This window comes from Streptomyces sp. CA2R106, from assembly GCF_037034245.1.
In the GTDB taxonomy this organism is placed as follows: Bacteria; Actinomycetota; Actinomycetes; order Streptomycetales; family Streptomycetaceae; genus Actinacidiphila.
On record NZ_JBAGKC010000001.1, the window covers coordinates 113299 to 170969 of the forward strand.

The window sequence follows — 57671 nt, forward strand, 5'->3', positions numbered from 1 at the left end:
CTGCGGGCGGCGATGGTGCCGCGCTACCGGGACGCGGTGGCCGACCATCCGCAGGTCCTGGCCTGGTGCCGGGAGGTCGCCGCGCAGGCGGTCGCGCCGGGCATCGGGGCGCGGCGGCAGGTGGCGACGGGCCCGTCGCTGCTGATGGCCGGGGTGGTCGGCGCGGGCAAGACGCACCAGGCGTACGGGGCGCTCCGGGTCCTGGTCGGGGCGGGTGTCGGGGTGCGGTGGCGGGCGACGACGGCGGCAGACCTGTACGCCGAACTGCGCCCCAGGGCCGGGGTGGACACCGAGCGGGAGCTGGCGGCCGTGGCCCGTGTGCCGCTGCTGATCCTGGACGACCTCGGCGCGGCGAAGGCGTCGGAGTGGACCGAGGAGATCACCTACCGGCTGGTCAACCGCCGCTACAACCACATGCTGCCGACGCTGATCACCACCAACCTCGCGATCGGCGATCTGCGCGCGCACGTCGGCGACCGCGTCGCCAGCAGGCTCACGCAGATGACCCGCCGGGTCGGGTTCGACCTGGTCGACCGCAGACGCGCCCGCGCCGCCTGATCCCGCATCAGGCGACTGCCGCCGGGCCCGCCCCCAGCGCGCGGCCCCCTCAACCTCCTGACCAGCACCTCCGCCGACGCCCATCGCGCGCGGAGAGCGATCGGAGCACACCGCGCATGACCAGCACGGCCGCTACCCCCGCCCACCACCGCTCGCTGGGTGACCAGACCTGGCAGAACCACGCCGTCTGCCAGCCCACCGACTACCACCCGGTCGATCCCGAACTCTTCTTCCCCGACCCCGAGGAGATGGACAAGATCCGCGCCGCCAAGGCCCTGTGCAACCAGTGCCCCGTCCGCCGGACCTGCCTGGACGCCGCCCTGGAGAACGCCGACACCCACGGCATCCGGGGCGGCCTCACCGAACACGAGCGCGCACCGATGCACACCCGGCTCCCGCACCGCCTGGACTACTCCCGCGTGAACGCGGCCGTCGCCGGACGCGACATCCACCTCACCGCCGCCGAACGGCAGGCCGTCATCCACGCCGCCTACCGCCATGGCCTGCCCGCCCACCGCCTCGCCTGGATCCTGAAGATCGACGAGGAGACCGCGCAGAAGCGCTACCGCGAGACCCGCCACGCTCTGCGCCACCGCGACCTCGACGCCGCCATGCCCACCAGCCCGCGACCCGAGCACGGCGGCCAGACCCCGGACCAGGGCGACTTCGGGACGGCCGCGTGAACCCCGCCAGCGCGCCGACGACGGCGCTCGTCACCGGCTGGGACCGCCTCGCCGTCATCATCCTCGGCGGCGCCGGATGCGCCCTGTCCGCCAGCGCCCTCATGCAGATGGCCATCGCCATCCACATCCGCCCCAACCTCTGCTGGCTCTTCCCCCTGGTCGTCGACGGCTTCATCGCCTACGGCATCCGCGCCCTGCTCGTCCTGCGCACCGCCCCGCTGCGCGCCCGCCTGTACGTGTGGACGCTGGTCGGCACCGCGACTGGGGTCAGCGTGTGGGCGAACGCCCTGCACGCCGTCCGCCTCAACGACCAGGCGCCTTCTGCCGGCGGGTTGCAGCTCGGCGACACCGTGGTCGCTTACCTGTCCACCGTCGCACCGCTGGCCTTGGCCGGAGCGGTCCACCTGTACATCCTCATCGCCCGAGGCCCGGGCAACCGCAGCGAACGCATCGGCCGGGCTGACCGAGCCGGTCACGATCAGGCCGGTCAGCGGTCACCGCACCCCGCTCAGGTCAGTGCCGGTCAGCCGGTCAGCGCGCCGACCGATCCGTCCCGGGTGACCGCCAACCCGCCCACCGCGCCCGCCCGGTCACTGACCCGGGCGGGTGACCGAGCGGACGACGGCCGCCCGGTCACCGGTCACCAGGACACCGGCGTTCGGGGGAAGCAGGGCGCTGACCTGGGCGGTCAGCCGGACAGCGGCCCGGCGGTCAGTGGCCGACCGGACGCCACCGCGCCGGTCACCGCCCGCCCGGTCAGCCACCCGCCGGTCACTGACTGGCCGGTCACTCGTGCGCCGGTCAGTGACCGCGAGCCCCGCAGAGCCGGTGAACGGCGCCCTGACCTGGACACCGAGGAGCTGCTGGAGATCGCCCGGTCAGCGGTCAAAGCGCAGGACAAGCTCACCCGGCAAGTCGTCGCGCAGGCCATCCGGGGTCAGCGGATCCCGCTGTCCAGCGACACGCTGACCGCGCTGATGGCCCAGCTCCGCGAACAGCGCGACAAGCCGGTCACCACCTCCCGCGACTGACCGGCCACGCGAGGTCGGGTGACCGGCCGGACAACCCGGCCGGTCACCCGCCCCCAAACAGCCACCTTCCGACTCCTTCCGACCGACTGGAGAGCACCATCATGCGCACCAACCCCGCCACCCCGGCCGAGGTGGACACCTGGCTGGCCATCCTGGTCCGCCAAGGCCACCTCCACGGCTCCGAAGCAGGCCCGGACACCACCTGGATCGTGCAGAAGGGCCGCCACAGCCGCCCGTGGACCCTGCATCACCCGGTCCTGGCGATGGACTTCATCGAGGACATCCTGCGCGAGGTCCACCAGCAGGAAGCGGAGCCGGGCCGGTGACCGCCAACGACACGTCGCCCACCACCCCGCAACAGGAGCGTGAGGTCACCACGGCCCCTGGGGCAGCAAGTTGTGGGGTAAGGAGTCCTTACCCCGCTCCCACCCCCAAGGGGACGGGAGCTTCCCGTTCGGCAGCAGGCCCGGGGGTGCCTGCTGCCGAACGGGAAGACGGCCCGGGGGTGCCGTCGGGGGAGGAACAACCGCCGTCGCCAGCGCCGACGATCGCTGCCGTCCGCGCAGCACCACGCCGTCGACTGCGCCAGGGCAGCCTGCGCCCGCACCGCATCTGCCCCCGATTCAGTGACGACGAGTGGACCGCGGTGCAACAGGCAGCCCACGCCGCCACCCTCGCCCCCGGCGGCTACGCCGCCGCCGCCACCCTCGCCGCCGCATCCAGCGTCAACCCCACCGCCGCGGTCGCGGACTACCGGCGCGGGATCCAGGAGCTGATGGAGTCCAACCGGCAGCTCGCCGCAGTCGGCAGCAACCTGAACCAGGTCGCCCACTACCTCAACTCCGGCGGCCAGCCCGCCACCGATCTGCGACGGCTCCTGCACCGCATCGACACCGCACTGACCGGAGTGGACCATGCGGTGGCCTGGCTGGTCCGCCGGTGATCCCCAAGATCCGGTACGGCACCCGCAGCACATACGGGCTGGTCCGCTACCTGTTCGGCGCTGGCAAACGCGACGAGCACACCGACCAGCACCTGGTCGCGTCCTGGAACGACTACGCCCCCGACCCGGGTCGCAACCCCCACCACACCATCGCCCAGCTCGCCGCCCAGCTCGACCAGCCCGTCAAAGCGCTCGGGGACCGGGCGCCGGAGAAGACGTTCTGGCACTGCTCGGTGCGTGCCGATCCCGGCGACCGGCACCTCGACGATGCCGACTGGGCAGCCATCGCCCGCCGCATCGTGCGCGCCGTCGGCATCGCGCCTGAGGGCGACACCGCCGCGTGCCGCTGGGTCGCGGTCCGCCACGCCGAGGACCACATCCACATCGCCGCCACCCTCGTACGCCAGGACGGCCGCCGCGCCGACCTGAAGTTCGACAAGCGCAAAGCCCAGGCCGAAGCCCGCCAGATAGAAAAGGACTACGGCCTGCGACAGCTCAACCCCGGCGACGGCACCGCCGCGAAGAACCCCACGAGCCAGGAGCGGTTCAAGGCCGAACGCACCGGCCGGGACGAGACCCCGCGCGAGACGCTCCGCGAAGCCGTCCGCCAAGCCCTGGCCGGAGCCGCCGACGAAGCCGAGTTCTTCACCCGGCTGAAGGACAAGGGACTGCGGATCAAGCCCACCCTGGGCTCATCCGGTGACATCCTCGGCTACGCCGTCGCCCTGCCCGGTGACCGCAACGCCAAGGGCGAACCCATCTGGTTCGCGGGCTCCACCCTGGCCGCCGACCTCTCCCTGCCCCGCATCCGCCGCCGCCTCACCGGCGGCGCCCCCGACCAGGACGCCCCGCCGCGAGCCGGCGGCGCGCGGACCAACTGTTCGGCGCCCGCCCGGGGACGCCGGGCCGCGTCCGGAGCCGCCGAGCGCGCTGTCGTCCTTCTGGACAGCGACGGCGAGAGCGGCGCCGCTGCTCAGCTCGTCGGGATCGGCGAAGTCCTGGACGCGGTCGCCCAGACCTCCCCGGCCGCCACCCGCGCCGAGCTGGTCGCCGCCGCCCGCTCCTTCGAACGCGCCACCCGCAGCCACATCCGCGCCGAACATGCCGACGCCCGCGCGATGCGCTCCGCCGCGCGGGGCATCATCCAGGCCGGCGGCGCACTGGGCCGGGGCGAGGACGGCGGCGCCACCGCGATGCTCCTGTCCACCCTGGTCCTGGCCGCCATCGCCGCCGCCCGCTGGCACGCCGCCCGCGGACACGCCCAGCAAGCAGCAGCCTCCCGACAGACCGCCCAGCACCTGCGCGCCGCCTACCAACAGGCCGCCGCTTCACCCCTGCAGGCCCTGCACGCCCACGGCCGAGCCCTGCCCGAAGGCACGCGCAGCAGCTATGAGACCACCATCCGCGCGGCGCTGCCCCACGATCTCCCCCGCACTGATAGCGAGGCCCAGCACGATGCGCTGGCCGCCACCCTTGCCCAGGCGGAGCACGCTGGCCACGACCCCAAGGCTCTACTCCAACAGGCCGTCGGCATGCGCGAACTCGACTCCGCCGAGAACGTGAACGACGTCCTGGTCTGGCGCCTGCGCCGTCTCGCCGACCTCCCTGCCCACCCGGGCCCCATTTTCCCACTCCCGAAGGCCGGCACCGGTCGCACTGCGCCTCCGGCCCGCCGACCCGGTGCCCACCGTGCGCCGCCCTCGGTGCCCCGCCCGGATACTCCGGATCCCCGCAACCGTCCGCCACGCCGCTGAAACCCCGGTCTTGCAGGCCCGCATCCGGCCTGCCGGACCGGCTGAAACCCCCTGGACAACCGGCCCCACCTGCTCTTACGGATGAACAGACAGGCCCAGAAACGGAGACGACGCTCGCGCTCAGAACGAACAACCACCCCTCAGACGCACGCACTGCTCCTGCCGCCACCCCGGCCGGCGGTGACCCGCTGCTTCAACTGCAGTACGAGCCTGAGCCTCACAGCGGCCCTCGCGCCATCCACTACATCCGCCACCCCCAGGAACTGACCCTGCGTGGCATCCCCGTGATGTGCCCGGCCTGCCGAGCGCGGCGGGACTGGCTGGTGATGAACGAGGGCCGCAACGTCTTCATCCAGTGCCGCTGCAACAACCGGTGGCACGAACCGGAGATCACCCGCGCTGACTTCCTGGCCCTGACCTGCCTCCCGGACACCACCACCTACGCCAGCGTGAAGGAGAGCGTGGCAGCCATGGGTCGGGAGCTTCGCCGGCTGTCAACGCTCCGCGAATCCGCCCTCGGCCTGGCGGGTGTGGGGCGACCCACCGCACGTTGTTGCTACCCCCTCGCAGGGGCGATGAGGACGCCGGACCCTCACCACCGGCTGGGCCGTACTCGGCACGTTGCTACCCCTCGCAGGGGCGATGAGGACCGGCAGTTGCGGGAGGAGCAGCGCCTCAAGCTTGCGTTGCTACCCCTCGCAGGGCGATGAGGACTTGCGCAGATGCTCTATGCCCACGGCTATGGCCCCGAGTTGCTACCCCTCGTCGGGGCGATGAGGATCGATGGCGCCGGGGTCGGGGGTGCCCAGGGCGTGTTTCCGTTGCTACCCCTCGTCGGGGCGATGAGGGCTGGCAAACAATCTTGCACGCATCTGGGACACGGACCCATTGCTACCCCTCGTCGGGGCGATGAGGGCCCGCCCCGCCGCCTGCAGGTGACCCCGAAGTCGGTGTTGCTACCCCTCGCAGGGGCGATGAGGACCTGGCCAGCGAGTACGTGCTGGTGATGCCGCCGGAGTTGTTGCTACCCCTCGCAGGGGCGATGAGGACGCGTGGTTGGCGCTGCGGATCGCCTCGGCGGCAGTGTGTTGCTACCCCTCGCAGGGGCGATGAGGACTGATCAAGTACATGCCGGTGTGGTTGAAGGTGATCACGTTGCTACCCCTCGCAGGGGCGATGAGGACTATCTGTCACCCGATCGGGTGAACTAGTCGTCGGAGTGTTGCTACCCCTCGCAGGGGCGATGAGGACGGGTTCGCCCGGGGGTTCGTGGCGGGTTCACCCCGGCCGTTGCTACCCCTCGCAGGGGCGATGAGGACGCTGATTGTCGTGCCATCGAGTGCTCGTTCCTGGCGTTGCTACCCCTCGCAGGGGCGATGAGGACCGGAGACGGAGCCGGCAGCAGTGGCCGTCATCTGGAGGTTGCTACCCCTCGCAGGGGCGATGAGGACTCTGCCGTCACGGACACCACCACGGGCAGCCCCTCTTGTTGCTACCCCTCGCAGGGGCGATGAGGACTTGCGGGTGTCGGGCGATGACCCACCACTGTTCGCGTTGCTACCCCTCGCAGGGGCGATGAGGACCACCGGCGCCGCACCGGCCACGCTGACCCGGTGCCAGTTGCTACCCCTCGCAGGGGCGATGAGGACCCGCCCGACCCCGACGACACCGCGACCCCGCCGGAGTTGCTACCCCTCGCAGGGGCGATGAGGACGCTCGCAGCACCTGCCCGGCCGTGCCGGACGTGATGCGTTGCTACCCCTCGCAGGGGCGATGAGGACCAGCAGGTCGGGCGGCACGACATCGTCGCCCGGGCGTTGCTACCCCTCGCAGGGGCGATGAGGACCGCGAGCACGTTGCTGTGCTCCTCCTGCACCTGGGGTTGCTACCCCTCGCAGGGGCGATGAGGACGCAGATGGTTTCCGTACGTGCCGCCGGGGTCACGTCGTTGCTACCCCTCGCAGGGGCGATGAGGACACGGCGGCCGAACGGCGCCGCAACGAGACCGTGTTGTTGCTACCCCTCGCAGGGGCGATGAGGACCGTACTGCACGCCGATCGTGCAGGGTTTCATGCTCTCGTTGCTACCCCTCGCAGGGGCGATGAGGACCGGTTGTGGTTCGCGAAAGCGAGGACCACACCGCATGGTTGCTACCCCTCGCAGGGGTGATGAGGACCCGCGCCCAGGCCCGGATCGCCGCGTAGTCCTCGGTGTTGCTACCCCTCGCAGGGGCGATGAGGACTCTCGAAGCTGCCCTCGTTGGTCACGGCCATGTCGCGTTGCTACCCCTCGCAGGGGCGATGAGGACTCGCGGCTGTGGCCGCGTTCGTCCACGACGACACCGTGTTGCTACCCCTCGCAGGGGCGATGAGGACGGCGCCGGTGCCGCGGATCTGCCGCCAGCCCTTCGCGTTGCTACCCCTCGCAGGGGCGATGAGGACCCCCGGCAACACGCGACGGGTGGGCAGTTGAAATTGTTGCTACCCCTCGCAGGGGCGATGAGGACCGCCTCGGCCGTCGTGCTGCTCCGCGTCATCGGCACGTTGCTACCCCTCGCAGGGGCGATGAGGACACGCTGGGACCGCCCCCGCACATCCACTACCACCTCACGTTGCTACCCCTCGCAGGGGCGATGAGGACCGCCCGGCGACGTCCAGAGGACCTCGAGGGGTACCGGGTTGCTACCCCTCGCAGGGGCGATGAGGACGCCCGTGGACCCACTCCTTGAGGCGCTCGTTCCAGGTTGCTACCCCTCGCAGGGGCGATGAGGACGCAGCGGCCGGGACCCGCAGACCGTCCGCAGCGTCATGTTGCTACCCCTCGCAGGGGCGATGAGGACTGTGGTGGGTGAGGTTCACGGCGGCCGTCAGTTCGGGTTGCTACCCCTCGCAGGGGCGATGAGGACCCCCGCGGCTGCAGTTCGTGCGCTTGGACCCCGACCTGTTGCTACCCCTCGCAGGGGCGATGAGGACGCCTGGGAGCTGGACCCGGGCGCGGACACGGTCCGGCGTTGCTACCCCTCGCAGGGGCGATGAGGACACGCGGGCGCGTCGGGTGCGCGGGACGGGTTCTTGATGTTGCTACCCCTCGCAGGGGCGATGAGGACGGGGACGCGGACGTTCAGGCCGGTCATGGGGATGTTGTTGCTACCCCTCGCAGGGGCGATGAGGACGCCAGCAGCGCCCGCACCTCCACCGTCACCTGGACGTTGCTACCCCTCGCAGGGGCGATGAGGACTAGTCAGTGTCGCCCTTGAACGGGATACGGGTCAGGTGTTGCTACCCCTCGCAGGGGCGATGAGGACCAGCGGTCCGCCACAGTCGGGACACCGTCCGGGGTGCGTTGCTACCCCTCGCAGGGGCGATGAGGACCGGCATGGCCGAGGAAGCCACCGATGAACAGATCATGTTGCTACCCCTCGCAGGGGCGATGAGGACGCACGGTGACTCCGCTGAGGCTGACCACGTCCGGCAGGTTGCTACCCCTCGCAGGGGCGATGAGGACTTCACGATCGCCTGCACGGCGTAGAACGTCTCCTCGTGTTGCTACCCCTCGCAGGGGCGATGAGGACCGCGGTGACCGCAGTGTCGTAGGGCACGCCCAACCAGTTGCTACCCCTCGCAGGGGCGATGAGGACCCCCACGGTAAAGCTGCAGGTCGGGTGGTGGGGAGGGCGCTGTTGTGGGTGGGGTTTTGCAGCGGACCTCCGGTAGTGCGGATGGGCCCGGTGTGGCGCTGAAATCGTACGGGCGGGCATGTGTGCCTGGTCCTAGATGACCTCTCCGGGTTGGTAGGTCTGGTGGTGGTCGTGGTGGATGGAGCGTAGTCCGAGTTGAGGGTCGTATTCGGCGTCGATGGTGTGGATGCGGAGGCGTTTGTTGTAGCGGGTTGAGTGGGTGGCCCAGTGGGGGAGGGGGATGAGGTATTGGTCGGCGTGGAGGCGGCCCTCTTTGCGGTTGTTGGCGGTGGTGAGGGCGGTTTCGTAGTGGGGGACGTCGGTGAGGCGGATTGCCTCTGTTCCTTCGAATTGGGTGTCGAATTCTTCGGCGAGGCGGGAGCGGTCGGCGAAGGGAGCGTTGAAGGTGAGGAAGGCGTTGGTGAATCGGGTGCGGTGGTCTTCGACTTCGGTGCGCCAGCGGGTGCCCCAGGGGCTTTGGTAGATCTCGTTGAGCCAGTGGGTGACGGTTTGTTCGTCGATGGGTTGGTCGTTGTGTCGGGTGAGGATGTTCCAGGCGAGTTGGGTGGGTTCGGCGTCGTAGACGCCGTCGGCCCAGAGTTTGTCGCCGGTGCCTCGGCGGGTGGTGTAGGCGGCTTGGTGGACGATGACGGGGGCGGGGGCTTTGGTGGCGAGGCGGTTGACGCGGCCGAAGCGTTGGAAGAGGGCTTCGAGGTTGGCTGCGGAGGTGTGGCAGATGTCGAGGTCGAGGTCGAGGGAGACTTCCAGGGCTTGGGTGCCGACGAGGAGTCCGGGGCGTCGTGGCCGGTCTGCTCCGAAGCGGGCGGTCAGGGCGGCTTCGATGGTGTCGCGGTCCATGCGGCGGTAGCGGGAGTGCAGCAGGAGCGCGGAGCCTTCTCCGTGGAGTGCGGTGCAGTGGGGTTGGAGTTCTTCGAAGAGGGCGATGGCGTCGCGGATGTTGTTGGCGACGGCGAGGACGGAGTGCCCGGCGGTGAGTTCGCTGCGGATCTCGTCCACGGTGGCGTCGTCGGTGAGGTGGGCTTCGCGGAGGTGGAGGCGGTGGCGTACGGGGGCAGGGGCGTCGGGCGGCGGTTCGATGAGGGTGGTGTGGCCGTCGAGGGTGTCGTGGACGAGGTCGGCGAGGACTTGGGGGAGGGTGGCGGACATGACGGCGATGCGTCCGCCGGTGTCGTGCCAGAACCGCATGGTGGCGAGGATCATGCCGAGGCGCTGGGTGTCGTAGGCGTGGAGTTCGTCGAGGACGAAGACGGAGTTGGCGCTGTCGGTGAGGATTCCTGCGTGGACGGGGCCGGCGAGGAATCCGCGGAGGAGTTGGTAGGGGGTGCCGATGCGGAGGAGTTCACGGAAGTTCTTGGTTGCTTGGGCGCGTGAGTGGGCTTTTGCGGCGGCGTCGGTGGGCTGGGACAGGTCGAGGCCGGGCTCGTCCTGGTCGTTGGTGGGGCAGCCGTCTTCGAGTGAGCGCGCCAGGTGGTAGGAGGCGGCTTTCGAGTGGGCGACGCCGATGCGGCCGCGGGCTTCGAGTTCGGTTTCGAGCCGTCCGGTCATGGCGTTGATGCTGGCGAGGTACGGCAGCAGGTAGAACACGCGGGGGTTGCCGCGGCCGTGGGCGGCCAGTTCCGTCGTCTGGCGGACCGCCCAGAGGAGGACCGCCTCGGTTTTGCCGCTTCCGGTCCATGAGCGCAGCAGCATGTGGCCGCTGGTGCGGGCGGCGTCCTGCTGTTGAGGGCGGAGCTGGTGGCCGGTTGCCGCGAGCCGGTTGGTCAGTGCGTGGGGGTATGCGGGGGTGAGCGGGTGGGCGGTGTCGAGTGGTGAGTGCGCCGAGGAGAGGTGGTCGGCCATGGTGACGGCGCCGAGCAGCAGGGTGGTGGCGCGTCCGTGGGGCCCTTCGTCGAGAAGGGCGTCCTCCCATTGGTCCATCACGCGGGTGAAGGCGGTGAAGGCGGAGTCGGTGATGTCGGGCATCCGCAGGGTGGGGAGGTCTGCGCGGACGGGGAGGTGGTGTTGCCGGGCGGTGGTGTGCAGCCAGCGCAGGAGGTCGGCGAGGTGGTGTTCGTCGGCGGGGGTGTAGCGGGTGAGGAAGTCGGCGGCGGTGTCGGCGTCGTGCTGGGCCAGCAGGGATCTGGTGCTGCCGGTGAAGGGGCGGTGGTGGCCGGCGACGACCGCTGCGATCCAGGTGCGGGTCGGCGCGGGCAGGTGGTGGAGGAGGTGCTCGACGAACCCGAGGGAGAGTACTTCGTGGCGCTGTCCCCAGTTCTGGGGCTTGTCGGGGGTGTTGCCGACCATGCGCTGGAAGCCGTAGGGGATCTTCCCGGTGTCGTGGAGCAGGGCTGCCAGGGCCGCGCAGGTCCAGAAGTCCTCGGGGGTGTCGGGGATGGTGCCGATCCGGGTGCGGATCTGGTGCAGGGCGCTGAGGGTGTGGAGGAGGTGGCTGGTGAGGAGTTCGCCGGGTTGCCCGGGTGTGGCGGGGCTCTTGGCGCGCAGCGGCCGCACCGTAGTCTCCTTGTGGGTCACGAAGCGAGGAACCGGTCGGGGTGGGTGGTCGGCAGCAGAGCGACGGCCTGGCCCTCTGCGGTCCTGGTTCCGGTGTCGATCTGTGCGGTCGATCCGTCCGGGGCGTAGCGGTAGCCGCCCCAGTGGATGCGGTCGCGGGTATTTGCGATGGCGGTGGTCAGGCGCATCCGGGTGCCGGTGGCGCCGGGCAGGTCGTCGGGGACGATCGCGTGGCCCTGGACGCCGGGACCGGGTTGCAGGTCCACCGGGCGGACCCGCACGGACACGAGGTCCTGGCTGCGTCCGAGTCGCAGCGGCCACACGGGTGCTCGCAGCGCGCGCCGCCACAGGTCGAGGTCCGTGTCGAGCCAGATGGTGAGCGTGGTGTGTGCGAGGAAGTCGCGGTCCTTGATGGTGGTGTTGGTTTCGGTGCCGGGGCCGGCGATCGGGTGGTAGGTCTCCAGGTCGGCGCCGTGGCCGGCGGCGTGGAAGGCCATGGCGAATCGGGTGGCCGGTGGCACGCGGTCCCATCCTCCGGCCGCTGCGGCGAGCAGGCCGCCGACGGTGGAGGGCGGCGGGCAGGGCAAGCCGACCTGCAGGCCGTCGTAGAGGGGGTTGCGGAAGCTGACGATCGGGGCGGAGACGGTTACCTGGAGTGCTGGGGGCATGGTTTTCCTCGCGCACGTGTGGTCGGTCGGGCGTCCCCTTGCCAGGGGCGATCATGACGCGGGTGCGGAACGTCAGGTGAGCGGGGCGTCGTCGAACCACGCGTCGTGTTCGCCGTCCTCGATCTCGGTGGCGAGGGTGTTGAGGACGGTCCGCGGGTGCCCGATGACGACCTTCTTCTCGTCGACGAGCGCCTTGAGGTCGGTGGTGGCGCGGTCGCGCTGGTCACCGAGGAACCCCGGAGCCCACCCGATACGGACCGGGCCGTCCAGCACGTCGGCCCACGCCTCGATCTCCTCGGTGAGGATGTCGGTGTCGAAGTGGGTGGCGTGCTGCCGGTTGCGGATCACCCGCGTGAAGGGGTTGGTGCCGCCCTTGACCGGCGCGAGGATGATCAGTCCCGGGGTGCGGTCGCCGTAGTGCGCCGACTGCTTCGCGCCGCCCTTGACCACGGCCATGGCGCGCAGGAGGACTGCCACCCGGCGGCGCCGTTCGGCCAGGGGCAGGCGTACGCACTCCACGCCGCGCATCGTGACCCTGACGCTGCCGGACTCGAGCAGCGAGGCCGCGGTCGTAGCGGGCAGGGCGGACTTGCTGGTCTTGCCGCCGAGTTCGAAGGTGCCGACCCGGGGCAGGTCGAGCAGCAGGTCCCCGGCGAGGTCGGCGGTGTACATCTGGTGCTCGTGGATGACCGGGTGGGCTCCCGGTTCGAAGTCGCGGCTCATCGTGCCGAAGTCCATCTGCGGCGTGTTGGGCACCACCGCGACCAGCGTGCCGGTCGCGAGCACGGTGTCACGCATGAACGTCTTCGACTCGCCCTTCTTCGCGCCCTCCTCGTCGGCTTTGACAGCGATCATGTAGCCGAACAGGTCGTCGTCGAGATACAGGTCCGGTCGGCCCTTGGTGTACGCCTGCTGCTTCTTGCCCTCGCCGCTGCGGATCACCGGGGACGTCGGCTCATCCTCGGGCAGGCTCTCGCGCAGCCACCGGCGGGCGGCCTGCGCGGACACGTACGGGTAGGTGTCCTTGCCTGCGGTGAACTGCTTGACCATGCCGCGGTTGTCCTCGCCGCGGCCGTTGTTCGGCGCGCCGGCCTTGATGCCCAGGATGGTCTGCCCCACCAGAAACGTCATCGTTCTTCCTCAGTTCTCGTCGTGGTCGGTGTCAGCGGAGTCGGACAGCTCGTCCTGCAGCTCGCGCATCTCCTCGGTGGACCCCTTCGGCTGCCATCCGTTGTTCGCGAGCGCCTCCAGCACCGCGAACGTCAGCAACCTGCGCCAGGACCAGGAGCGCTCGTCCTCGAAGAGCAGCCGGTAGTCCCGCACCGGCAGGAGCACCGGCTCGGTCCCTTCCGGGCGGGGGAGCAGCTGCCATTCCACCGCCCGGGACCGGAACCAGCTGTACAGGTTCCCGCCGCGGCTGTTCGCGCGGATGAAGTCACGGAAAGGACCGGGGCGGCTGTCCTGCCCCAGGAGCGCGGCGAGCCGGCCCGCCAGCAGCGTGATGCGTTCGACGTCTTTCTCGTCCATGGTCAGTACCTCGATGCAGTAGGAGTGCACGATCGCGTGGAGCGACGCCACCTCGGGCGGCACCGCACCCTGTGAGGCGGCCGCCCGCGTCAGCAGATTGGCGACAGCAGCGCTGAGCACGTGCGCGGGCCGCGCGAACGCGCGCTTGGCCAAGTACGCCTCGCCCGGGACCTGCTTGGTCGCCTGAGTCGCAGCCAGCGCCGCGTACCCGCCTCGGCGGTCGGCATCCCGCACCGTCGACCGCAGCCACTCTGCGATCGGCTGGCTCATCTCCTGCGTGACGAGCACCTGCTCCTTGTTGGAGTTCGACAGCACGAGCAACTCCACCGGCGCGGTGATACGACGGCCGTAGCCGCGTACCGCGGTCAGCACCGCCAACTCACGTGCGTACGGGCTCTTCTTCGCGCCCTTCACAGGCGCAGCGATCGCCGTGCGCTCCAGTGTCTGCTGCACCGCGGAACGCGTCACCCGGGCCAGGAATTCGTCGTCCCACGAGTGGATGGCCGCAGCCCGGCCGCCGGACAGTGCCGCCCCGTACGGGAACGCCCACAGGCACGACACGCACGGGAAGCACAGCGCAGTGCCCTGGTGCCCGGGCGCGGTGGTGTTGCGGTAGGCCACGCTCGCGCCGAGCGGGATGTCGACCTTCCCGAACCAGTCGCACGCCTCACGCCCGCAGTACGCGCAGGGGACGCCGAGCCGGCGAAGCGCTGCCTGCGGCGTGCGCCAAGCGCTGATCTGCTCCCGCCGCTCCTGGGGACTCTGCCGTCCCCGAGCCGTCGGATTGATCTTGGAGTTGGGCCACAGCAGGTAACTCGCGCTGAGCCAGAACCCGCCCGGATCGGCGGCCTTGGCCAGCTCCGACGTCCGGAGCAGATCCCTCGTCATCCGGTCGGTGACCGCCGCGAACGCCGCCGGCGTGATCAGCTCGGGCGAGGAGGACTTGGCAAGAGCGGCCAACGCGAACGCCCCGATGCGCTGCAGCGGGCTCGACGTCAGGACGACCGACACGCCATGCCCTTCCGGGGCCGAACCTCGTTCCGGCGGGCCGCTGTTGCCCTGACCGTCACTATCAGGCATCGATCCACCCCATGCCCGCGGCGTTCGCCTGCCCGATCCCCCAGTCCGCGATGGCCGACAGCGTCTGCGGCGGCCCCGACACGGTGACCTCGACGCACGCTCCCGGCTTCTTGCCCCCGCCCCCGGCAGCCCCCGCGACCGCGAACGACCGCTTGGGCCCGGTCCAGCCGACACGCTCCAGCGTCACCTCCGCGTCCAGGCCGAGCGTCTCGGCCTTCCGGCGCAAATTGTTCTGCACGTAGACGTCCCACTCCGGTTCGCCCGGAAGCCGCCACACCGTGCCCTCCGGCCGCTGTCCCTGCGCGTCACGCTCCAAGGTGGCCTTGGTCACCACGGGAGTCGACGTACGGAACACCGCCTGACCCGAGTTGAACGACGGGGTCTCCACCGGCACCACGCGGTCCACGATGAACGCCGTAGCACCCCACGCCAGCACCGGCGTCTCCCGCAGGCCGGCGGCCCAGCCCTCGACGACCGCGGCCAGCGGGCTGCCCAACTCGACCACTCCCGGCCCGTCCGCCGCGTACACCCCACGGCGCCGCTGGGCCGCCCGGAACGTCGGCGCACCGTATCCGAACGGTGCCATCCGGTACGGCCCCCACCCTTTCGCGTGCAGAGCCGCACCCAACGCAGGCGCTCCCCGCTTCAGCAGCTCGTACGCGAGCGCACGCCCTGGAGCCAGCACGTCCCGCCACGGCAACTCCCGTGCCCCCGTGTGGAACTCCACCCGTAACCGCATCCCCATCCCCTTTGATCGGAACAGCCTTCAAAACCGCAGCTCAGGGCGGTGACAGCTCCCGCTGTCAGTGCCCCCTGTCACAGTGAGCCGCGTGATGGGAGCCGTTGGAGCGGCACCCGAACGGAGCAGAAAGTAGTGGACTGACTACAAGATCGCAACTTCGGAACAGCAACCAGTCAGACACGAAGTACATGGCAGCCGGTGGCTGCGGCGATATGATGGTCAACATTGCTCCATCGTTGAGTCGCCGTCTCGCGCTCACGGACTGGGTTGCAACTGTCTGACTGGATGCTGCAAGTGCTGCGGTATGGTCGGCTCATCGCCCCTTCAAGGGGAACGCCCGGCGAACGGGCACCCACCAAGGACACGTGACACGCCCGTGACCGGTGGAACTCGGCCCTTAAGGGAATCGCGAATCCTGGGCCCGCGGACGTGTCGTCCCGAGATGCCCAGCCCCAAACGTCACGTCAACACCCCTGGCGGGAGACCCCTTTGACCCCGTTATCCGAAATCCCTAAGTGCCCAGCGCTGTGCGTAGCCGTCCTCACGCGAGGACAGGGCGCCCCGACGCGTCTCCCGTTGCCCCAGCCCGCGGAACGGCCCGACGCGTGATCGGCTACGACGACGTCGGCGGCGTCCACATCAAGTACCTCTACCACTGCCAACGCCAACTGTGGCTGTACCTACGGGGCATCCGCCCCGAGCACCTCAACGCCGCAGTCCAGCTCGGCGAAGCCGTCCACGACACCTCCTACACCCGCAACACCCCGGTCGACCTGGGCGCCGCCCAACTCGACTTCCTCGACGGCAACCACTGGGTGCACGAGGTGAAGTCCTCCTCGCGCCCCACCCCCGCCGACGAGGCACAAGGACGCCACTACTGCCACCGCCTGCACCGCGTCGGCATCGACGCAAAAGGCGCGGTCCTGCACTACCCCAAGACCCGCCGCACCCGGAAGTTGCCCTACGACGAGCAGGCCGCACGCCAGGCCGACACCGACATCGAAGCCGTCCTGACCATCGCCCGCACCGCCGACTCCCCCGACCGCCTCGCGCGTTCGGCCTGCCGGGGATGCAGCTTCACCGACTACTGCTGGACGGAATGAGATGCCCGCAGCCGCCCGCACCTACTGGCTCACCAGCCCGTGCCGCATCCGCCGCAAAGACGAATCCCTCATCATCGAACGGGACAACGCCGCCGGCGTCCACATCCCCGTCACCGACGTCCGCGACATCGTCGCCTGCGCCGAGACCGACATCAACACCGCAGTCGTCTCCCTCCTCAACCGGCACCGCATCAACGTCCACCTCCTCAGCTACTACGGCGACTACGCCGGCTCCCTGCTCACCTCCGACACGAGCACCTCCGGCGAGACCGTCCTCGCCCAAGCCCGCACAGCAGCCGACCCACAAGCCGGCATGGCCATCGCCCGCAACATCGTGGACGCCTGCGCCTTCAACGTCCGCCGCGTCGTCGACCGCAAACTCCTCGCCCGCCCCTACACCGTCCTGCAGGACTCCCTCAAGACCAGCACCACCCAAGCCCAACTCATGGGCGCCGAAGGCACCTTCCGCCGCTCCGCCTGGGAAGTCATCGACACCAAACTCCCCGACTGGCTCCAACTCAACGGCCGAAGCCGCCGCCCACCGAAGAACGCCGGCAACGCCTTCATCAGCTACGTCAACGGCATCACCTACGCCCGCGTCCTGACCGCCGTACGCCTCACTCCCCTCCACAGCGGCATCGCCTTCCTCCACGGCACCATGGAACGCCAACGCCACTCCCTGGTCCTCGACCTGTCGGAGATGTTCAAACCCCTCATGGCCGAACGCCTCCTGCTGCGCATGGCCGCCCGCAACCAGCTCAAGGAACACCACTTCGACCGCGACACCAACCAGGCGATGCTCAGCGACACCGGGCGCAAACTCGTCGTCCAGACCGTCCGCGACGAGTTCGCCGTCACCGTCGCCCACCGCACCCTCGCCCGCAACGTCGCCTACGACGAACTCCTCTACCTCGACGCCCTCGCCCTCACCCGGCACTGCCTCGAAGGCACCCCCTACAAGCCCTTCCGGATCTGGTGGTAGCCGGTCGTGTACGTCGTTGTCGTCTACGACACGCTCGCCGAACGCAACCCCAAGATCCTCCGCACCTGCCGCAAATACCTCCACCACGTCCAACGCAGCGTCTTCGAAGGCCACCTCAGCGACGCCCAACTCCGCCGCTTCCACAACGCCGTCGAATCCGTCCTCGACCTCACCTACGACAACGTCCTCGTCTACACCTTCCCCCCAGGAGCCGTCCCCGAGCGCCTCGAGTGGGGCGCGACAGAACCCGCCCCGACCGACGTCCTCTGACCCCGGAGCCTCCCACCGAATTTCAGCGCCACACCGGGCCCACCCGCACAACCGGAGGTCCGCTGCAAAACCTCCACCCGCACCCCGCCCCTCGACCTGTACGACCTGCGGCTTTACCCTGGGGCCCCTCATCGCCCCTGCGAGGGGTAGCAACATGCCGGTGGCGGCGGCGAGGTGGGCGACGGTGGTGGCCCCTCATCGCCCCTGCGAGGGGTAGCAACCAGTTGCCGCAGGCGTACCGCGGGATCGTCACGTCGCGCCCCTCATCGCCCCTGCGAGGGGTAGCAACGTGGTGGGGACGCCCTTGACGAAGACGCGGCCGGCCGGCCCCTCATCGCCCCTGCGAGGGGTAGCAACGTCCACTCGCGGTCAGGGGTGTGCGTGCGCGGCGGGGCCCCTCATCGCCCCTGCGAGGGGTAGCAACACCACGTCGCTGATCTGGAAGGCGATGCCGGTGTCGAGCCCCTCATCGCCCCTGCGAGGGGTAGCAACAAGTACGTCGACGCCGATGGGGACATCGACACCGAGCCCCTCATCGCCCCTGCGAGGGGTAGCAACGTCCGAGGTTCGTCTTCATGGTCAGCGCGAGGTTGGAGCCCCTCATCGCCCCTGCGAGGGGTAGCAACCCGAGGAGCCCGGCGCGGCAGGCCGACCGGAGCCGGGGTCCCTCATCGCCCCTGCGAGGGGTAGCAACGGCGATCCCCGCGCCCAGGACATCAACACGCTCACGGAGTCCCTCATCGCCCCTGCGAGGGGTAGCAACCTGAAGCTCGCCCCGGCTGACGGTGGCGACGACCCGGGTCCCTCATCGCCCCTGCGAGGGGTAGCAACGTGGATGAGGAGACCGACTACCGGCCATCGGGCAGCGTCCCTCATCGCCCCTGCGAGGGGTAGCAACCACAGGAGAGCGGCCGGTACCCGCTGAGCATGTACGGTCCCTCATCGCCCCTGCGAGGGGTAGCAACCAGGTCAGGGCCTATATGCCCGTGCCCCCCGGGTTTGGTCCCTCATCGCCCCTGCGAGGGGTAGCAACCCCGCATCAGATCTCCATCCCGAACGGAAGGGTGAAGGTCCCTCATCGCCCCTGCGAGGGGTAGCAACGGCAGCAGCGACAGGGCCTTGACCTTGTCGAGCACGGTCCCTCATCGCCCCTGCGAGGGGTAGCAACGCGACGGCCCGCTTGCCGACGGTGGGCTCACCGGGCGGTCCTCATCGCCCCTGCGAGGGGTAGCAACCTCAGGTCTCCTGTGTGCCCGCCTGCGGGCCCAGGGGGTCCTCATCGCCCCTGCGAGGGGTAGCAACGCCCCATGTCGTCGTGGGAGCTGGCAGCGTTCGTGAGTCCTCATCGCCCCTGCGAGGGGTAGCAACCCGCGCTGACCCTAGTGTGGGACGGCGGCACCATGCCGTCCTCATCGCCCCTGCGAGGGGTAGCAACCACCGACTGGAGGGAGCAACTGATGACGGCTTTGACGGTCCTCATCGCCCCTGCGAGGGGTAGCAACAAGCAGAGCGACAGCGCCTCTTCGAGGGCATGGCCGAGTCCTCATCGCCCCTGCGAGGGGTAGCAACAAGACGAGCTTCCGCGTGTCCTTCAGCGCCAGGCGGGTCCTCATCGCCCCTGCGAGGGGTAGCAACAGGCCGAGGAGCGTGCCGCAGATGAGGCCGAGGCCGGTCCTCATCGCCCCTGCGAGGGGTAGCAACACGGCTGGGTGGACCGCGCGGACTACGAGCCCGACGCCCTCATCGCTCCTGCGAGGGGTAGCAACCGAGCGTGCTCGGGCTGGCGCGGACCGGCGCGTACGGGTCCTCATCGCCCCTGCGAGGGGTAGCAACAGTGCACGTGCGGATCGCACAGCCGGTCCGGGCCGGTCCTCATCGCCCCTGCGAGGGGTAGCAACTACCGGTACCAGACCAGGACACCGAGCGGAGCCTCGTAGTCCTCATCGCCCCTGCGAGGGGTAGCAACAGGCGTTCGGCCTGGACCAGGCCGTCATCCTCACCACGTCCTCATCGCCCCTGCGAGGGGTAGCAACGCGAGGTAGAGCCGGGCCGCCACGGCCTTGAGGGTGGTCCTCATCGCCCCTGCGAGGGGTAGCAACGCACCCCGGACGGTGCCCCGACGGCGGCCGACCGGTGGCCCTCATTGCCCCTGCGAGGGGTAGCAACGTCGTGCCCACGGGCGGCAGTAGCCGGCGGGCCCGCGCCCTCATTGCCCCTGCGAGGGGTAGCAACACGTACAGGACGGTGATCAGGGCGAGGCTGGCCAGCGCCCTCATTGCCCCTGAGGGGTAGCAACGTACACGCGACGACCGGCTGCCTGCGCAACTTCTAGCCCTCATTGCCCCTGCGAGGGGTAGCAACCGCTTCGCCCGGCCGGTCGCTGTCGAGGGCGTCGCGGCCCTCATTGCCCCTGCGAGAGGTAGCAACACGCCGCCTTCACCGCCCTGGACGCAGCCACCGCGCAGCCCTCATCGCCCCTGCGAGGGGTAGCAACCGTGAGCCTCGCGACCGGCGTAGGCGTGGAACCAGCGCCCTCATCGCCCCTGCGAGGGGCAACACAACGACAGGAACGCACTGGCCCAGGCGGCACCGGGCCCTCATCGCCCCTGCGAGGGGTAGCAACAGGCGTTCCGCGACGTACAGCGGCGGAATCACGAGCCCTCATTGCCCCTGCTGACGTCTGGGTCGCGGGTGCCGGTGTGCACGTGTCTTCGACTACTGCACTCCTGGCTGCGATCCGGCTCGTAGTCGTCCTCGGCCCGCTGGCCTCGAACGCTGCCAGGATGCTGCACTGGTCAATCTGGCGCAGACGCCACCAGGCAACAGCCCGACGCTGCCACTACTACCCGACGATCCGCCGACACACCTGCTGGATGGATCTCAAAATCGCCTGGAGCGCTAGCAGAGGTCGCCGCTCGCGTCACGGTCGGCACCTGATCCCATCGGGAAGGCGGACGGATGCTTCTCCCGCCTTCCCGATGGGTGCAGCCACCCCGACGAGCCCGGCCCGTTGCCGTGCCAAGCTCAGCGGCACCCGCGGCACCCGCGGCACCCGCGGCACCCGCGGCATCCCGGTGAGCCCGGTGTGAGCCCGGACGCCTGCGGAACAGGGGAAACGGTCTGCCCCGAAGTGGACCGGTCATGCTTCCTACCTGCACGAATGGGATCCTTGTGGACTACGGGTCATCCTTCGGTCCGGAATCCGGGCGACTTTTAATCCATTGGTTGTGGGTTCGAGTCCCACGCGGCCTACCGCGTCCGGGCCCTTCGGGTGTCCCTGACCTGCGGGTATGGTACCCCGGTCGTCTTCGGACGGCCGGGGCACCGCTGCGCTGGGGGCCGTGCGTGAGCGATGTGTGAGCCGCAGTGTCAGGTCTGGCCTCCGGTGAGGCCGCTTGGCCGTGGCAGGGGAAGGCCTGCGTCGATCACCGCTCGGCGTAGATCACGAACTGGATGCCCAGACCGACAACGGCTGCCCCCTCCGTAGCGGAGGCAGCGAGCAGTAAGGTATTGGCGGCCCTTCCGTAACACCAGAAGGCAACAAGAGCTGCATAGGGCACGATCAGAAAGGCAGTCAGGTCGACTACGGTCTGAATTCTCTTTCGAGTCACGCGCCTGCTATCGCCCCGGTGGAAGGCCTCCCACTCAAAGATCGCGACGCTGCTACCCGTGACTGTAGCAAGTTGGGGGCCGAGCTGCGTGCGAACGTATCGGCCGATTGCTGAGATTTTCTCGTCGTTGACGAGATAGGTCCAGCCGAGCACCACGCAGATCAGCGGTAGCGCCAACACCAGGTCGGGACGCTTCGCCTGAACCGCAAGTGCTGCCACTGCGGTCACCGCGGCCAGCGTGACGTACAGCAAGTTGTCCCGGAAGCCGATCCGCGCTCGCTGTTCGTCCTTGATCTGGGCATATTCGGCCAAGAGTATGATGCTCTTGCTCGTTTCGCCACCAGTTGTCACCACAAACCCTCCTAGTCGTGAATTTAAGCTGTTCGATCGTTCGTTCCTGCCTGACTCGTCTACGGTGTGAACAGTCAGGGACGGTTCCCCAGTTGAACTGTCTTTCGGGGTCGAACGAACGAGGTGGTTTACGTGGACGAACCGTCGAACAGCGTCGTCGTGCTCACAGCACTGCCGCTGGAATACCGGGCTGTTTGGCAGTTGCTCGAAGAGCCAACCCGTATCGACCACGCTGGGACGATCTTCGAGCGTGGACGGTTGGCGGGCTCCACGTATGACGTCTATTTGACGGCTACCGGCCCTGGCAACGACTCAGCGGCGTCGATCACAGAGCGTGCAGTCAGTTTCGTTCGGCCTCGAGCAGTCCTGTTCACGGGTATTGCGGGTGCTCTAAAATCGGATGTCTCGCCAGGCGATGTGGTGGTTGCAACCGAAGTGCACGCGTACCAGGGTGGAAAGCGTGATCCGCAAGGATTCAAGGCCCGTCCTCAGAGTTGGCCAGCGACCTATTCGCTTCAACAGGTGGCCCATTACGTGGCGAACAGCGGGAGCTGGAAGAACAGGTTCCCGGAAGGCGCGCGAGTCTCAACGACGGTTCACTTCAAGCCGATTGCAGCGGGTGACGTAGTGTTGGACGTCCCCCGCCACGATACTGCGCGTGTGTTCCTCGACGAGCACTACAACGGTGCGGTGGCGGTAGAGATGGAGGGAGCAGGGTTTGCCAGCGCGGCTCATATGGCTCAGGGGGTTCCTCATCTCGTTATCCGCGGCATCAGTGACCGCGCGGATGGGACCAAGGGGGAAACCGACGCCACAGGCTTGCAAGCGACCGCCGCACGGCACGCCGCATGGTTCATGGCTGAGGTGATCGCCCACCTTGTGGCCGAGACGAATGTGGCTGATAGCAGGACACCGGCCAACACGAAGTCTGACGCCGGGCTGGAGTGGCAAGAACTTGTTGCTCCGGCCGAGGTCTCCTGGCATCGGGAACTCCTTCCCAGGAGTGCCTACACCAACGGGCCCTCCCTGATTGAGCTACATCTCGTACCGGTACCTGGCACCGGCAGGGTTCCTGCGGTTCGGATGCGACAACTGGCCGGTGAGTTGGTGGGTCTGGGGCGCTCGAAGGGGTTCTTCACGAACCTCGAACGCGTGAAGACGGACGACTCTGCTGCGATGGCTATGGCCAGTGTCCATGAACCGTACGACCGCTCCGCCGGCCTGGCCATCACACGATCCGGCCAACTCAGCGCATGGGAAGCCCTGCCTAAACCAGGACTTACCTATGTGCTCGACGAGGAGCACACGAGCGAGCGGCTGGCCTTCCTGCTGGAACTCTTGATGAGCATCGGCGCGACCGAGGCACAGTCCTACGCGCCAGCGGCCGCCATTGAGAACACGAGGATGGTCACCGTCGAGCGTCTCAGCGAGGTCAAACCCCAGTCCGCAGCACTCCGCGTCACGGACGCGCCCATCGAGGCATTGCCGGAAGAGGCCGTCACTGCGGGAGCAGTCTCCACTCGTGCGCGTGAGATTGCTTCCGAGCTTACGGCCCGATTGATTTACTCATTCCGTCACCCGAGCCGCGGGCGCCGATCTTGAGGCTTTGGCTTGTCGTGGGACTGGCGGGGCCAGCAGCTACATGGTTTGCGGTCGACGGCTGCGAGGAACCAGAGCGGCTGCCCTCTCCGCGAACTCCCGGTCCAGCTCCGGGAGGAGGCTGGTGTACGTGCCCGAAGTCAGGGTGATCGTGGAGTGGCGCAGCGCTTCCTGCACCGTGTGGATGTCTCCGCCGCCTGCGTGCGTGAGGGTCGCGGAGACGTGGCGGAGGTCGCGGAAGGTGATCGGGGGAGGTCGGTCGTCGCGTGGATGTGGCGGAAGGCATGGGAGACGGTTTCGGGGTGGAGCCAGGAGCCGTTTTCACGGATGAAGACCTTGCCGGGATCGGTCCAGGCGGATCCCCACTGCTTGCGCTCTTTCTTCTGTCGCTTCTTGTGGGAGCGGAGGGCCAATCGTGGGGGTGCCGAGCGCGAGGGGTTGGCGCTGCCGTCTGTCTTCGGCTCGGCTGCGTAGAGGCCCCAGCGGTAGACCACGATCTCCTTGGCCGGGGTGATGAGGCCGGCCGTGAGGTCGACGTTGCTGCAGTCCTGGCCGACAGCTTCGCCGCGACGTAGGCCGTGGAAGCCGACGAGGTGGAAGAGGGCGTACAGCCTGTCGTCCTGGGCGGCGTCGAAGAAGACGCCGAACTGCTGCGGTGCCCAGATCATGCTCGAGCCGGGGATCTCGCCCGTCTGCCGCCACCGTCGGACGAGTTGGTCCGTCCCCAGCAGGAGCTTCGGTCTACGGCCCGAGGCGAGTTCGACGCGGGCAGCCGGGTTGAAGGTGATGAGCTGCTGTGCGATCGCGGAGCTGAGCGCGACGCGTAGGTCGCCGCGTATGGCCTGCTGGGTGGACGGGCCGGTTACGTTGCAGAAGGGTGGCATCGCGGCCAGCTTTGCCCGCTCCTGCGCGAGCTGTGCCCTGCTGCGGAGACGGGGCGTCCTGGTGCGCTCGGCTTGCACCAGGCGATCTGTGCCCTATGGGCTCGTGGTCAGTTCGTGGGCGCGGCCCAGGGCAGGCGTGCGTCGCCGAAAGCGATGGGGCGGAGTCCGCGGTCGTGGGGCGGGTGCGGGTGCGGGTGGGAACCTATAGGACTCCGTTGACGCCGTTGAGGCAGAAGGTCCGGACACGGACTGCGGTGTAGTCGCCGCGAAGGTGGAGGCAAGCGATTCCCCCCCCGGGGCCGTTGCTGCAGGTCAGATGGGTTTTCTGGGATCGGCGAAAAACTCGCGCCCGCGCCCGCAAGGGGTGGACCCCTGGCGGCCTGTGCGGACCGAAAGGGGTACGCGCTGGCGTGTGCCCCTGGGGTGACAAGCAGGAAGGGGTGGACGCTGGTGCCTACCCCTGGCGGAATTCGTAGGAATGCACTGAGAATTGCGTAAACGCTGACTCAGAGCGCCACGGTTGCCGAGGACGGTGGGCATCGCTGCTCGTTCTCACCTTGCCCCAACGGAGCCCTCCGCTCGCCGGAAGGTGAGAAAAGCCGACGTAGCCCCCTCCTTGTCGTGCGTGAATGTTGACTGATCGAGTCGCCATCCCACCGTCTCGATCACCTCGATGTACTCCGCGAGGCCATCGAGCGAGCCTGAGTAGTCCAGCGAGCCGCCGTTGATCCGGTACACGAAAACGACGCGGCCTTCGTCTATGGCCTTCTGGGCATCGTCGCGTATGGACTGGATCTTGGCCTGCTTCATGGATGCCACGACCTCTGTGAAACGCCTTGCGGCTCCTCTGGCGAAACCCTTGACGTTCTTGGCGAAGTCCATGCCATCTCCCCTGTCATGCGCAGTGGCTCACTGCATCAGCCACAGGGCTGGACCGCCGCCACGGCGGGTCCACCCCCCCACGCCGAGAAGGGTACGCAGCGGTGCGTCCCCCCGGGAGGTGACCAGCGGACCCGTGCCCGGCGAACCTTGGGGTGGCGTGCCGGGCCCGGGTGAACAAAGACCCGCGGGTGACGGGGTGGGGCAGCGCGGTGAGGTCTACGTGAGGGGCCAGGCGTACCCGGTCGGGTCGTCGAGCCACAGGGTGTGGCCGCCCTCGGCGGTCACGGTGAGTCCGTAGCGGTCGATGCCGGGGCGTCTGGCCTCGACCCACGTGTGCAGGTGCGGCGCAAGCTCCGCCCAGAGATCGCGCGGCCCCCCGTGGACGAGGTCGGCCTCGCGGGGGTCGCGCATGGTGATGCGGGCCCACGACTCCATGTCCGGGGTGTACAGGCAGCGCACGGTGCGCCCGTCCGCGTCGACGAGGTCGATCTGGGCGACGTCCGGGTGGATGAGGGAGGCGAGGAGCTGCGGCACGTCGGCGTCGAGGCCGGCGGGGACGGTGATCGTCTGGTGCTCTCCCTGCGCGGTCGCCAGGGTGCCCGCGATGTGGCGGGCCGTGTCCGCGGTCGCGTCCGGCGTGGAGCGGGCCGCCATGAACGCGGTGAGGTGCGGCAGGATACGGCCGGATGCGCTGTGGTCCTCGCCGACCGTCAGGCGCGCGATGCCGTACCCGACGGCGACGACCATCAGGCCGCCCGGCCGGACCTGGGTCCGCCATGCGTCCGGCACGCAGAGTTCGAGGATGCGCCTTGCTCTGACGACAGCGCTCGGGTGCGGAACGCACGGAAGGCTCTCGTCCGGCCGAAGCCCGGTGGGCAGCCTGCTGCCGTCCGACCTGCGGTCGGGCGGCTCCTCAGGCCGGGCCGCGGCGGAGGCCGTCGAGGACGGTTTCGAAGAGGGGGTGCAGGTAGTCGGGTGACTCGTTGACCTTGGCGATGGCGACGATCAGGTCGAAGACCTGCTCCAGGGTGAGGTCGTCGCGGATCTGCCCGGCTTCCTGGGCGGCGGCCAGCAGGGGGCGGCCCGCTTCGACGGCTCGGGCGCGGTGGCTGGTGAGGCCGTCCCGGTCGGTGTGCTCCAGCAGCTCGGAAGTGATCAGCCGCTTGTGCGGGATGAACGCGATCAGCCGGCGCAGCCAGGTGATGAGTGCTGCCGCGGGGGTCTGGCCGGGCTCGGTCGTGGCCGCGGCGCAGACCTGGTCGACCTCGTCCGCGTAGAGCGCCTCCAGGAGCTCCTGCCGGCCGGCGAAGTTGCGGTACAGCGTGGCCATGCCGACCCCGGCGCGACGGGCGATCTCCGCCATGGAGATGTCGGGAACGGGCTCGGCGAACGCGTCCCGGGCCGCGTCGAGGATCTTGTCGCGGTTGCGCTCCGCGGCCGCGCGCCGCTTGGGGAACGCCGTCGTGCCCGCCTCCATGTGCTCCTCCTCCAGGCCTGGTCCTCGGGTCGGGGTGCGCCGACCCCGGGGTGCGCCGGTCCGGGCACGCCGACCCGGGATACGCCGCTACGCCTGCCCCAAGGCTCGCACCCCCTTGGTGGACAGCCTATCCGTTATCGCTCTACGATTGACGGACAGCCTATCCGGAAACACCGAGGAGCACCGTCATGCCCCACCGATCCCCCCTCGCCCCGGGCGCCGGCACCTCCGCGCCCCCGGCCGCGGACCCTTCGCACGGGGTGGCCAAGCCCGGTGTCGCGCTCGCGGCCGTCGCGGTCGTGGCGTGCGTGGCGCAGTTCATGGTGGTGCTGGACTCCTCCATCGTGAACGTGGCCCTGCCGGCCATGAAGGCGGGCCTCGGCCTGTCGGCCCCGACCCAGCAGTGGGTGGTCAACGGCTACCTGGTCGCCTTCGGCGGTCTGCTGCTGTTCGCCGCCCGCGCCAGCGACCTGTTCGGACGCCGCCGCGTCTTCCAGACCGGTCTGGTCGTCTTCTCGGCGGCCTCGCTGGCAGGCGGGCTGGCGCAGGACGGCTGGATGCTGCTGGCGGCCCGGGTGGTGCAGGGCGCGGGGGCCGCGGCGCTGGCGCCCTCCAGCCTCAGCCTGATCACCGCGAGCCACACCGAACCGTCCGAGCGCACCCGCGCCATGACCTGGTGGGGCGTGGCCGCCTCCAGCGCCGGCGCCGCCGGCATCGTGGTCGGCGGCCTGCTGGCGTCGGTGAGCTGGCGATGGGTGATGCTGGTGAACGTACCCATCGGGGCCGGCCTGCTCGTCGCGAGCCTGACCTGCCTGGCGCCGACCGCGACCGCACAGCGCCGCTCGCGCATCGACCTCGCGGGGGCGCTCACCGTGACCCTGTCGGCCGCGACCTTCGTCTACGGCGTCGCGGCGGCGCCCGACGCGGGCTGGGGAGCCGCCCGGGTGATCGGCTCGCTCGTGGCCGGGGCGGTGCTGCTCGCGGCGTTCGTGGCCGTCGAGCGTCGCAGCAGCGAACCGCTCGTCCCGCTGGGGATCTTCTCCGTCGCCAACGTGCGCATGGGCAACGTCCTCACGCTGTGCATGGGCGCCGTCATCACCGCGCCGCTGTTCTTCCTCTCGCTCTACCTCCAGCAGGTCCTGGGACACAGCGCCGTGCGCACCGGACTGTCCCTGCTGCCCATGGTCGCGGTCATCAGCGCCGGGGTGCTGCTGTCCCAGAAGCTGATCCCCGTCGTCGGCGCCCGCCGCCTGGTGGTGATCGGCGGGGTCGTCGCCGCCGTGGGGCTGGCCTGGCTGGGGCGGCTGCCGGTCCGCTCGGACTACGTCACCGGCGTGCTGCTGCCCACCGTCGTCGTCGGTGCGGGCACCAGCCTGACGATGATGCCCGCGATCGTCGCGTCGACCAGCGGCATCGACCCCCGCGACGCCGGCGTCGCCTCCGGGCTGCTCAACATGTGCCGCCAGCTCGGTGCGGCGCTGGGCCTCGCCGTCCTGGCCACCATCGCCGCCGGCGTCACCAGCCACAGCGGCAGCGGCGGCAACGCGGCCGTCGTGGACGGCTACCGCGTCGCGTTCTACGCGCTCGCCGTCCTCGCCCTGGGCACCGCGGCCCTGGCGCTGCGGCTCCGGCCCGCGCCGGACACCGCGGCCGCGGCGAACGAGGCCGACACCGCCTGAGCCGGACCGGTTCCGCCACCGCCGCGGAGCGCCATCCCGCGATCGCGGCCCTCCTCTTCCCCACACCCGCCCGCCAGAAGGAAGCACCCCGTGCCTGTCAACGCGCCCTGCGGCCCCGTCAGGGGAATCGCGCACGCGACCCACACCGCCTACCTCGGCATCCCCTACGCGCGCGCCCCGTACCCCGGCCGCGCCTTCGACGTCCCCCAGCCGCGGGGCAGGTTCACCACCTGCTTCGAGGCGACCCGCCACGGACCCAGCCCCGCCCACCCGCATGTCGCCCAGGAACTCTTCCCCGACCCCGTGATCGCGGGCGACGAAGCCCTCAACCTCAACGTCCACGCCCCCGCCCGCGGCGACGGCCCCTACCCGGTGATCGTGTGGCTGTACGGGGGCGGCTTCTTCACCGGCAGCAACGCCGGCCCCTGGTACGACGGGGCCTCCTTCGCCCGCGACGGCGTGGTCTTCGTCGTCCCCAACTACCGTGTCGCCGCCGAGGGGTTCATGATCCTCGACGACCAGGTCGCCAACCGCGCCGTGCTCGACATCACCGCCGCACTGACCTGGGTACGCGACAACATCGCCTCCTTCGGCGGCGACCCCGCCAACGTCACCCTGGCCGGGCAGTCCGCCGGCGCGACGGCCGCGCTCGCCCTGACCGGCGCCCCGGCCGCCCGCGGCCTCTTCCGCCGCCTGCTCGTGATGAGCGCCGGCACGCCTCTGCTCACGCCGCTGGAGCGCATGCGGCAGCTCTCCGCCGACTTCGCCGCGCAACTCGGCACCCCGCGGACCCGGCAGGCCCTCTCGGCCGCACCCACCGCCCGCCGCATGGAACTCGAACGGGCCTGGCTGCCCGGAGAAGTCCAGGCGCCCGCCGACAGCGTCGACGAGCGCGCCCGCCGGGCCGGCCGGGACGCACTGCGCTGGCAGCCCACCCTCGACGGCGAAGCCATCACCACCGCACCCGAGGACGCACTCTCCCAACCCGGCGCGGTGGAGGCCCTGTTGATCGGCACCACCACCCAGGAGTGGAACTTCCTGCTCGGCGACCTCACCACCGCTCCCAGCATTGACGCCTGCGTGCAGGGCATGGCCAACCTCGGCCTCACCGCCGACGACCTCGACACCTACCTCGGCCGGCTCGGCAGCCGCAACCCCGGGCACGCGCTCGCGCAGGCGCTGAGCGACCGCACCTTCCGGCGCCCCGCCCGCCACATCGCCGACACCGCCGCCCGGGCCGGCATCCCCACCTACGCCTACCAGTCCGCCTGGCCCGCCCCCGTCTTCGGCGCCGCCCACTGCGCCGACCTCCCCTTCGCCTTCGACCACCTCGACGCACCCCAGGCCCCCGAACTCCTGGGCCCGGCCGCCCCCCAGCACCTCGCGACGCGCATGCACACCGCGCTCGTCCGCTTCGCGCACGACGGCGACCCGGGCTGGAGCGCCTACACCCTCGACGAGCGCCGCACCCTGGTCTTCGACCACGACCCCTACGAGTACGCCGACGCCCTCGCCGAAACCCCCAACCGCCTCGGGAGGCCCGCCATCAGGACAACCCGCTGACCGCGCGCCTCGGCCGGCCACCGCCTCGTCCGGCACCCGCCGCTGTCCGCAGCCGTACGAAGCCGGACCCGCGGCGCGCTCATCTGGCCGGAATCAGGCGGGTGTTTCACATGGCCGTCACAGGCTGCCTTCCTAGCGTCACGCAAATGACCAACCGACAGCACGACGAACCCGACAACGCCGTCGTCTCCCGTGCCCTGACCCGCCGCCGCGCGCTCACCCTCGCCGGTGCCGGCGCCGTGGCCCTCACGGGCCTCGGCGCCGCGGCACACGCCTCCGACCGGACCACCGCCGCGGGATCGGCGACGGTCGGAGCCGTGCGGGCGGACGCCTTGGCCGCCACCACGTGCATGCAGTTGACCAGCGAGCAGATCGAGGGACCGTACTACCTCGACTACGAACTCTTCCGGAGGAACGTCGTCGAGGACCGCACCGGTATCCCGCTGCTGCTCGTCCTGCGCGCGGTGGACGCCAAGACCTGCCGCCCGCTGCGCAACTCCGCCGTCGAGATCTGGCACTGCGACGCCTCCGGCGTCTACTCCGGCTACACCCAGACCGGCAACGGCGGCGGCGGTACCCCGCCCACCGGCACTCCGCCCACCGGGACCCCGCCCACCGGCGGCCCGCCGTCCGGAGGCGGCGGCGGAGGCCACGCCACCCCGACGGACGACCTCACCTGGCTGCGCGGCATCCAGATGACCGACCACGAGGGCTTCGTGACCTTCCGTACCGTCTTCCCGGGCTGGTACACCGGCCGTGCCGTCCACGTGCACACCAAGGTGCACACCGGCGGCACGCACACCTCCGCGGGCTACACCGGCGGCCGCACCTGCCACACCGGGCAGTTCTACTTCGCCGAGACCGCCGTCGAGGCCACCACCGGTGTGTCCCCGTACTCGGCGAACACCGTGACCCGCACCACGCTCGACGAGGACGGCATCTACCCCGGTACCGGGACCCAGGGCGGGCTGCTCAAACTCGTCTACGACCACCGGCACATCCAGCGCGGTGTGGCCGGCCACATCACGATGGCCGTGGACCCCGCCGCCACCAACGACGGCGAGGACGTGCCCGGTGGCGGCGCAGCCCCCACCTCCACCCCGACCGCCGGCGCCTGATCCGGCCGACCGCCGCCCGGGCCCGCGTGAAGGGACGACGGCCCGGGCGGCGGTCACCGGCGCCGCGGCCGGGGCGGCCGGGGCGTGCGGCTACCGCCCGCGGCGCATCTTGTCAGGTACGGACCAACGGGCTACGGTGCGAGGGCGGCGCTGCCACTCCGGTCCCCCCACGGCCTTCGAGCAACGGAGTTCCGATGTCACCTGTGCGTGTGCGGCTCGGCCGCCTCCTCGGCGCGGTGGTCGCCGGGTTCCTGTCCCTGGTGCTGGTGCAGCCGTCCGCGCACGCGAGTTCGTGGGGGGCGCCGCAGACCGTGGACTCGTGGAACGTGATCAGCGGCCGGTGGACCGCCAACAACGAGTTGGAGACGTACTCGTCGGACTGCGTGTGGTACGACGGCGGGACGCTGATGATCAAGACGTACCAGTCCGGCGGGACGTACTACTCGGGGCGCGTGGAGTCCAAGGCGCTGTACGGGTACGGGACATACCGCTTCACCGCGAGCATGCCGAACGGGCAGGGGCTGCTGCCCGCGGTGTGGGCGGCGTACCTGAACCCGTGGCTGCCGGAGATGGACGGCGCGGAGATCGTGGGGTCCGACCCGGATACCGTCTACCAGACGTTCCACGACACGAACAACGCGCAGACGCAGTGGAGTGCGCACAACTCCGCGGGTTGGACGAACAGTTACCACACGTACTCGTTCAGCTGGTGGCCCGACCACATCGACTTCGACGTGGACGACGTCTACCAGGGCACCAAGTGGTACACCACCGGTTCGGGCGTCGGGATGCACTTCATCATCGACACCGCGGTCGGCGGGGACTGGCCGGGCAACCCGGACGCCTCCACCTGGGCCACAGCGGACGGCGCCCGCTACCTGAAGGTCTCCTCGGTCACCTACACCCCGTACTACCCGTGACCGCCCGCGGTCGCGGCCGGGAGATTTGACCAAGTCCATACTGAACGGGCCGCGGGGCGGGGTGGGAGGCCGTGGGTACGTTCGGGGGTATGACGCTGCCGAAGGCGAACCCTTTGCGCAAGTACCGGGACGTGGCCCCCGAGGGTGACGTCCCGACCACGAGGACGACCGGGATCGACCCGAACTTCTGGTATCCGCTGGCGCGTTCACGGGACCTGAAGCCGGGAAGGACGCTCGCGGCGCGGTTCGCGGGGGCGGAACTGGTGCTGGTGCGGCCCAAGAAGGGCGCCCCGTACGCGTTGGAGGACCGCTGCGCCCACCGCCAGGTGCCGCTGAGCATGGGGGTGGTCAAGGACGAGCAGCTGCTGTGCGGTTACCACTGCTGGGCGTACGACCGGACCGGCGCGTGCGTCAACATCCCTTACCTGGACCGGAAGCGGACCCTGCCGAACGGGGTGCGCGCGTACGCCTGCCGGGAGGCGCACGGCTTCCTGTTCGTCTTCCCCGGCGACCAGGAACTCGCCGACGTCACCCCGGTGCCCGAACTGCCCTACCACCGCGACAGCAGGTACAAGACCCGGGTGCTGGACCGGGACATCGCCTGCCACTACTCCTTCATGCACGAGAACCTGATGGACATGAACCACCAGTTCCTGCACCGCAGTCTGATGGGCCGGATACGGGCCCGGCTGCTGGACGTGCGGGAGGGCGAGGACTGGCTGGAGGCGGACTACTCCTTCTCGCGCACCGAGGGCAAGCAGTCGCTGGGCGAGCGGCTGATCATCGGCAGCGGCAGCACCGACAAGTACGCGGACCTGATGACGATCCGCACCGGCTACCCGTACCAGACGCTGCGCTACTGGACCGACGGCAAGCGCGAGGAGCCGCCGGCGCTCGACCTGTGGAACGCGTACGTGCCCACCGACCAGGCGCAACACCACAACCACACCTACGGGTTGATCATGGTGCAGAAGCCGCCGGTGCCGGGGGTGATCCATCTGCTGTGGCCGGTGATCACGCTGTTCACCGAGGGGATCTTCGGGCAGGACCGGGTGATCGTGGAGGCCGAGCAGCGCGCGTACGAGACGCAGGGCGCCGACCTCAACAACGAGGTGTTCCCGGTCATCCAGTCGCTCAAGGCGCTGCTGGCCCGCCGCGGGGTGCCGATCGAGCCGTAGGACCGCGGGAGGCGGGCAGCGCGATGCCGTCGGCCCGCCCGCGCACCGACCGGTGTGCGGGCGGGCCGGAACGGCTCAACGGCAGGCGATGGCGAAGGAGTTGTCGCCGGAGGCCGCCGCGGGACTGGTGGAGACGGTGATCCCGACGTACGGGCGGTCGCGGTCCGGCGCGATGTCCGAGACCTTCCCGCTGTAGGTGAAGCTCCTGCCGCCCTTGGGGAACTGGGCGGTCTGCGGCGAGACCAGCTGGACCGAGCCCTGGGGGTTCGGGGTGGAGCTGCGCCACCACACGGCCCGCAGGGTGCCCGAGCTGCCGTCGTAGCGGACCCGGACCGTGGCGCTCGCGGTACGGCCGTCGGAGGTGCACTGGGCGTCGGTGACGGCGACGGAGGTGACGTGTGCCGAGCCCGCCGGGTCGTGCGGCTGCGGCGCGGTGGTGCGGCGGATCGTGGTCGGCGTGGTGGTCGCGGCCGGCGCGGACGTGGCGGTGGCGGGCGCGGTGGTCGGGGCGGGTACGGCCGACGTCGCGCTCGGGGACGGGGTGGTGGCGGTGGGCGAGGCGGTGGTGGCCTCCGGCGACGGTGAGGCCGCGGAGGCGGTGGCAGCCGGGGACGCGGCGGTGGTCAGGGCGGCCGACGGCGAGGGGTCCGCGGCGGCCGCGGTGCCGTGCTTCCCGCCCGTCGCCACGGCGGTGACGGTGATCGCGCCCGCGACGATGACGGCCGCGGCCGCGAGCAGCAGGCCCTTGCGGCGCCGCCGCCGGCCGGGCTCCTCCCCGGCACCGGCACCGGGAGCGGCGCCCTCGGTGTAGTCCGCGGTGACGAGCGGCACGAGCGCGACACCGGAGCGCGCCGGCTCGCCGGGTGCGGGCGCAGGTGCGGGCAGCGGTACGGGCACGGGTGCGGCCGCGCCCGCCGGTACGGCGTCCGCTCCCGGCGCCACCGCGAACGTACCCACGAGAGCGGCGAGTTCGGCGCGCCCGCGCTCCTCCCACGCGGCGCCGTACGCCGCCACGGCCACCGCTTCCAGCTCCACCGCGAAGTCGATCGCGCTGCGCGGCCGTTCGGCCGGCTCGGCCGCCAACCCCGCCGCCAGCAAGGGCTGTACGGGCTCGGCCGCCTTCCCCTCGGGCAGGCAGGCGTGGCAGGTGGCGGTGGCCGCGAGCAGGTCCGCGGGGATGTCGGCGGTGCTGGACGTGCCACCGAGGTCGACGAGCGCCGGGGTGCCCTCGGCCGTCACCAGCAGGTTCGCCGGAGGGCAGGCAGAGCCGCCCGAGATGCCCGCCTCATGGGCGGCGGAGAGCCCGAGCAGCGCGCCCTTCAGCACGGTCAGCGCCGCCTCGGGCGAGGTCGCGCCCTTCGCGTCGAGCAGCGCGGCCAGGGTGACGCCCTCGACCGGTTCCCGTACGGCGGCGGCGTGCGCGCCGTCCTCGACGTAGGCGAGGAGTCGTACGGTGTACGGCGATTCGAGGGTGGCGAGCCGTTCGGCCTCGGCGCGCAGCCGGGCGCGGAACCGGGCGTCCCCGGCGAGTTCGGGGGCGAGGTAGGTGATGGCGACCTGGGTGCCGTCGGCGTCGCGCGTCGCCCGGACAACCTGGCCGGTGGGGACGGCGGCGGGGCCGGAGGTGTGGGTGTAGCCGGGGACCTGCCAGGCGGGCGCGGGCGGCTCGGCGGGGGTGGCGGTGCCGGGAGCGGCGGGGGTGGTGACGGCCTTGTCCGGGGCGGACTTCGCCGCGGGGCGGGCGGGCGCCTTCTTCGCGGTGCCGGACGGGTTCGTGGCCGTGGCCGCGGCCGTGGCTGCGGGCTTGGGCGCGGTTGTCGGCGGAATCTTCGGCGTCTTCGGCGTCTTCGGCGCGGCCTTGGACGTCGTCCTTGGGCCTGCGCTCTGGGCGGGGGCCGCCTTCTTCGCGGCGGTCGCCTTGCGTGCCGGGGTGGACGCGGCCGCCGCGGCCTTCTTCGCCGGTACGGCGGCGCGGGTTCGGGCCGCCTTGCGTGCCGACGTCCCCGCGGGTGCGCCGGCCGGGGCGGCGCCCTCAGCCGTTTCCCCGGAGCCGGAGCCGTCCGCCGCGCCCTCGGCGGGAGCAGCGTCCTTCGGTGCGGGCCGTGTCGCCGGGGCCTTGCGGACCGCCTTGGCCGCGGGCCTCCCCGACGGCTGCTGCGCGGACTTCGGCGCGGGTTCCTGCTCGGGCTTCCGCGCGGGCTGCTGCTCCTGCTGCTCCGAGGCCCCGCCGCCCTCGCCGGGTATGCCCGCACCCGCGTCCTTGCCCGTGCCCTGGTGGTCGCTCACCTGAATCCGCCCCTCGCGCTGCCCCTTGTGGCGGAACTGCCGCTCGCAGCTCCCCGACGCCCTGTTCCGTACTCGGATTCCACCGGCGGCCGGGCCGATCTGCCGGGGCCCACGGCGTCCGGCAGCCGCCCGGAGACCGGAGAGGAGGGGCCGTGAGGGTCAAGAGGGTACTGCCACCGGCAAGTTGTCGGGGACCGGGCCGACCGCACAGGGCGGGAGAAGAGCGGCCCGGCCCCGTGGGACACGGAGGGCGGGAGCGGTGCGCGGACGCGAACGCGGCCGGGATCAGGCGTTCTTGATGCCCACGCCGCCGTAGAAGCCGATCTCGCGCTCGTCGGCGGTGGGCTCGGAGTCCGGCCGCCAGAACGGCACTTGCGCGACGCCGGGCTCGATCAGGTCGAAGCCGTCGAAGAACCGCGCGATCTCGGCGCGGTTGCGCAGGTTCATGCTCGCGGTGGCGTTGGTGTACGCGGTCGCGGTCTCGCGGCGGTCGTTGAAGTCGCTGGTGGCGTGCGAGAGCACCAGGTAGCTGCCGGCTGGGAGCGCGTCGCGCAGCGTGGCCACGATCCGCTCGGGTTCCTCGGCGTTGGTGACGAAGTGCAGGATCGCCACGAGGAGCAGGGCGACCGGCTGGTCGAAGTCGATGACCCGGTGGACGTCGGGGTGGTTCAGGATCGCCTGCGGGTCGCGCAGGTCGGCGAGGACCACACTGGTCGTACCGGCCTCGCTCATCAGCGTGTTGGCGTGGGTGTTCACGATCGGGTCGTTGTCCACGTACGCGATGCGCACGTCGGGCGCGACCTCCCGGGCGATCTCGTGGACGTTCGGGGAGGTGGGCAGCCCGGTGCCGATGTCGAGGATCTGCCGGACGCCGGCGCCGACCACGTGCCGCACCGCGCGTTGCAGGAACGCCCGGTTGGCCTGCACGCCGATCCGTGCCTCGGGCGCGACGCCGATGAGCTGCTCGCCCGCCTCGCGGTCCACCTGGTAGTTGTCCTTGCCGCCCAGCAGGTAGTCGTAGATCCGCGCGGGATGCGGCCTGCTGGTGTCGATCTCGTCGGCGCGGAAGCCGTTCTGCGTCACGCTGCGCTCCTCTCTCCGTGACGGGTGCCCGCCCCTCCCGCGAACGCCCGTGCGCGAAGCGTCTCACGTCAACGTCCCTGCGTACGAGGGGGGTTGCTGTTGTGGGAAGCGCCGCCACGGGGTGTGCGCGGGCCGCCGCGCTGTGTCGTACGAGCGGGGTCGGCGGGGTCAGTCGATCGCGCCGCCCGCGCCGTCCGAACGCCACGGCAGCGCGGGCACGGTGGCCTCGGGCTTCTCGAACCAGCCCTCGGGCTGCGGCGGTCGCGGTATCTCGCCGCCCCGCCGCAGCGTGCGGCCGTCGCGGACGTGCCGGCCGACGAGGGCGCCGCCGAAGACCACGAAGCCCACGCCGACCAGCCAGGTGACCACCGTCAGCACGTTGCCGACCGGGCCGTAGGTGACCGCGTTGGACTCGAGCATGGGGGCGAAGAACAGGTGCGAGAAGATCCGCAGCCCGGCCAGGCCCAGCATGGTCAGGACCGCGCCGGGCAGGGCGGTGCGCACCCGGACCGAGCCGTAGAGCAGGAAGTTCTGGCCCCAGGCGAAGAAGAGCACGCCCAGGGCGAAGGTGAGCAGGATGCGTACCGCGCTCGGCACGGGGCCGCTGCCCAGCACCGCCGCGCTCTGCGACTCGCAGAACAGGTAGGCGGTGAGCACCGCCAGCCACACCGCGCGGCGCCAGTCGCGGTGCCACGGGCCGGCCGGCAGGTCCCAGATCTTGCGGTAGCCGGTCTCGACGCTCGCCACGAAGGACAGCCCGAAGTACGCCGCCGTGGCCAGGCTCCAGGCGCCGGTGGTGCTCAGCACGTGGTTGGGCGTGGCGAACATGCTGCGCATGCTGCGGGCGCCGTTGCCGTCCAGGCCCATGCCGTCGATCACCCACTGCGCGAAGCCGGGCCGGTGCTCCCACGGGGTCGCGGCGGCGACCACCACGAGCAGCGGCATCAGCGTGACGAAGCCGAGTGCGGCAAAGCCCATCGAGCGGTGCATCAACTCGATGTGCGACGCCTGCTTCGACAGGCGTCCGATCGCGGATCGCTTCCAGACGTCCGTCAGTCCAGCCATGCGTCACCTTCCCGCAGCGTTAGGGCTTGTGGATACCTGGCGGAGTACCCCGTGCGCAACTCCGGCCCCGGGCAAGCCCGGTGGCAGGTCGGGCGCGGCGCCCGGCAGCGGGTGTCCAGGGGTTGGGGCGGCCGCGGGCGCGGGGCCGGTCGCCGCGCGCTCAGCCCTTGCAGACGGTGAGCTTCAGCGCCGCGTCGATCGCCGCGCCCTGCGCGTCGGTCAGTTGGTGGCCGGTGCTGCTGAACCGCTGGGCGGCGAGGTGGTCGGCGGTCTGCGAGTCACCGTTGATCACGGTGCACTGGAGGCGGCCCTCCTCGATCACCTGGTTCGGGTCGGCGGCGAGCGACGGGTCTATCGCCTTGAGCGCGGCGAGGTACGTCTGCCGGTTCGCGCCGCTCGGGGCCGGCGGCCGGGTCGCCGTGGCGCCGGTGGTCGGGGCGGCGGTCACCGACGCCGTCGCCGGGGTGGTCGGCTCCGACGCGCTCTTGTCGCCGCTGCCGGAGGAGCACGCGGTCGCGCAGAACGTGGCGAGTGCGGCGGCGGCCACGGCCGCGGCGGCGATTCGGGTACGCATGCGGCCACCTTGCCCCACCCACCGCCCGGCTGCCGACCTCTGTGACCGTGCTGTGACAGCACCGCAGCACGCCCCCGCCGCCGGCGGTCCGGGCCCGCCGGATACCCCGCCCAGCCGAGCGGGTCCGCGCGCCCGGCGTCCGGACCGGGCGCGGGCGAGGCGTACCCGGCAGGGCGGGAGCACACGACCGGAAGAGGCGGCGATGGCAGTGACGCGTGACGGGGAAGTCGACTTCGAGACCGAAGCTCCGGTGGACGGCTCGCTGGACGTCGTCTGGAGGCATGGCGTGCGCGCCCGATGGCAGCAGGAGCCGCCCGTCCAGACGCACTGGTACGACCCGCACACCGTGCTGCTCCGCCAGAGCAAGACGGTGAACTACGAAGCGCCTTTCCTCTTCCTCCTCTTCGGCAACGAGCGGGCCCTGCTGCTGGACTCCGGCGCCACCGGGGACCCGGCGGCGTTTCCGCTGCGCGCCACCGTGGACGGGCTGGTGGACCAGTGGCTGGCCGCACACCCGCGTGAGGGGTACGGCCTGGTGGTGGCGCACACGCACGCGCACGGCGACCACGTGGCGGGGGACCCGCAGTTCACCGACCGGCCCGGGACCGCGGTGGTGCCGAAGGAGGCGGACGCGGCGCGGGACTTCTTCGGGCTCGGCTCGGACGCGGCGGCCCTGGGGAGCGCCCCGGTCTCCTTCGACCTCGGCGGCCGGGTGCTCGACGTGCTGGCCACGCCCGGCCATCACGACTCGTCCCTGACCTTCTACGACCGCTGGACCGGCATCCTGTTCACCGGCGACACCGTGCTCCCGGGCCGGCTCTATGTCGCCGACTTCCCGGCCTTCCTCACGACGATGCGGAGTTTGGCCGAGTTCGCCGGAACCCACCCGGTCACCCATGTGCTGGGTTGCCACATCGAGATGGCGCGGCGGCCAGGGCGGGACCACCCGCTCGGAGCGACCTTCCAGCCGGGCGAACGGGCCCTCCAGATGACCCCCGCCCAGCTCGTGGCGATACGCGACGCGGCCGTCTCCGTCGCCGACCGGCCCGGCGTGTACCGCTTCGACGACTTCGTGATCTACCACGAACCCGGAAAGCGGGAGACCCGCAGGCTGCTCGCCCGGGCCCGGTGGCGCAAGGCGCTGGCGGCCCCGCTGCGCGGCTGACGCGGCGTGCGGAAGGTGCGGGGGCGTGGCCCGGTGAGAGGCGCTGCCGGGCCGCATGGGCGCGGCACAGCGGAGAGTTGCGGGGGCGTTACCGGGTCTTGACTGAGCGGATGCCGTCCCGGGGCTCCCGGAGAGCGGGACCGCGGGGTTAACGTATGCCCTCACGTCCCGATCTGGGGGAAACATGCGCATCTGTGCCACCTTCCGCACCACTGGTGTCAGCGCGGGGCTCGTGGCGGTGGCCGCGGTGTGCGGGCTGCTGGCCGGGTGCTCGTCGGGCGGGGCGGACGGCGGTGGCGCCCGGAGCGCGGCCACGGCCTCGGAGCAGGCGGTGGCGGTGGGCCTGACGTCGGCGGAGCAGGTGGCCTCGACGCTGGAGCGGAGCGTGTCCACGATGACGACGACGGTCGTGTACACCGCGGCCACGGACCCGGACCACCTGCTCGGCACCTCGCGCGGCTACCTGTCGAAGGTGGCGTTCGCCGACTCCCGGGTGCAGCCCGCCGACGTGGAGGGCACCAAGGCGGACGCGGTCGTCCGCGGCGGCAGCATCGAGACGTTCGCGACCGCGGCGCAGGCGCACGCGCGGGCCCGGTCGATCGAGAGCGGCGCCCAGGGCACGGCGAGCGCGGGGGAGTACCACTACTACGTCGGCGCCTCCCTGATCCGGGTCTCCCAGGTCCTCACGCCCGCGCAGGCGAACGACTACGAACTCGCCGCGAGCAGCCTCGGCTGACGCGACCGCCCGGCGGCGGGCGGACGCCTCAGTACACGTCGCGGACGTACCGCTTCTCCGCCGCGAGCCGCTTGACGTACGCGTCGGCCGCGTCGCGGTCCAGGGCGCCGTGCACGGCGGCGACGTCGCGCAGCGCGCGGTCGACGTCCTTGGCCATGCGGGCCGCGTCGCCGCAGACGTAGAGGTGGGCGCCGTCCTGGAGCCAGCGCCACAGGCGGGAGCCGTGCTCGCGCATCCGGTCCTGGACGTAGACCTTCGCGCGCTGGTCGCGGGAGAAGGCGGTGTCGAGGCGGGCGAGGGTGCCGCCGTCGAGGTGGGCGGCCAGCTCCGCCTCGTAGTAGAAGTCCGTCGCGCGGTTCCGCTCGCCGAAGAACAGCCAGTTCGGGCCGCGGTCGCCGCGGGCGCGGCGCTCGTCGAGGAAGCCGACGAAGGGCGCGACGCCGGTGCCGGGGCCGATCATCACCATCGGGGTGGCCGGGTCGGCGGGCGGCCGGAAGTTCGGGGCGCGGCGCAGCGCGACGGGCACCTCGGCGCGTTCGGCGGCGTCGGCGAGGAAGGGCGAGCACACGCCCTGCCGGGCCCGACCGCGCGGGCTGTCGTAGCGGACCACCGCCACGGTCAGCGCGACCTCGTGCGGGTCGGTGAGCGGGCTGGAGGAGATCGAGTACTGGCGCGGCTGGAGCCGGTGGAGCACGCCGGCCCACTCCTGGGCGGTCGCGGACACCGTGTACTCGGCGAGCACGTCGACCGCCTGGCGGCCCCAACTCCACTGGGCGAGACGGTCGTTGCCGTCGGCGCGGAGCATGTCGCGCAGCCGGCGGTCACCGGTGCGCTCGGCGACGAAGCGGAGCAGGGCCGGGGTGATCCGGGTGATGTCGAAGTGGCGGTGCAGCGCCTCGCCGAAGGGCAGTGAGACGGTCCCCCCGCCGGCCACGTCCACGGCGGTGGCGCCGTCCAGCCCCGTCACGGCGAGCCATTCCGCCACGAGGTCGGGGGAGTTGACGGGGGTGACGCTGAGCGCGTCCCCGGCTTCGTAGCCGAGCGGCACCTCGCACGCGCGGGTGTCGAACGTGAAGCGCCGCACCTCCTTGGTCGCGCCCGGGCCGCTGAGCAGGCGGTTGCCGGTCAGCAGCGCGGTCACGGGCCGCCCGGCGCGTGCGGGGGCGGTGCGGGCCGCGCCGGGCGGGGCCGCGGGCGGCCGTGCGGAGGCGGGCGGTGCGGCGGGCGCCGGTACGGGCGCGGGCGGTGCGGCGGGCGGCGGTACGGGCGCGGGTGCGGGCGGGAATACGGGCGCGGGCGGTGCGGCGGGCGTCTGCCCCAGGGTCGTGAGCATTCCCTCCAGCCACGCCCCGGCCGTGTCCTCGTAGTCGGGCTCGCAGTCGGTGCGGGGTGCCAGCCGTACGGCGCCGAGTTCGCCCAGCCGGTGGTCCAACCGCCGCCCGTGGCCGCAGAAGTCGTCGTAGGAGGAGTCGCCGAAGGCCAGTACGGCGTAGCGGCGGCCCTCCAGGCGGGGCGCGTCGGAGGCGGTGAGCGCGTCCCAGAAGCCGGCGCCGTTGTCGGGCGCGTCGCCGTCGCCGTAGGTGCTGGTGATGAGCAGCAGGTCGGCGGTGTCCGGCAGGGTGCGGGGGTCGGTGGTGTCCATGCCGGCCAGGGCGGGACGGTGGCCCGCGCCCGCCAGGCGCTCCACGACACCGGCCGCGAAGTCCTCGGCGGTGCCGGTCTGCGAGGCCCACAGCACCACGACATCGCGTACGGGGGGCGGCGCGGGCCGGTCGGGCGGCGCCGTCGCCGCGGGGCCCTGCCCGGACTGCTGGTCCGGCCGGTACGGGGGGTGCGGTTGCGGTGCCTCCGGCGCGCGCGAGTACATGCCCGCGAGGACGCCGTTGACCCAGCGCGCGTGGGCGGGCCGGAACGGCGCGTCCGGGGGCAGCACCGGCACCCCGGGAGCGCCGGACTCCAGCCCGGCCAGGAACCCGACGAGGTACTGCCGTTCGTCCGCGCCGAGCACGGGCGGCGGATCGGTGAGGCCGAACAGGCCGACGGCACCGGCGAGTCCGGCGGGTGCCGCAACAGCAGGCGCCGCGACGGCGGGTACGGCGGCGGGTGCGTCCAGCGCCGGGGCCGGGGCCTCCGCGAGAGCCGGGGCCTCCCCGGCAGCCCCGAGATCCCCGCCTTCCGCAACGCCCCCGCCTACCGCGACGTCCCCGCCTTCCGCGGTCTCCCCGACCGCCGCGGCCACCTTCGCCAGGGCCACCGCGCACACCTTGAACTCCGGCTGGAAGGAGATCGGGTCGACGGCGTCATTGGTCACCGCGTTGACGCTCAGGTCCTTGCCGAACAGGTCGTTCCAGTGGAAGGGCGCGAAGCAGCAGCCGGGCAGTACCCGGTCGGTGACCACCGCGGGCAGCAGCGCCCGGCCGCGCCGGGAGGCGACCTCGACCGTGTCGCCGTCGGCGATGCCGAGCCGGTCCGCGTCGGCGGGGTGCAGCTCCACGAACGGCGCCGGGTTGAGCCGGTTCAGCTTGGCCACCCGCCCGGTCTTGGTGAGGGTGTGCCACTGGTGCGGCAGCCGTCCGGTGTTGAGCGCGAACGGGTAGTCGTCGTCGGGGAGTTCGGCGGGCGGCAGGTGCGGGCGGGGGAAGAAGGCGGCGCGGCCGCTCGCGGTGGGGAAGCGCGGCCCGTCCGGCCCGGTGTACCGGATCGGATTGCGGTCGGGCCCGTCCGGGTCCGCGGCCGGCCACTGCACGGGGGTGCCGCGCAGCCGCTCGTAGCTGACCCCGCGCAGGTCGTAGCCGGTTTTGGGGTTCCAGGCGCCCTTGAGTTCCTCGAAGACCTGCTCGGCGCCGGTGTAGGTGAAGGCGTCGGCGTACCCCATCGCGCAGGCGATGTCCGCGATCAGCCGCCAGTCCGCGGTCGCCTCGCCGGGCGGGTCGAGCGCGGGCCGGGCCAGCGTGAGGTTGCGCTCGCTGTTGACCAGCACCCCTTCGGCCTCGGTCCACATCGCGCCCGGCAGCACCACGTCGGCGTGCGCGGTGGTCTCGGTGTCGGCGAACACGTCCTGCACGACGACGAGTTCGGCCGCCGCCAGGCCCTCGACGACGGTCGTCCGGTTGGCGACGGAGGCCACCGGGTTGGTGCAGATGATCCAGCACGCCTTGATCTGCCCGGCCGCCATCCGCCGGAACATCTCCACGGTGCCGCCGCCGGCGCCGTCCGCGCGGATCGTGCCGGGCGGCAGGCCCCACAGCTCCTCGGCGGCGGCCCGGTCCTCGTCGACCAGCACCGAGCGCTGCCCGGGCAGCCCCGGGCCCATGTAGCCCATCTCGCGGCCGCCCATCGCGTTGGGCTGGCCGGTCAGCGAGAACGGCCCGCTGCCCGGGCGGCAGATCGCGCCGGTGGCCAGGTGCAGGTTGACCAGGGCGTTGGTGTTCCAGGTGCCGTGGGTGGACTGGTTGAGCCCCATCGTCCAGCAGCTCATCCACTCCCGCGCGTCACCGATCAGCCCGGCGGCGGCGCGCAGGTCCGCCTCGGCGACCCCGGTCAGCTCCGCGACGGCCGCCGGCGGGTAGTCGGCGAGCAGCTCCGGCATCGCCGCCCACCCCTCGGTGTGCGCGGCGATGAACTCCGGGTCGGTGCGGCCGGCCTCGACCAGCAGGTGGAGCAGTCCGTTGAGCAGCGCGAGGTCGGTGCCCGGGCGCAGTTGGAGGAAGACGTCGGCCTTCGCCGCGGTGGCGGTCCGCCGCGGATCGACGACGATCAGCTTGGCGCCCGCCTTGACCCGGTCCATCATCCGCAGGAAGAGGATCGGGTGGCAGTCGGCCATGTTGGAGCCGATCACCAGGAACACGTCGGCGTGCTCGAAGTCCCGGTAGGACCCGGGCGGTCCGTCGGCGCCCAGCGACAGCTTGTAGCCGCTGCCCGCGCTGGCCATGCACAGGCGGGAGTTGGACTCGATCTGGTTGGTGCGCACGAAGCCCTTGGCGAGCTTGTTCGCCAGGTACTGCGCCTCCAGGCTCATCTGGCCCGAGACGTAGAAGGCGACCGCGTCCGGGCCGTGCTCGTCGATGATCGCCCGCAGCCGCGCGGCGGTCTCCGCCACCGCGTCGGCGACCGGCACCGGGGCGGCCGGGCCGCCGCGCTCGGCCCGGACCAGGGCGGTGGTCAGCCGGCCGGGCGCGGCGAGCATGTCCGCGGTCGTGGCGCCCTTGGTGCACAGCCGGCCGAAGTTCGCCGGGTGCTCCTTGTCGCCGGAGACCTTGACCACGCCGCGCCGCCCGTCGGGCCCGGCGGCCACCTGGAGCACCATGCCGCAGCCCACCCCGCAGTACGCGCACACCGTACGCACCCGCCCGTCGCCCTCCGCCCGCTGCTCGGCGCCGGACAGGAGTTCTGGCCGGGGTCCGGACCGGGGCTCGGGCAGGGGTACGGACACGGGCGGGGGCGCGGGCACCGGCGCGGTCGCGGTGGCGGGCACGGTCGCGGGCACGCGGCTCCCCTCTCGGGTACGGCTGACCGTCGCACCGTACGAAAGGCCCGTTTCGCCGCGGTCACACCCGCGAAGCGCGGCCGGTTACGCCCCCTGCACAGCCCCGGGCGGCCGGGTGTGAGGGCGCGGGCGGGCCGCCGGTGCCCGCCGCGGCTCAGCCGCCGTTCACCAGGCGGATGTAGCGCACCCAGTCCCAGTTGGGCCCCGGGTCGGTGTGGTCGGTGCCCGGCACCTCGACATGGCCGATGATGTGCTGCCGGTCCTTGGGGATGCCGTACTTGTCGCAGATCTCGGCGGTGAGCGCTGCGGAAGCGTGGTACATCGCGTCGGTGAACCAGGACGCGTCGTCGACCCAGCCCTCGTGCTCGATGCCGATGCTGCGGGTGTTGTACGACCAGTTGCCCGCGTGCCAGGCGACGTCGTGCTCCCGGACGCACTGGTCGATGGCGCCGTCGGCGGAGCGCACCACGTAGTGCGCGGTGGCGGCGTGGGCCGGGTCCTGGAAGAGGGTGATGGTGTCGGCGAAGGTCTCCTGGGTGACGTGGATGACGACCATGTCGATCGCATAGGTGGTGGGGCGGTTGGACGCCGTGTAGTTGGCGGTGCTGGCCGGTGCCCAGGTGGCGCCGGGGTAGTCGACGGCGCCGGCCGCGGCGGCCCGGCCGCTGCCGGTCCACAGCCCGCCCGCGAGCGCGGCACCGGCGGCGGTGCCGAGCGCGAGGCCGCCGCGGAGTAACGACCGGCGGGTGTGGGGGAGTCGGGGACTGCTGGGGCGTTCCATGGCGGGCTCCCTGAGAGGTCGCGAAGCGGTCGGGACGTTCGAAATGGTCGGGTCCATGACAAGTACCGGCCCGCCCATCCTGGGGTCCGGCGCCGCGACCTGCCAAGCGCTTCGCGCAATGGCAGAGGTCCATGCCACTGGCGGACCCGCCGCGCGGCCCCACCCGGCCGCCTGCGCGCCGAGTTTGCCCACTCACACACCGTAGCCACCATGTCCCAGCCCTCTTCCCCGCACCGATAACGACTGATGCACGCTCACATCACTTCACGGCCACATCGACTGACCGATTTGCCTGCTCTCTCTATACCCTGACTGTTTTGTTCCTATGCCCAACTCTCTGATACGGCTTGGAAAACGACTCCGGCTCTATTAACGTTCGATAACGCAGCGCGGTCGTCACCGCCGCCGCCAGGACGGCGGACCGCGCGCTTGCCGAATCCCGTCCGCGGGAACCGGGGACCCGAGAAAATGGGGTGAATCGGGCAGTAGTCAGGCCCGTAGGAGACCTTCTTCCTCCGAACCCGTCAGCTAACCCGGTAGGCGAGAGGGAAGGAAAGGAGAGCGCCCGTCGTGGCGTCCGACCAGCTTGCCTACGCCCATGCCCGGCTCGACGGCCACCTCGCCGGCCAGGAGCGGGACGACTTCCACTTCCCCCGCCAGCGCGCCAACGCCGCCGCGGCGAACGGGACTTCCGCCGCGATGACCGCCCCGGCCCCCACCCCCGCGTTCGCGGCCTACGCCAGTGTCGGCGCCGCCGGGCTGGCCCCCGCGCCCGCCGCCGACTCCGCGGCGCGCCCCGCGCCGTACCCGCTGCCGGATGCCGCCCCGGCCGGTGCCCCGCTCGCCGGGATGCCCGTGTACGACCCGACCGTGCTGGCCGGCGCCGACTCGACGTCCATACTGCCGCGGCCGGTTGAGGAGCCGACCGCGGAGCCTGCCGTGGAGACCGTCCGCGACCCGGAGCCCGCCGCCGATGCGGAGCCCGCGACCGCGCCCGCCGCGTTCGTCGAGCCCGCCGAAGCCGCGGAAGCCGCCGAAGTCGCCGAAGCCGCCGAACCGGCCGCCCCCACCGACCCCGGCGCCGCCCTGTGCGCCCGCCTCCTCGGCCAGGTCGCCGCCCAACGCGAGGCCGTCGCCCGCGTCGAGCGCGAGGCCGCAGAGCAGGCCGCGGCCGCGCAGGCCGCCCGGGAGGCCGCCGAGCGCAAGGTGCGCGAGCAGGTCGCCGCCGCGAAGGCGGCCGCCGAGGAGAAGGCCCGCGAGGAGGCCGCCGCGGCGGCCCGCGCCGAGGCCGAGCGGCTCGCCCGGCTCGCGGCCTCCTACATCAAGCCCGTCGCCTGCGCCACGCTCGGCGCCGCCTTCGGCGAGGCCGACCCGTGGGCCAACCTCCACAACGGGCAGGACTTCACCGCGCCGACCGGCACCCCCGTGCACGCCGTGCACGGCGGCACCGTCACCTCCGCGGGCTGGGCCGGCAGCGACGGCTACCGGGTGGTCCTGACCCTCGACGACGGCACCGAACTGCGCTACTGCCACCTGTCGACCATGGTCGTCACCGACGGCCGGGTCACCACCGGCGACACCATCGGACGGGTCGGCGCGACCGGCAACGTGCCCGCGCCGCACCTCCACCTGGAGGTCCGCCCGGACGGCGGCGCCCCCGTCGACCCGCTGCCCTGGCTGCGCGCCCACGACGTCACCATCTAGTACCGCCGGGCGACTTGGGCGCCCGGCCCCCGCACGGACGGCGCCCCCGCCGTACGCCGTGCGCCGCTCCCGCACCCCTCTGACGACCCATCGCACCCCACCGCCCCGGCGGCCCTGGCGACCACCCCCCCGGCGCCGGGGCCGTCGGTCGTTCCGCGCGGACGAGCGGACGAGTGGCCGGACCCGGGGTCGGGGAGGGGCGGCGCCGGGCCCGTCAGGCGACGGTTGAGGCGGCGGCGGTGGGGTCGGCCGTCGGGGCGTAGTGCGCGGCGAGGTCGACCAGCGGGATCAGGTCGGCCGGGGAGGAGTCCCCGTCCAGGACGCGGTACTCCACGGCCGTGAGGATCGCCAGCCGCTCGGTCAGGCCCCACCGCGGGTTGGTCTCCGCGGCTATGAGCTCGGCGGCGGTCTGCTCGACGGTCTGCCCGGCCGCGTGCCCGGCGTGGACGCGGTCGCGCACCCGCAGCAGGTAGTCCGCGTACGCGGAGACGTCCGCGGGCGTCATGACGGGGCCGTGGCCCGGCACGACCACGCGCGGGTCGCAGGCCAGGATGCGCTGCACCGCGCGGTGCACCTCGGTGAGCGGCCCGGCCCAGTGCACCGGGTGGTCCTCGCAGAAGATGACGTCGCCGGCGCAGACCACGCCCTCGCCGGGCAGGTTGACGATGAGGTCGCCGACCGTGTGCGCGGGCCCCACCTCGATCAACTCGACTGCCAATCCGCCGACTTCGAGGTCCAGATGGCCGCTGAAGGTGCGGGTCGGCGGCACCGCCTCACTCACCCCGAAGTCGCCGTAGCGGGCGAAGTGCCGCTTCAGGTAGGCCCCGAGCGGCGTGGCCGGGTCGCAGTCCGCGACGAGCCGGGCGAGTTGGGACGGGCTCGGCTCCTTGCACAGGTGGGCGTTGGTGGCCTCGGTGCTGATGACCTCGGCACCGGCCGCCGTGAACAGCCCGTTGCCGTAGGAGTGGTCGCCGTTGCCGTGGGTGTTGACGACGGTGGTGATCCGGGTGCCGGCCGGCAGCACCTCGTCAGCCAGTGCGGCCAGGTGGCGGGTCAGGTCGGCGGTGTACGGGGTGTCGACCAGCAGCGCGCTGTCCCGGTCGGTGATCAGCACGCAGTTGGCCAGGCCCCAGGTGTCGTGCCCGTCGGGCAGCCACAGGTGGACCGCGGGCGTCAACGCCTCGAGGCGGCGCGGTGGTTCGATGCTCATGGGGTCCCAGTCTGCTGGTCCGGTGGAAGGCGGTGGTCAGGGGGGTGGCCCGCGCGGTCCGCGGCGGGCGGCCGCGGGGCCGGGCCGCCCCGGGCCTCGGCGGCGTCCACCGGGCCGGGCGCCGGGGCGTACATCGGCTCCTGCGGCGCCGGCCGCTCGCCCTGGTCGAACAGCACGAACATCAGCCGCCCCCCGGGCACCCCGAACGGCTCCGCGGCGCACAACGTGGCCCAGCCCGGGCCGAGTTCCGGGTGGTGCAGCGGCCGGGAGCCCTCGGCCCGCGGCTGGAGGTACTCCGTGGTGGGGGAGTCGTAGCGCGGGCCCACCACCGGGTCGCGCCGGATGTCCGCGACCAGCCGCGTCAGCGTCCGGTCCGTCGGCCGGGCGGCGGCGCGGGCCCGCAACTGCGGTACCAGCAGAGGCAGCCAGCTGTTCTCCCAGTCGGTGAGGACGTGATCCCGCGCGACCGGGGCGAGCAGCATCCAGCGCATCACGTTGCGCGGCACGCCGTGCGGCGTGAACAGCCGGGTGAACGCCGTGTTGTACGCGACCAGGTCCCAGGCGGCGTCGCTGATGTACGCGATGTCCTGGGTGGCGGCCAGCACCCGCCGCCACGGCCGGGGCACGGAGCGGCCGACCTCCGGGTCGAGCGGGAAGGCGGGCGGCGCGCCGGTCGCGTAGAACACCAGCGCCTCCCACTCCTGTTCGGTCAGCCGCAGTATCCGGGCGATCGGTTCGAGCAGCCCGGTGTCGATGGTGGCGAGCCGGCCGCGCTCCACGTAGCCGTACTTGTGCTCCGGCCAGCCCAGCAGCCGCGTCATGTGCTCGTGGGTCAGCCCCGCGACCTTGCGGCCGCGCGGTTCGGCGCGCGGTGACAGCCCCAGCGCGGCCGGGTCCTGCCGGGCGCGGGCCCGGGCGAGCAGCGTCCGCATGGCCTGGCGGTCGGTCAACGGTGCGTCCTTCGGGTCGGGTCGGGGCGGGGCGAGGCCGGTGCGGCTGTGCGGCGAGTCGGTTGAGCGGCGGGTCGGTTGAGCGGCGGGTCGGCGGAACGGCGGAGCGGCGGGCGCGGGTGCCGGCCGGCGTCATCCGCGCCCGGGCGACAGCTCGGACGGGTCCAGCGCGCGGGCCAGTTTGTAGCCGACCTCGAAACGGCTCCCGGCGCCCAGGCGTTCCATCAGCGCGGCCATCACGTCCTCCACCTCATGGCGCTCGATGCCCAGTTTGCGGGCGATGCGGTCGTCTCCGTAGCCGTTGGTCATCAGCCGGATCACCGCCCGCTCCAGCGCGCCGAGCGGCGCGTGCCGCAGACCGGCCCCCGCGAGCGGCAGCGGAGTGGCGCGCTGCCAGTACGACTCGTGGATGGCGGTGAAGGAGCGGACGAGGGCGTCGCCTTGGATGCGCAGCAGCGAAGGCCCGTCGGGGTCTGCCGGTTGGGGCGCGGGGTACCCGGGGGCCGGGCCCGGTAAGGCGGTTGGGCGGGGGACGGACGTCCGGGGTACGTGTCCGGGGGCGGCCGGCGCCGCGGCCCGCCGGCGCGCGTCCTGCCGCACGGGCCGGTCGTGGGAGGGCAGGCAGACCGTGTGCCGGTCGAAGATCAGCAGGTCGTGCGCCACATGGTCGATCACCCGTACGGTGACGCCCGCGTCGGACAGCGCCTGGAGGAAGCGGGCGAGGGCCGGCTCGTGCAGGGACGCGCGCGGGTACACCGCGCGGACCCGGACCCCGCGCCGGGCCAGCGCCGCGTCCGCGGCCAGCCGCCACTGGAGTTCCGGCGGATCGAGCGGCGGCGGATCACGGTGCAGGGTGTCCGCGTACGCGTGCGTCGCGGCCGCCAGGTCCCGCAGCACCAACTCCCCGGCGTGCGGCCCCGGGAACCGGTCGACCGCCACCTGGTGCTGCTCCGGCAGACCGTCGGCCCACCGGTCCGCGGCGGGGTCCGCGCCCGCCGCGCCCGCCGTCCTGCCCGCGCCGGGGCCCGACACGGGCCCGCCCACCGGTTGTTCGGAATCCATCGCCGCCCGATCTCCGTGGCCCGCCGCGCGCGCCGAACCGGCGTCCCCCGACGCGTACGAGCCCCCACGGGTCGGGAACCGACCCATCAGGCACAGAGTGTTACAGCAGCATCACTGGATTTCCAGGCCGAATCCGTCCAGGAAATCAATCCCCCCAAAGAGTACGCCGGGTGCAAAGCGGGGGATACGGTGTGCGCCCCGCGTGCACCGCGGTTCCGGCGCGCCCCTACAGGTGCTTGGGCGGGTGCGGCGGGGGACCGTACGACGGAGGAGGACCGTAGGGCGGCGGGGCGCCGTAGGGCGGTGGGACGTGCGGCTGCGGCGGCTCCCACGCGGCGCGCGGCGGCGGCACGTACGGCGGCGCGTACGGGGCCCCGTACTGCGCCCCGTACGCGGCGGGGTAGCCGTAGGCGGCCTGCGGCCCGTACGGCCCCTGCGGCCCGTACGGGAGCGGCGGCGGCATCCGGCGGGCCGGCGGCTCGTCGAGCGCCACCGCGTGCGCCAGGGCCGGCTGGGCGAGCGCCCTGCGGTGCCACAGGTGGGACAGCAGTTCGGCCTCGCGCGCGGCGAAGTCCGGTTCGGGGGCGCCCCGTTCGGCGGCCGCCCGCAGGAACGCCAGGTGCGTGGCGAACGCCGTGTAGTCGCGGACCGCCCGCGCCGCCTGCTCGCCCACCAGCCGCTTCGCCTCGCGCCTGGCCTCCGCCCGAATCCGCATGGTGCCCAGCGCGTTCGGCTCGCCGACCGCGAGCCAGCCCGCGGCGGCGTACGGCGGCAGGGCGCGGCGGACCGTCCGCAGTTCGTTGGAGCGGGCCCAGAACGCCAGCCACAGCACCAGCCCGAACACCGGCACCATCACCGACACGTACACCGTCAGGAAGCCGAGCGGGGACAGGGAGGAACTGCCGTTCCAGGTGCCGTGCAGCACCATCGCCAGCAGCCAGCCGCACAGCGGCGGCACCCACCGCCAGCGCCAGTGCAGCCCCGGGCGCAGGGTGGCCGCCAGCGCGAAGCCGATCCCGGTCATCGACGTGAACAGCGGGTGGGCGAAGGGTGTCATCAGCACCCGGACCACGAAGGTCGCCACCGTGGTGCCGATCCCGCCGTCGCCCAGCGCCTTGTCCTGGTCGAAGGCGTTGCCGAGGTAGAGGATGTTCTCGGTGAAGGCGAAGCCGGTCGCGGTCAGCCCGGCGAGCACGATCCCGTCGAGCAGCGACTCGATGTGCCGCCGCCGGAAGAGGAAGAGCAGCAGCAGCGCGCTGCCCTTGGCGGTCTCCTCGACCAGCGGCGCGACGAACGTCGCCCCCCACTGGTCGGACTGCGAGGGCGTCGCGGAGAACGCCGAGGCCAGCAGCTTCGCCCCGTACTCGTTGGCGAAGATCGCCACCAGCGTGGCGGCGCAGGCACCCCAGGAGAAGGCGAACACGACGTTCTGCCAGGGGCTGGGCGCCACGTGGTCGAACCACAGGTAGGCCCAGACGATCAGCGGCACCGGCAGCAGCGCCAGCGCCATGCCCACCAGGAAGGGCTCGGTGCCGATGTGGTGCCGCAGCACCGCCAGGATCACCACCCCGCACACCGCGAGCGCGGTGAACAGCGCACCCGTCCGTACCGCCCGGCTCTCCCAGAAGGCGCGCCGCGGCCCGTAGTGCGCCGTGGTGGGCTCCTGCGGCGCGTCGTCCCCGAGGGGGGCGTCCGGCGCGGAAGGGTACGAATGTGTCGTCACCATGACGACAGTACGGGGGTGGGCCGGGGCCGCGCGAGGGTGCGGGACAACCTGCTCCGGCGGCGGCCTCAGACCCGTACGAAGAGCAGGTCGCGCACCACGTGGCCCTTGGCCAGGCCGGTCCGTTCGAACTTCGTCAGGGGGCGGAAGGACGGCCGCGGCGCGAAGGTGTCGCCGTACCGGTTCGCCAGGCCCGGGGCGTCGGTCAGCACCTGGAGCATCTGCTCCGCGTACGGCTCCCAGTCGGTGGCGCAGTGCACCACCGCGCCGGGCCGCAGCAGCGGGGTGGCCAGGGCGAGGAAGTCCGGCTGGATCAGCCGCCGCTTGTGGTGCTTGGCCTTGGGCCACGGGTCGGGGAAGTACACCCGCAGCCCGTCCAGGCTGGCGGGCGGCAGCATGTCGCGCAGCAGCACGATCGCGTCGCCGTTGGCCACCCGCACGTTGGTCAGGCCGTCGCGGTCGGCGAGCGCGAGCAGGTTGCCCTGGCCGGGGGTGTGCACGTCGACGGCGAGGATGCCGGTGCCGGGGTCGGCGGCGGCCATCGCGGCGGTGGCGTCGCCCATGCCGAAGCCGATCTCCACGACGACCGGCAGCCGCCCGCCGCCGGGCGCGGGGAACAGCGCGGCCAGGTCCAGCGCGGTGCCGTCCAGCTCCACGCCCCAGCGCGCCCAGTGCCGTTCGATCGCCGCCTCCTGCGCCTTGGTGAGCCGGCCGCGCCGCGCGTGGAAGCTGCGGATGCGGTGCTCGCCGCGGGACCCGGCGGGGTCGGGCGCGGGCCCGGCCGGGAACTTCACGGCGGGCGCGGGAGCAGGGGCGGAGGAGGTGGTGGGCGTCGGCACAATGCCGTCGATTCTACGGCGGCGGCAGGGCGCGGCGGCGTGCCGTACGGGCGTGACCTTGCGGACACGCCCGATACGGCGCGCGGGTACGGCCCTGCTCCCGGGCGCGCCCGCCTACGCGGGGGCCGCCAGCAGCGGGCGGGCCCGCTCGCGCAGGTCGAGCACCTGGGGGTCGTCGTTGTACGGCTCCAGGCGGTGCAGGAGGTCGCGGACGTACTCCGTGGTGCGCGCGGAGGAGATCCGGCCCGCCACCTCGACCGCCTTGACGCCCGCCGCGCAGCACGCGTCGAGGTTGCCCGACTCCAGCTCGGCGACCGCGGAGACCACCAGGCGCAGCCCGTGCGAGCGGACGAACTCCTCGGTCGGCTTGGCCAGCGCCTGTTCGGTGAAGCGCTGCACCTGCCGGGGCAGGCGCAGGTCGCGGTAGCACTCGGCGGCGTCGGCGGCGAGCCGGTCGTAGGAGTAGAAGCCGAGCCAGCTGGGGTCGGCGTCGCCGGTGCGGGCGCGCTCCAGCAGCGCTTCGGCCGCCGACAGGGAGGCGCCGCAGGCCGCGGCCTCGCCGGCCTTGGCGTGCGCGCGGGCCTCCACCAGGTGGAAGAAGCTCATGGTGCGGGCGGTGGCCAGGCCCCGGTTGCGCTCCAGGGCGGCCTGCGCGAGGTCCACGCCCTCGTCGGAGAAGTTGCGGTAGGTCGCCTGGAGGGACATCGACGCCAGGACGTAGCCGCCGAGCGGGACGTCCGCGGCGGCGCGGGCCAGCCGCAGCGCCTGGATGTAGTACCGCTGCGCGGCCTCCTGCTGACCGGTGTCGAAGGCCATCCACCCGGCCAGCCGGGTGAGTTCGGCGGTGGCGCCGAACAGCGCGCGGCCCACGTCGTCGCTGTAGGAGCCGAGCAGCAGCGGGGCGGCCTCCACCCGCAGGCACTCCGGCACCATGCCCGAACGCCAGTCGCCGCCGCCGTACTTGGAGTCCCAGCGGCGCGCGTCGTCGGCGGCCTCGCGGAGTTTGGTGACGTCGGCGTGGCCGACGTGCGCCATGCCGGGGGCGGGCGCGTCGCGGGCCACGGTGGCGTCGGCGGGGGTGATCAGCCAGCGCGAGGCGGGGGTGACGTAAGCGCTCACTGCGAAAGATCCGGCCAGGCTCTGCCAGATGCCGCCGCCGCCCGGGCCGCGCCGTCCGGCGAGGTCGAGTCGCCACAGATCGGTGGCTGATTTCACCGCCTCCCCGACGTCCCGGGGGAAGGCGAGGCCGACCTCCGGCGCCGGGTCGGCGTCGGCGAGACCTATCTCGTGCAGCGGCACGGGACGGCCGAGTTTGCTGCCGATCGCGGCGGCTATCAGGTGGGGTGCGGCGCCCTGCGGCACCATGCCCTTGGTGACCCAGCGGGCCACCGACGTCTTGTCGTAGCGAAGCGTCAAACCGCGTTGTGCGCCAAGGTCGTTGACCCTGCGCGCGAGTCCGGCGTTGCTGATGCCCGCCATGGCGAGAAGGGTGCCGAGCTTCTCGTTCGGCCCGCGGTGTTCTCTGTTCACTGCGGTTCACCTCGTGATGCCGCTTGGGGGCAGGCCGGCCCGGCCTGGTGATGTCGTCCGGGGGTACGGGTGTCGCCCTCCCCCTGGAGCCCGATTCGGCCACCGCGGCGGCCGCGGTGCGGCCGGTACGGTACTTGCGGCGGGCACCCGAGCCGCGCTTACGTGTGCGAACCGGGTACACCCAGCGTAGTTCGCTGCATCCCGACCGTTAAGAGGCTCGTGGCGGATGGCCGGAAACGGACGGGTGCCCGCAAGCGCCCCGCGTGCGATGCGCGCACGATCCGGCGTGTGCTCCCGGTATATGTGGCCGTGCGCCCGGCTGTGCGCTCTGTGCCGTGCCGTCCCCGCCGCGGTTGCATGGGGCCATGGGTCGGCCCGCGGGCCCCGGCAGGCGGCTATGCCGGGGTGGAGCGGGCCAGGGGGTTCCGCTGCCACAATCCCCGCGGGTGGCGGACCGGCCCGGGCGGCGTCCGAACGCCTCCCGGGCCGTTGACCCCGTGGCCGGTTCTGTAAAGACGATTCCACGGCGAACTGCCGGTCCGGGACACGTTCCGTGACCGCCGCCGATCACCGCGGAGGATCTGCCGGGCACTCGCGCGGCATATCAACTGCGGCATGTGCCGCGGACTTTGGCGCGAACCAGACGTTTCGCCGCCGGGCCGCGGCCGGCCGGCGCACGCCTCGGTCCGGGTGGGTCGTGTCCCCGGGCCGGGGGCGCGACCCGGCCCGGCTTGGTGCACCCGTGCGCCTCCTTGCGCGTCTCCACGTGGCAGCATGGTCTTTCGGACGTCAGACGTGGCGGCCCGGCGGGGTGAGCGGTAGCAGCAGCGGAACCGGGCCCTGCCGGCTGTCCACAGCCTGTGGAGGCGGCGATGCGGTGGTTGGTGGGGTGGAGCAGTGCCACCGCGGGTCCGTTGCCCGGTGCGCGGTCCCGCGCACTCCAGCCCGTCGGCGCACAGCTCCTGTGGGGCGAGGCCGATCCGCTGTGGGCGGTGGGGGACTGGCGCCCCGACGAGGTGCGCGTGGTGCACGCGGACCCGGGGGCGAACGCCAACGGGCGGGCCGGGGCGAACGGTTCCGCGGCCGGAACCGGCGGGTACGGGAGCGGATCGTACGGGAGCGGCTCCTACGGCGGCGCGTCGTACGGCACCGGCTCCTACGGCGCGGGGGGATACGGCGCGGCCGGTTACGCGGCGGCGAACGGCCTGGGCGGGGACGCCGGTTCGAGTGGCGCGGGCGCGTACGGCGGTACGGGCAACGGCAGTTCGCACGGCGTGGCCCGGCTGGCCGTACTCGGGCGGTGCGGGGCCACCGACGCCGAACTGCGGGCCGGCCTGGTCGCGGCCCGCGGCGGCGCGCTGCGGCACGTCACCGCCTGGCCCGGCAGCTACACCGCGGTCCTCCAACTCGGCCGCCGCATCACGGTACTCGGCGACCTCGCCGGCGCCCTGCCGGTCTTCCACACCCGCTGGCGCGACGGCACCGCCTACGCCACGGCCGCACTCCCGCTGGCCGACCTGATCGAGGCCGGACTCGACGTCACCCACCTCGCGGCGACCCTGGCCTGCCCGGACGCCCCCGAGGCGCTGCTCGACGGGACGCCGTACCTGGGGGTGCGGCGGGTGCCGCCCGGCCATGCGCTGATCCTTCGCGACGGCGCACCCGAGGTCACCGGCTACGAGCCCGCCGCCTCCCTGGCCGCCGGCCACCAACCGGCCAGCGCGGCCGACGGGTTGGCCGCAGTGGAGGGCGTGCGCGACGCGCTGCTGGACGCGGTACGGGTCCGGCTGGCGCAGCCGCGCTTCGTGCCCGACGGCGCGCTGGACGGGGCCGGACCCGCGCCCGGGATCGGCGCGGACCTGTCGGGCGGCATCGCGTCCTCCACACTGGCGCTGCTCGCCGCTGGGCTGCCCGGCATGCCCGGCACCCTGCCCGGCGCGCCCGGGTCGCTGGCCGGGGAGCGGCTGCTCGCGGTGACCTTCAACGACCTGGTGGGCGGGCGCGGCGACGGCGACGGCGGGCCGGACGGGCCGCACGCGCACGGCTCGGCCGCCGAACTGGAACGGGCCCGGGAGATGGGCGCCGACCCGCGGCTGCGGCACGTCGTGGTCCCCGGCGGACCCGAGGCGCTGCCCTACGCCGACCTCGTCGCCGGATGGGCCGAGGGCGCGGGCGGGCTCGGCGCGCTCACCGACGAGCCCGGGCCCGCGCTGGTCAGCGCCGAACGCCACCGGAGGCGGCTGGCCGCGGGCGGCGCGGACCACCTGATCGGCTACGGCGCCCGCCAGGTGCTCGACGCCCACCCGGCGCGGCTGGCCGACCTGCTGATGGACCGGCGCCGCCGCCACCTGCTGCGCCCGGTCGCCGCGCTGACCCGGGCGGACGGCGGCGGCACCCTCACCGGTTCGCTCACCTCCGTCACGGTGCCGCTGACCGTGTACCGCGCCGCACGCCGGCTGGCCCGTACGCCCTACCGGCAGGGCGTCGACGACGTGGCGGCCGCGCTGCTGCGGCGGGACTTCGGGCTCGGCGGACCGGACGGCCCCGGCGGTTCGGGCGGCGGCGCGCTGTCCGCGTCGCTGGCCGCGATGGTGTGGGTCCGTTCCGGGCCGGCGGCGCGCTGGCTGACCGGGGAGGCGCTGGCGGAAGTATCGGTTCGGCTCGCGGACGCGGCGCGGCGGCCCTGGCCGCTGGAACGGCCCGGCGAGCGCCGCGCCCGTGCCGCGCTGGCCCGGCACGCCGCGAACTACCGGGTGCTGGAGCAGGCCGCGGCCGTACCGAGCCAGCGGCTGCACGCGCCTTTCCTCGACAACCAGGTGGTCCGCGCCTGCCAGGCCCTGCCGGGCGCGCTGCGGGTCCGGCCCGGCGCGCGGGCGGAGGTGCTGCGGGTGGCGCTGTCGGGTGCGGGGGTGCACGGCCTGCCGAACGGCTGGGGCAGCGGCCCGTCCGCCGCCGCGGGGACCTCGGCGGTACGCGTCGGGCTGCGCGCGGCGCTGGACCCGCTGCTCGACCTGTTCGAGGCGCCGTTGCTCGCGGACGCGGGGCTGGTCGACGCCCGGGTGCTGCGCGGGGCGTTCCGGGCGGCCGCTTCGGGAGCGGCGGAGGACGGCGTCAGCGGCGCGCAGGTGCTCGCGCTGGAAGGGCTCGGGGAGATCGTGGCGGCCGAGCTGTGGCTGCGGCGGCTGCTGGGGCGGCGCGGGTCGTGCTGGACGGGGACGGACGCGCCCGAGCAGCGCGCGCTGGCCGGGGGAGTCCAACGGCTCACGCTGTGACGGGGCGCGTGGCGTGCGGGCGGCGCCCGGGCGGGGCGCCGCGCGGTGCCGTGCGGTGTGTGCGGTCTGTGCGGGTGCCGGTCGGCCGGGCGCGCGGGCCGGACTGTCCGGGGTGTCCCGCAGAATGGGGGAGCGGGCGGCACCGTCGTACGGCAGCCGTCCGCGCGCAGGGGCACCCGGGAAGCGCCGGGCGCCGCCGGACGTGACGTGAGGCGAGGTGCGGTCGCGATGACCGTGTGGGACGACGTGGTGGGCCAGCCCGCCGTGGTGGCCGAACTGGCCGCGGCCGCCCAGGCCGCGGACGCGCTCGTGTCCGGCGGCCAGGGCGGCGAGCCCGGCGCCGCCCCCGCCAACGCCTCCCGGATGACGCACGCCTGGCTCTTCACCGGCCCGCCCGGCTCCGGCCGCGCCACCG

At 72.3% G+C, this 57671-nt stretch carries 42 protein-coding genes, 2 CRISPR repeat arrays and 1 riboswitch (2 of these 45 only partly in view); of the genes, 20 read left to right on the plus strand and 22 right to left on the minus strand.

The window, feature by feature from the left end; all coding sequences use genetic code 11:
* The 6 genes from WA788_RS00550 to WA788_RS00575 form a co-directional block, all read left to right on the plus strand.
* A protein-coding gene (locus tag WA788_RS00550) for an ATP-binding protein (RefSeq protein ID WP_335970403.1) crosses the window boundary here: on the plus strand, nucleotides 1-558 show its 3' portion. 153 nt of this gene lie to the left of the window's left edge; the window shows 558 of its 711 coding nt (coding positions 154-711); the start codon falls outside the window, past its left edge; the stop codon is at nucleotides 556-558.
* 116 nt (nucleotides 559-674) lie between these two features.
* A complete protein-coding gene (locus WA788_RS00555; RefSeq protein WP_335970405.1) occupies nucleotides 675-1241 on the plus strand; it encodes a WhiB family transcriptional regulator in 567 nt (188 codons plus the stop codon).
* Entirely contained in the window at nucleotides 1238-2272 is a 1035-nt protein-coding gene (locus WA788_RS00560) for a DUF2637 domain-containing protein (protein WP_335970407.1), read from the plus strand. The genes WA788_RS00555 and WA788_RS00560 overlap by 4 nt, the downstream gene beginning before the upstream one ends.
* Before the next feature lie 101 nt (nucleotides 2273-2373).
* Nucleotides 2374-2598, plus strand: coding sequence for a hypothetical protein (locus WA788_RS00565; protein WP_335970409.1), 225 nt, complete (start codon nucleotides 2374-2376; stop codon nucleotides 2596-2598).
* Between the two features lie 320 nt (nucleotides 2599-2918).
* Entirely contained in the window at nucleotides 2919-3215 is a 297-nt protein-coding gene (gene mobC / locus WA788_RS00570) for a plasmid mobilization relaxosome protein MobC (protein WP_335970410.1), read from the plus strand.
* Nucleotides 3212-4969, plus strand: a complete 1758-nt coding sequence (locus WA788_RS00575) for a relaxase/mobilization nuclease domain-containing protein (RefSeq protein ID WP_335970411.1) — start codon at nucleotides 3212-3214, stop codon at nucleotides 4967-4969. Before mobC ends, WA788_RS00575 begins: the two co-directional genes overlap by 4 nt.
* A 751-nt stretch (nucleotides 4970-5720) precedes the next feature.
* A CRISPR array of direct repeats spans nucleotides 5721-8606; the repeat unit is 30 nt; unit sequence GTTGCTACCCCTCGCAGGGGCGATGAGGAC.
* Nucleotides 8607-8738: 132 nt separating this feature from the next.
* Here WA788_RS00575 and cas3 read toward each other — a convergent pair.
* From cas3 to WA788_RS00600, 5 genes are all read right to left on the minus strand, one after another.
* Complete coding sequence (gene cas3 / locus WA788_RS00580; RefSeq protein WP_335970413.1) at nucleotides 8739-11177, minus strand: CRISPR-associated helicase Cas3'; 2439 nt, start codon at nucleotides 11175-11177, stop codon at nucleotides 8739-8741.
* On the minus strand, nucleotides 11174-11824 hold the full coding sequence (gene cas5, locus WA788_RS00585; RefSeq protein ID WP_335970415.1) for a CRISPR-associated protein Cas5: 651 nt from the start codon (nucleotides 11822-11824) through the stop codon (nucleotides 11174-11176). Before cas5 ends, cas3 begins: the two co-directional genes overlap by 4 nt.
* Nucleotides 11825-11896: 72 nt before the next feature.
* A complete protein-coding gene (cas7i, locus tag WA788_RS00590) occupies nucleotides 11897-12955 on the minus strand; it encodes a type I-B CRISPR-associated protein Cas7/Cst2/DevR (protein ID WP_335970417.1) in 1059 nt (352 codons plus the stop codon).
* A gap of 9 nt (nucleotides 12956-12964) precedes the next feature.
* Nucleotides 12965-14431 carry a hypothetical protein gene (locus tag WA788_RS00595; RefSeq protein WP_335970419.1) on the minus strand — a complete coding sequence of 489 codons (1467 nt, stop codon included), beginning with the start codon at nucleotides 14429-14431 and terminating at the stop codon, nucleotides 12965-12967.
* The gene (locus tag WA788_RS00600; protein WP_335970421.1) at nucleotides 14424-15017 is read right to left on the minus strand and encodes a CRISPR-associated endoribonuclease Cas6; all 594 of its coding nucleotides are present in this window, start codon (nucleotides 15015-15017) and stop codon (nucleotides 14424-14426) included. Before WA788_RS00600 ends, WA788_RS00595 begins: the two co-directional genes overlap by 8 nt.
* 761 nt (nucleotides 15018-15778) lie before the next feature.
* On the opposite strand from WA788_RS00600, the gene WA788_RS00605 reads away from it, so the two are divergent.
* From WA788_RS00605 to cas2, 3 genes are read left to right on the plus strand one after another with little or no spacing between them, the layout of a single operon-like run.
* The gene (locus tag WA788_RS00605; protein WP_335970423.1) at nucleotides 15779-16276 is read left to right on the plus strand and encodes a CRISPR-associated protein Cas4; all 498 of its coding nucleotides are present in this window, start codon (nucleotides 15779-15781) and stop codon (nucleotides 16274-16276) included.
* Between the two features lies 1 nt (nucleotide 16277).
* The gene (gene cas1b / locus WA788_RS00610) at nucleotides 16278-17258 is read left to right on the plus strand and encodes a type I-B CRISPR-associated endonuclease Cas1b (RefSeq protein WP_335970425.1); all 981 of its coding nucleotides are present in this window, start codon (nucleotides 16278-16280) and stop codon (nucleotides 17256-17258) included.
* A 6-nt stretch (nucleotides 17259-17264) separates the two neighbouring features.
* A complete protein-coding gene (gene cas2 / locus WA788_RS00615; protein ID WP_335970427.1) occupies nucleotides 17265-17528 on the plus strand; it encodes a CRISPR-associated endonuclease Cas2 in 264 nt (87 codons plus the stop codon).
* Between the two features lie 124 nt (nucleotides 17529-17652).
* Nucleotides 17653-19761: a CRISPR direct-repeat array (repeat unit 30 nt; unit sequence GTCCTCATCGCCCCTGCGAGGGGTAGCAAC).
* A 1192-nt stretch (nucleotides 19762-20953) separates the two neighbouring features.
* Here cas2 and WA788_RS00620 read toward each other — a convergent pair.
* Nucleotides 20954-21457: a hypothetical protein gene (locus WA788_RS00620; RefSeq protein WP_335971214.1), complete on the minus strand. Its 504-nt coding sequence runs from the start codon at nucleotides 21455-21457 to the stop codon at nucleotides 20954-20956.
* Between the two features lie 165 nt (nucleotides 21458-21622).
* On the opposite strand from WA788_RS00620, the gene WA788_RS00625 reads away from it, so the two are divergent.
* Nucleotides 21623-23092 carry a 5'-methylthioadenosine/S-adenosylhomocysteine nucleosidase family protein gene (locus WA788_RS00625; RefSeq protein WP_335970429.1) on the plus strand — a complete coding sequence of 490 codons (1470 nt, stop codon included), beginning with the start codon at nucleotides 21623-21625 and terminating at the stop codon, nucleotides 23090-23092.
* A 137-nt stretch (nucleotides 23093-23229) separates the two neighbouring features.
* Here the strand turns inward: WA788_RS00625 and WA788_RS00630 are convergent, their stop codons facing one another.
* The 4 genes from WA788_RS00630 to WA788_RS00645 all read right to left on the minus strand — a co-directional run bounded on the left by WA788_RS00630 (nucleotide 23230) and on the right by WA788_RS00645 (nucleotide 26332).
* The gene (locus WA788_RS00630; protein WP_335970431.1) at nucleotides 23230-24051 is read right to left on the minus strand and encodes a hypothetical protein; all 822 of its coding nucleotides are present in this window, start codon (nucleotides 24049-24051) and stop codon (nucleotides 23230-23232) included.
* Nucleotides 24052-24525: 474 nt separating this feature from the next.
* A complete protein-coding gene (locus tag WA788_RS00635; protein ID WP_335970433.1) occupies nucleotides 24526-24855 on the minus strand; it encodes a hypothetical protein in 330 nt (109 codons plus the stop codon).
* 216 nt (nucleotides 24856-25071) lie between these two features.
* Entirely contained in the window at nucleotides 25072-25644 is a 573-nt protein-coding gene (locus tag WA788_RS00640) for a hypothetical protein (protein ID WP_335970435.1), read from the minus strand.
* Between the two features lie 124 nt (nucleotides 25645-25768).
* Nucleotides 25769-26332, minus strand: a complete 564-nt coding sequence (locus WA788_RS00645) for a TetR/AcrR family transcriptional regulator (RefSeq protein ID WP_335970437.1) — start codon at nucleotides 26330-26332, stop codon at nucleotides 25769-25771.
* Nucleotides 26333-26520: 188 nt separating this feature from the next.
* Between WA788_RS00645 and WA788_RS00650 the strand changes: the two genes are divergently transcribed.
* The 5 genes from WA788_RS00650 (at nucleotide 26521) to WA788_RS00670 (ending at nucleotide 32790) form a co-directional block, all read left to right on the plus strand.
* Nucleotides 26521-28011 carry an MFS transporter gene (locus tag WA788_RS00650; protein ID WP_335970439.1) on the plus strand — a complete coding sequence of 497 codons (1491 nt, stop codon included), beginning with the start codon at nucleotides 26521-26523 and terminating at the stop codon, nucleotides 28009-28011.
* 90 nt (nucleotides 28012-28101) lie between these two features.
* Nucleotides 28102-29574, plus strand: coding sequence for a carboxylesterase family protein (locus WA788_RS00655; protein WP_335970440.1), 1473 nt, complete (start codon nucleotides 28102-28104; stop codon nucleotides 29572-29574).
* A 146-nt stretch (nucleotides 29575-29720) separates the two neighbouring features.
* Nucleotides 29721-30692: an intradiol ring-cleavage dioxygenase gene (locus WA788_RS00660; protein WP_335970442.1), complete on the plus strand. Its 972-nt coding sequence runs from the start codon at nucleotides 29721-29723 to the stop codon at nucleotides 30690-30692.
* 194 nt (nucleotides 30693-30886) lie between these two features.
* Entirely contained in the window at nucleotides 30887-31612 is a 726-nt protein-coding gene (locus tag WA788_RS00665) for a glycoside hydrolase family 16 protein (RefSeq protein ID WP_335970443.1), read from the plus strand.
* A gap of 89 nt (nucleotides 31613-31701) precedes the next feature.
* Complete coding sequence (locus WA788_RS00670; RefSeq protein WP_335970444.1) at nucleotides 31702-32790, plus strand: aromatic ring-hydroxylating dioxygenase subunit alpha; 1089 nt, start codon at nucleotides 31702-31704, stop codon at nucleotides 32788-32790.
* 75 nt (nucleotides 32791-32865) lie between these two features.
* Here the strand turns inward: WA788_RS00670 and WA788_RS00675 are convergent, their stop codons facing one another.
* The 4 genes from WA788_RS00675 to WA788_RS00690 all read right to left on the minus strand — a co-directional run bounded on the left by WA788_RS00675 (nucleotide 32866) and on the right by WA788_RS00690 (nucleotide 37798).
* On the minus strand, nucleotides 32866-35076 hold the full coding sequence (locus tag WA788_RS00675; protein WP_335970446.1) for a protein kinase domain-containing protein: 2211 nt from the start codon (nucleotides 35074-35076) through the stop codon (nucleotides 32866-32868).
* Between the two features lie 285 nt (nucleotides 35077-35361).
* Complete coding sequence (locus WA788_RS00680) at nucleotides 35362-36159, minus strand: SAM-dependent methyltransferase (RefSeq protein WP_335970448.1); 798 nt, start codon at nucleotides 36157-36159, stop codon at nucleotides 35362-35364.
* Between the two features lie 168 nt (nucleotides 36160-36327).
* Complete coding sequence (locus WA788_RS00685; RefSeq protein ID WP_335970450.1) at nucleotides 36328-37224, minus strand: YhjD/YihY/BrkB family envelope integrity protein; 897 nt, start codon at nucleotides 37222-37224, stop codon at nucleotides 36328-36330.
* A gap of 160 nt (nucleotides 37225-37384) precedes the next feature.
* Entirely contained in the window at nucleotides 37385-37798 is a 414-nt protein-coding gene (locus WA788_RS00690) for a hypothetical protein (protein WP_335970451.1), read from the minus strand.
* 202 nt (nucleotides 37799-38000) lie between these two features.
* Here WA788_RS00690 and WA788_RS00695 point away from each other — a divergent pair, with 202 nt between their 5' ends.
* On the plus strand, nucleotides 38001-38963 hold the full coding sequence (locus WA788_RS00695; RefSeq protein WP_335970453.1) for an MBL fold metallo-hydrolase: 963 nt from the start codon (nucleotides 38001-38003) through the stop codon (nucleotides 38961-38963).
* A gap of 184 nt (nucleotides 38964-39147) precedes the next feature.
* Entirely contained in the window at nucleotides 39148-39699 is a 552-nt protein-coding gene (locus tag WA788_RS00700; RefSeq protein WP_335970454.1) for a hypothetical protein, read from the plus strand.
* 28 nt (nucleotides 39700-39727) lie between these two features.
* Here the strand turns inward: WA788_RS00700 and WA788_RS00705 are convergent, their stop codons facing one another.
* Nucleotides 39728-44005 (minus strand): molybdopterin-dependent oxidoreductase, encoded by a 4278-nt coding sequence (locus tag WA788_RS00705; protein ID WP_443033954.1) that lies wholly within the window; start codon nucleotides 44003-44005, stop codon nucleotides 39728-39730.
* Between the two features lie 334 nt (nucleotides 44006-44339).
* Entirely contained in the window at nucleotides 44340-44966 is a 627-nt protein-coding gene (locus tag WA788_RS00710; RefSeq protein ID WP_335970456.1) for an N-acetylmuramoyl-L-alanine amidase, read from the minus strand.
* Between the two features lie 420 nt (nucleotides 44967-45386).
* Nucleotides 45387-45524: riboswitch (cyclic di-AMP (ydaO/yuaA leader) on the plus strand.
* Nucleotides 45525-45536: 12 nt separating this feature from the next.
* Here WA788_RS00710 and WA788_RS00715 point away from each other — a divergent pair.
* On the plus strand, nucleotides 45537-46670 hold the full coding sequence (locus tag WA788_RS00715) for a M23 family metallopeptidase (RefSeq protein ID WP_335970458.1): 1134 nt from the start codon (nucleotides 45537-45539) through the stop codon (nucleotides 46668-46670).
* A 214-nt stretch (nucleotides 46671-46884) separates the two neighbouring features.
* Here the strand turns inward: WA788_RS00715 and WA788_RS00720 are convergent, their stop codons facing one another.
* The 6 genes from WA788_RS00720 to WA788_RS00745 form a co-directional block, all read right to left on the minus strand.
* Nucleotides 46885-47880 (minus strand): MBL fold metallo-hydrolase, encoded by a 996-nt coding sequence (locus WA788_RS00720; protein ID WP_335970459.1) that lies wholly within the window; start codon nucleotides 47878-47880, stop codon nucleotides 46885-46887.
* Entirely contained in the window at nucleotides 47877-48830 is a 954-nt protein-coding gene (locus WA788_RS00725; protein WP_335970461.1) for a helix-turn-helix transcriptional regulator, read from the minus strand. The genes WA788_RS00720 and WA788_RS00725 overlap by 4 nt, the downstream gene beginning before the upstream one ends.
* A 132-nt stretch (nucleotides 48831-48962) precedes the next feature.
* Complete coding sequence (locus WA788_RS00730; RefSeq protein ID WP_335970463.1) at nucleotides 48963-49892, minus strand: helix-turn-helix transcriptional regulator; 930 nt, start codon at nucleotides 49890-49892, stop codon at nucleotides 48963-48965.
* Between the two features lie 226 nt (nucleotides 49893-50118).
* The gene (locus WA788_RS00735; RefSeq protein WP_335970465.1) at nucleotides 50119-51618 is read right to left on the minus strand and encodes a PrsW family intramembrane metalloprotease; all 1500 of its coding nucleotides are present in this window, start codon (nucleotides 51616-51618) and stop codon (nucleotides 50119-50121) included.
* Nucleotides 51619-51683: 65 nt separating this feature from the next.
* Nucleotides 51684-52457 carry a tRNA (guanosine(46)-N7)-methyltransferase TrmB gene (trmB, locus tag WA788_RS00740; protein WP_443033955.1) on the minus strand — a complete coding sequence of 258 codons (774 nt, stop codon included), beginning with the start codon at nucleotides 52455-52457 and terminating at the stop codon, nucleotides 51684-51686.
* A 111-nt stretch (nucleotides 52458-52568) separates the two neighbouring features.
* The gene (locus tag WA788_RS00745) at nucleotides 52569-53984 is read right to left on the minus strand and encodes an MFS transporter (protein WP_335970469.1); all 1416 of its coding nucleotides are present in this window, start codon (nucleotides 53982-53984) and stop codon (nucleotides 52569-52571) included.
* Nucleotides 53985-54856: 872 nt separating this feature from the next.
* Between WA788_RS00745 and WA788_RS00750 the strand changes: the two genes are divergently transcribed.
* Nucleotides 54857-57256: an asparagine synthase-related protein gene (locus WA788_RS00750; protein WP_335970471.1), complete on the plus strand. Its 2400-nt coding sequence runs from the start codon at nucleotides 54857-54859 to the stop codon at nucleotides 57254-57256.
* A gap of 228 nt (nucleotides 57257-57484) precedes the next feature.
* On the plus strand, nucleotides 57485-57671 hold the beginning of the coding sequence (locus tag WA788_RS00755) for a DNA polymerase III subunit delta' (protein ID WP_335970473.1). The gene runs 1037 nt beyond the window's last position; the window shows 187 of its 1224 coding nt (coding positions 1-187); it begins with the start codon at nucleotides 57485-57487; its stop codon lies beyond the right edge, outside the window.

Coding starts and splice junctions, on each gene's coding strand:
- WA788_RS00720 (WP_335970459.1), bottom strand. CDS start 47,880: ATGAGCATCGAACCACCGCGCCGCCTCGAGGCGTTGACGCCCGCGGTC.
- WA788_RS00685 (WP_335970450.1), bottom strand. CDS start 37,224: ATGGCTGGACTGACGGACGTCTGGAAGCGATCCGCGATCGGACGCCTG.
- WA788_RS00665 (WP_335970443.1), top strand. CDS start 30,887: ATGTCACCTGTGCGTGTGCGGCTCGGCCGCCTCCTCGGCGCGGTGGTC.
- WA788_RS00660 (WP_335970442.1), top strand. CDS start 29,721: ATGACCAACCGACAGCACGACGAACCCGACAACGCCGTCGTCTCCCGT.
- WA788_RS00595 (WP_335970419.1), bottom strand. CDS start 14,431: ATGCCTGATAGTGACGGTCAGGGCAACAGCGGCCCGCCGGAACGAGGT.
- WA788_RS00730 (WP_335970463.1), bottom strand. CDS start 49,892: ATGGATTCCGAACAACCGGTGGGCGGGCCCGTGTCGGGCCCCGGCGCG.
- WA788_RS00710 (WP_335970456.1), bottom strand. CDS start 44,966: ATGGAACGCCCCAGCAGTCCCCGACTCCCCCACACCCGCCGGTCGTTA.
- WA788_RS00670 (WP_335970444.1), top strand. CDS start 31,702: ATGACGCTGCCGAAGGCGAACCCTTTGCGCAAGTACCGGGACGTGGCC.
- WA788_RS00565 (WP_335970409.1), top strand. CDS start 2,374: ATGCGCACCAACCCCGCCACCCCGGCCGAGGTGGACACCTGGCTGGCC.
- WA788_RS00645 (WP_335970437.1), bottom strand. CDS start 26,332: ATGGAGGCGGGCACGACGGCGTTCCCCAAGCGGCGCGCGGCCGCGGAG.
- WA788_RS00705 (WP_443033954.1), bottom strand. CDS start 44,005: ATGGTGCTCCAGGTGGCCGCCGGGCCCGACGGGCGGCGCGGCGTGGTC.
- WA788_RS00700 (WP_335970454.1), top strand. CDS start 39,148: ATGCGCATCTGTGCCACCTTCCGCACCACTGGTGTCAGCGCGGGGCTC.
- cas5 (WP_335970415.1), bottom strand. CDS start 11,824: ATGCCCCCAGCACTCCAGGTAACCGTCTCCGCCCCGATCGTCAGCTTC.
- WA788_RS00690 (WP_335970451.1), bottom strand. CDS start 37,798: ATGCGTACCCGAATCGCCGCCGCGGCCGTGGCCGCCGCCGCACTCGCC.
- WA788_RS00600 (WP_335970421.1), bottom strand. CDS start 15,017: ATGGCACCGTTCGGATACGGTGCGCCGACGTTCCGGGCGGCCCAGCGG.
- WA788_RS00750 (WP_335970471.1), top strand. CDS start 54,857: ATGCGGTGGTTGGTGGGGTGGAGCAGTGCCACCGCGGGTCCGTTGCCC.
- WA788_RS00635 (WP_335970433.1), bottom strand. CDS start 24,855: ATGGACTTCGCCAAGAACGTCAAGGGTTTCGCCAGAGGAGCCGCAAGG.
- cas1b (WP_335970425.1), top strand. CDS start 16,278: ATGCCCGCAGCCGCCCGCACCTACTGGCTCACCAGCCCGTGCCGCATC.
- WA788_RS00555 (WP_335970405.1), top strand. CDS start 675: ATGACCAGCACGGCCGCTACCCCCGCCCACCACCGCTCGCTGGGTGAC.
- WA788_RS00650 (WP_335970439.1), top strand. CDS start 26,521: ATGCCCCACCGATCCCCCCTCGCCCCGGGCGCCGGCACCTCCGCGCCC.
- WA788_RS00695 (WP_335970453.1), top strand. CDS start 38,001: ATGGCAGTGACGCGTGACGGGGAAGTCGACTTCGAGACCGAAGCTCCG.
- WA788_RS00735 (WP_335970465.1), bottom strand. CDS start 51,618: ATGGTGACGACACATTCGTACCCTTCCGCGCCGGACGCCCCCCTCGGG.
- cas7i (WP_335970417.1), bottom strand. CDS start 12,955: ATGACGTTTCTGGTGGGGCAGACCATCCTGGGCATCAAGGCCGGCGCG.